The sequence below is a fragment of the Labrenzia sp. THAF187b genome (assembly GCF_009363375.1).
GTDB lineage: Bacteria > Pseudomonadota > Alphaproteobacteria > Rhizobiales > Stappiaceae > Roseibium > Roseibium algicola.
In genome coordinates, this window is record NZ_CP045344.1 from 2,601,373 (window position 1) to 2,658,470 (window position 57,098).

Consider the following 57,098-nt stretch of genomic DNA (forward strand, 5'->3'; position numbering starts at 1 on the left):
CGAACTGACGGTTGCATCTGAAATGGGGTGGCTTGGCCATCCATCTGCGAGAGGAGGAATGCGACAATGAAACGACCCGAAACGGCAAGCCCCGAAGAGGGTACAGGCCGCCGGGACTTCCTGAAGCTGGCGGCGATTTCTGCCCCGGTTGCCGTGACCACGGTAACCGCCGGAACCACCGCTGAGGCGGCTGAACCGGACCTGGCTTCCGACAAGATGCAGGACACGGTTCATACCCGTGCCTACTACGACAGCGCCCGGTTCTAACTGGACCCTGTGAGACTTCCCCGGCCATGGTTGCGTGACGCCCGGACGCCGGTTCACAAATAACCCAGCCGTATCAGGTTCTGATACAAGCAAGGTAGGGCAATATGCTTAGGAAAAAGACCAATGGGGTTGCGCGACGCCCCCAAGGTGCAAGTATCCTGAAAGACGCTGCACACAAGTCGGTAGACCGCCGTACGTTCCTTAAGGGATCCGGTCTTGCCGCAGGCGGCCTGGCCGCCATTACCGTGACCGGAGGAACGGTCACCAAAGCCAAGGCACAATCCACCGGCGATGCCGTGAAGACCGTCAAGTCGATCTGCACGCACTGTTCCGTTGGCTGTACCGTTATCGCCGAAGTTTCCAGCGGAGTCTGGATCGGGCAGGAACCCGGTTGGGACAGCCCGTTCAACCTGGGTGCCCACTGCGCCAAGGGAGCTTCCGTCCGCGAACACGCTCATGGCGAGCGCCGCCTGAAATATCCGATGAAAAAGGAAGGCGGAGAGTGGAAGCGGATCAGCTGGGACGAGGCGATCAACGAGATCGGCGACAAGATGCTGCAGATTCGCGAAGAAAGCGGTCCGGACAGCGTCTACTGGCTCGGCTCGGCCAAGCACAGTAACGAGCAGGCTTATCTCTTCCGCAAATTTGCAGGCTACTGGGGAACGAACAACGTCGACCACCAGGCCCGCATCTGCCACTCCACGACGGTTGCCGGCGTAGCGAACACATGGGGCTACGGCGCCATGACCAACAGCTACAATGACATCCACAATTCCAAGGCGATCTTCATCATCGGCGGCAATCCGGCGGAGGCTCACCCCGTCTCCCTGCTGCACGTGCTGCGCGCCAAGGAACAGAACAACGCGCCGCTGATCGTCTGCGATCCGCGGTTCACCCGCACCGCGGCCCATGCCGACGAATATGTGCGCTTCCGTCCGGGTTCGGACGTTGCCCTCATCTGGGGCATTCTGTGGCACATCTTCGAAAACGGCTGGGAAGACAAGGAGTTCATCCGCACCCGCGTGTGGGGCATGGACCAGATCCGCGAAGAAGTTGCCAAATGGACGCCCGATGAAGTCGAGCGTGTCACCGGTACGCCGGAAAGCCAGCTGAAGCGCGTGGCGCGAACGCTTGCCAACAACCGTCCGGGTACCGTGATCTGGTGCATGGGCGGCACCCAGCACACCAACGGCAACAACAACACTCGTGCCTACTGCATCCTGCAGCTGGCGCTCGGCAACATGGGCACCGCCGGTGGCGGCACCAACATCTTCCGTGGCCACGACAACGTGCAGGGAGCGACCGACCTCGGCGTTCTCGCCGACACGCTGCCGGGCTATTACGGCCTGACCGCCGGCTCCTGGGCTCACTGGGCTCGTGTGTGGGAAGAAGATCTGGATTGGCTGAAAGGCCGCTTCGGCACCATCAAGGGTGCGGACGGCAAGGACAAGGCCATGATGAACCTGACCGGTATCCCGGTCAGCCGCTGGATCGATGGTGTCCTTGAAGCCAAGGAGAACCTGGAACAGCCGGACAACACCCGTGCGATGGTGCTGTGGGGCCATGCCCCGAACTCCCAGACCCGTCTGCCGGAAATGAAACAGGCCATGGAAAAGCTCGACCTTCTGGTCGTGGTTGATCCCTATCCGACCGTTTCGGCAATCCTGCACGACCGTACCGACGGCTGTTACCTGCTGCCGGCCTCGACCCAGTTCGAGACCCGTGGTTCGGTGACCGCTTCCAACCGGTCGCTGCAGTGGCGCGAACAGGTGATCGCACCGCTGTTCGAATCCAAGCCCGACCACACGATCATGGCCATGTTCGCCAAGAAGTTCGGTTTCGACGACCGTCTCTTCCGCAACATCGGTATGGACGGGGACGAGCCGAACATCGAAGACCTGACACGCGAGTTCAACCGCGGCATGTGGACGGTGGGTTACACCGGCCAGTCGCCTGAGCGTATCAAGTCGCACATGGAGAACCAGCACACCTTCGACCGCACCACGCTGCGTGCAGTCGGCGGTCCGAACGACGGCGAGTTCTACGGCATGCCGTGGCCGTGCTGGGGCACCGCAGAGATGAAACACCCGGGAACGGCTAATCTCTACGACATGTCCATGCCGGTCGCTGAAGGCGGTCTGTGCTTCCGTGCCCGTTACGGCGTGGAGCGTGATGGCCAGAACCTTCTGGCGGAAGGCGTCTCCAACCCCGGTGCGGATATTCAGGACGGCTATCCCGAGTTCACCATGCAGATGCTGATCGACCTCGGCTGGGATGGTGACCTGACGGCCGAAGAGCGTCAGTCGATCGAGACTGTTGCCGGCGCTGCGGACAAGATCGGCACCGTGAACTGGAAAACCGACCTTTCGGGCGGTATCCAGCGCGTGGCGATCGCCCATGGCTGTGCCCCGTTCGGCAATGCCAAGGCGCGTGCCGTTGTGTGGACCTTCCCGGATCCGGTGCCGCTGCACCGCGAGCCGCTCTACACCAACCGGCGGGATCTGGTCGCGGACTATCCGACCTATGCCGACAAGTCGTTCTGGCGCGTTCCGACACTCTATGCGTCGATCCAGAAGAACGACTTCTCCAAGGACTTCCCGATCATCCTCACATCCGGCCGTCTGGTCGAATACGAGGGCGGCGGGGACGAAACCCGGTCGAACCCCTGGCTGGCGGAACTCCAGCAGAACATGTTCGTCGAAATCAATCCGCGGGATGCCAACAATCTCGGGGTACGTGACGGCGCACAGGTCTGGGTCGAAGGCCCGGAGGGCGGCAAGGTCAAGGTCATGGCGATGGTTACCGAACGTGTCGGCGAAGGCGTTGCCTTCATGCCGTTCCACTTCGGCGGTCATTACCAGGGCGAGGATCTGAGGTCGAAGTATCCGAAGGGTGCAGACCCCTATGTGCTTGGGGAAAGCTGTAACACCGCTCAGACCTACGGGTATGACTCGGTGACCCAGATGCAAGAGACCAAGGCTACTCTCTGTAAGATCTCGGCAGCGTAAGGAGGACGACAAATGGCAAGATCAAAGTTCCTTTGCGACGCTGAACGCTGCATTGAGTGCAATGCCTGCGTCACGGCCTGCAAGAACGAGCACGAGGTGCCGTGGGGCATCAACCGCCGCCGTGTTGTGACCATCAATGATGGCAAACCGGGCGAACGGTCGATCTCCGTGGCCTGCATGCACTGCTCGGACGCACCCTGCATGGCGGTGTGCCCGGTGGACTGTTTCTACCAGACCGAAGAAGGCGTGGTGCTTCACTCGAAGGACCTGTGCATTGGCTGCGGCTACTGCTTCTACGCCTGTCCGTTCGGCGCACCGCAATTCCCGCAGGCGGGCAATTTCGGATCGCGCGGCAAGATGGACAAATGCACCTTCTGTGCAGGTGGTCCGGAAGAAAACAACTCCACTGCAGAGTTCGCGAAATACGGCCGCAACCGTATCGCCGAAGGCAAGTTGCCGCTCTGCGCGGAAATGTGCTCCACCAAGGCCCTGCTCGCGGGTGATGGCGACGTCGTGTCGGCCATCTACCGCGAACGTGTGGTTGCCCGCGGCTTCGGCTCGGGTGCCTGGGGCTGGGGTACCGCTTACGGCCAGAAAGGCGGCTGATCCCTTGCGGGGTGAGGGCAGACCGGCACGCCGGACTGCCCGTCACGCTTGGGTAGATGCCTGAAAGAAACGTAGGCGGGGCGGCTTTACAGCCGCCCCGCTCGTCTCCGGTTGTAATCGACAATGAGGTTTGCGGTCATGAAACGCGTGACTATGGCTTTGCTTGTTCTTCTGGCCTTTCTTGGTGCGGGTCTGGGGACAGGGTTTGCACAGGATACGTCCGCCGACCGGTCGGCGACCGGCGGTGCGCAGACGCTTGAAGACATCATGAAGCGCCAGCGGGGGGAGAAGGTCGACTACGACTTCCGCCGCAACAATACCGGTGACCCGGATGACGCGGCGTCGATTTCCTCACAGCTCGGGACACTTGGCGGTGTCTCCGATCCGGAGCTCTGGCGGGCACTGCGGTATGGCTCCGCAGATGTAACAGTCTCTTCGGGCGGTTTCGCAGCAACCGTTCTGATGCAGGATGGTGGCATGCGCTGGCTCGAATGGCGCAAGGGTCCGCTTGCCACTTATGGCGCCTGGCTGCTCGGCGGGACCATCGTGCTGCTGGCCCTTTTCTATCTCATTCGCGGCCGTATTCGCATCGATGGCGAGAAGACCGGCCGCACCATCACCCGCTTCAAGGCGATCGAGCGCTTCGGGCACTGGCTGCTTGCGGGATCCTTCGTCCTGCTTGGCATTACCGGCCTGCTGACGCTTTTCGGGCGCTTCGTGATCATCCCCATGATCGGCAAGGACGCTTTTGCGCCCGTCGCGCATTTCTCGAAGTGGATCCACAACAACGTCGCCTGGGCCTTCATGCTGGGCCTGATCATGGTGTTCGTGATGTGGGTGGCACACAACATCCCGAACAAGACGGATGTAAAATGGATTGCCGTCGGTGGCGGGCTCTTCAAGAAAGGCGTGCACCCGCCGGCCAAGAAATTCAACTTCGGCCAGAAGCTGGTGTTCTGGGGGGTGATCGTCCTGGGCGCGTCGATCTCCGTTTCCGGTCTGTCGCTGCTGTTCCCGTTCGAAATGCCGATGTTTGCGGTCACCTTCGAAAAGCTCAACGCACTCGGCCTGCCGCAGCTGGTGGGTCTCGGTACATTGCCTACCGCGCTTGCACCGCATGAGGAAATGCAGTTTGCGCAGCTGTGGCACGCCATTGTGGCTTTCGTGATGATGGCGCTGATCCTGGCGCATATCTACATCGGTTCCATCGGCATGGAAGGCGCCTATGACGCCATGGGTTCCGGCGAGGTTGAACTGCAGTGGGCGAAGGAGCACCACGGCCTCTGGGTGAAGGAAGTCGAAGAAGCTGAAAAGCGCGAAGCCGCCAAACATTCAGGCGGCGACAGCGCGGTTCCCGCCGAATAGGCCCGGCGTGACATGCCGTTTCAGCCGGATCCCGTATGGTTGCTTGCGCGGGTCTTCGGGCCCGCTGCCGGCTTCCTTCTGACGCTGGTCTCCGCAGCCGGTAGCGCCGATTTCCAGACCCTGAAAGGTCACGGCGGCCCGGTCATGGATATCGACGTTTCCCTTGAGACCGGGCAGGTGGCGACCGCCAGCTTCGACAATTCGGTCGGCATCTGGAAAGACCGGGTGCCGCAATGGCTTGAGGGTCATGCGGCGGCGGTGAAGGTGGTTCAGTTTCTGGACGGTAGTCATCTGGTGTCCGGCGGAGACGATAACGATCTTGTTCTCTGGAACACCCACGATAACTCGAACCGGGTTCTGGAAGGGCACACGGCCAAGATCATGGGGCTTGCGGTTTCTCCCGACAGGACGACGATTGCCAGCGCAAGCTGGGATGCACGTGTGGGACTGTGGCCGGTTGCCGGCGGCGAGCCGGCTTATCTTGCCGGACATGCAGCCGGGGTGAACGCGGTCGCGTTTTCAAGGGACGGGCGCCAGCTCTACTCCGCGTCGGTCGACGGGTCGATCAAGCTCTGGGATCTGGCAACGCAAAGTGAAAAGCGGGTCGTTGATCGCAACGGTTTCGGCATCAATGTCATTGCCATTGGCGGTGAGGGTGACCGGGAGAGCTGGATTGCCTACGGCTCCCAGGACGGAGTGACGCGGATCGTCGATATTGAAACCGGCGAACGGCTGCATGACTTCACTTTCGAGCGCCGGCCGATCCTGGCCATGGCGGTCAGTCCGGATGGCACACGTCTGGCGACCGGTGACGGTCATGGATACATCACAGTGTTCGACACGACGTCCTGGGCGCTCGAAACGGACTTCCGGGCAGCATTGAAAGGTCCGATCTGGGCGCTCGCCTTTTCGAAGGACGGCGATGTGTTGCATGCGGGCGGCATCGAGAACATCGTCTATTCATGGCCGCTTGCGGATCTTGCAACCTTCGATCCGATGGCAACCGAGACACCGCAATTCCTCAAGCAACCGGAAGAAATGTCCAACGGCGAACGGCAGTTCGCGCGCAAATGCTCGATCTGCCACGCCCTGACCGGCGATACCGCGCGCAAGGCCGGGCCGACGCTTCACAACATCTTCGGCCGGCGTGCGGGCACTATTCCGGACTATCCCTATTCGGCGACCCTGTCAGGATCTGATATTGTCTGGTCGGAAGCGACGATCGATCAACTGTTCCTGGACGGTCCGGATCACTATATTCCCGGGTCGAAGATGCCGATGCAGCGGATTGTGGAACAGCAAGACCGTGATGACCTGATCGACTATCTGAAATCGGCGACGGCGCCATCCGAAGGAGATACACAATGAAAACAATGCTCATCGCGTTTGCCGCCATTATCGTGATTGCCATCGGCGCCAACCAGGTTCTGGAACACCTGCGGTTCTCCAGCGCCGACTTCACCTCCAGCCCATCCGTGCGCTTGGGGGAATAACGATTACCCGGAATTTGACGGAAACAGACGGCGCCTGCCGCTAATTCCTTTCCACATGGGCTTTTGATAGCTCATGAGCGGTACCTTGTGCGGCGTACTTGCCTTTCGCCCCGGGGTGACCTTGAAACTCCACGCAAGTCCAATTGGCTTTGATCAGGTCAAAAAAAATCCCCCTCCTCGCGTGAGAAGGGGGAAGGTCTGAGCGGAGCATGCGACACAGATTGCTATCTGGCTCCACTCACTCGGAAAGCGAGAAGACGGTCAGACGGGCTCAGCTTGAGCCCTTGTCCGAATTCGGGAAGAACAGCTGCTGGCCGTCGACCTTGTAGTCGGCGATAGCCTGCTGGCCTTCCTTGGACAGAACCCAGTCAACGAATTGCTGGCCAAGATCGGCCTTCACATGGGCATGAACTTCCGGGTTCACCAGAATGATGCCGTACTGGTTGAACAGGATCGGGTCGCCTTCAACGGCAACCTTGTAGTCGCCCTTGTTGCCGAAGGAGATCCAGGTGGCACGGTCGGTCATGACGTAAGCGCCCATGCCGGTGCCGGTGTTGAGGGTGGCGCCCATGCCGGAGCCGGTTTCACGGTACCAGTCGCCAGACCCTTCGCTCGGGTCGATGCCGGCGGCCTTCCACAGGCGAAGCTCCGCCTTGTGGGTGCCGCTGTCATCGCCGCGAGAGGCAAATGGGGCCTTTGCATCGGCGATTTTCTTCAGGGACTCCACGACATCTTTCGAGCCGGCGACGCCTGCAGGGTCGTTTGCCGGGCCGACGATGACAAAGTCGTTGTACATGACGTCGGAACGAGAAACGCCGAGACCATCTGCGACGAATTTTTCTTCGGACGGTTTGGAGTGAACGAACAGGACATCGCCATCGCCATTGGCGGCGTTCTTGATGGCCTGGCCTGTGCCAACGGCAACCACGCGGACCTCAATACCGGTCTTTTCCTGGAAGATGGGCAGGAGATAGTCGAACAGGCCCGAATTCTGGGTTGAGGTGGTCGACTGGACGACAATGAACTTGTCTTCCGCAAAACTCGGCTGACCGGCAAATACGGTCGTCAGGACGGCGGCGGCGAGCGCCAGAAATGCTCTTCTGATCAATTTTTCCTCCCGGGGTAATCATTCAGGGATTGGGTGTTGGGTCCAAGGTAAAGCCTGCCGTCCCGCCAGGCGCGAACGGGTTCGCTTCTGGGGTTGGCAAGCACTTTTTCGACAGGTCCTGTTTCGACCACGGTGCCGTTCTGCAGAAACACGAGGTCTTCACCGAGGCGTTTTGCCTGGCCTGCATCATGGGTCACCAGAACAACGGTGACACCGCGGGCGTTGGCTTCCAGTACTAGGGACTCGATCGCAGCAGTGGAGGCCGGGTCGAGATTGGCGGTGGGTTCGTCGAGAAACAGGAGTTCGGGGTCGCAGGCAAGAGCGCGCACCAGGGACAGGCGCTGCTGCTCTCCGCCGGACAAGACGCGCGCCGGGCGCCGGGCCAGATGACTGAGGCCTGCCGTTTCCAGCGCGGCCCTGACCTTGTCGGCGCGTTCGCTGCCACGCAGGCCGCGAACGCTCAGTGCGAACTTGAGATTGGCGATAACCGAGCGGCGCAGCAACACGGGACGCTGGAAGACCATAGCCTGTGCGCGGCGGGCGGTGGCGTCCATCCGGCCGCCCTGCCAGAGGATCGCACCTTCCTGCGGCTGAAGCAGACCGTGCATCAGTCGCAGCAAGAGGCTCTTGCCGGCTCCGTTCGGGCCCATGATGAGGGTGCGTGAACCGCGGCGGATGGCAACATCGACGTCGTGCAGAAGTTTTTCGCCGCCTGCCGAAAAGCCGAGACTTCTGACATCCAGCAAGGGATCTTGCACCGCCGGGCTACGGCGCGACATTGTGGAGGCAGTCCCTGGTGTGTCGAAAGCTGCGTCACGCATAGGCGGCCCTCGCAGCTGAGGCACGAAGGGCCATGACACCGGCATTCACGGCAAAGGCGATCATCAGCAGAATCACGCCGAGCGCCAAGGCAAGCTGGAGATTGCCCTTGGATGTTTCCAAAGCGATGGTCGTGGTCATCACGCGGGTAACATGGTTGATGTTGCCACCGACAATGATTACCGCTCCGACTTCGGCAACCGCACGACCGAAACCGGCCAGCGCGACCGTCAGAAGGCTGTAGCGGGCATCCCAGAGCATGGCTGTCAGACGATCAAAGCGGCCGACGCCGAGCGATGCGAATTGCTCGGAATATTCCCTGTTGAGATCCTCGATAACCTGGCGTGTCAGCGCGGCGACAATGGGCGTCACCAGCACCATCTGCGCGATAATCATGGCAGTCGGCGTGTATAGCAGGCGCAGCGGCCCGAGCGGTCCGGATGCCGACAGGACGAGATAGACAAGCAGGCCGACCACGACAGGGGGCAGGCCCATCAGCGCGTTCAAGATGACTGCGACGAGCGTTCTTCCGGGGAAATTGAAAGTGCCGACCGCCGCGCCAAGGGGCAGGCCGATGACACAGGCAAGAACGACAGCCGTAAGCGTGACCCGCATGGACAGGCCGATGATTTCCATCAGATCCGGATCCAGCGCGACGACCAGGCCAAGGGCTCCAGCAAATGCCCCCCAGAAACTGTCCATTCCTGTCATTTCTCCCTCTCTATGGGAAAAAATAACGTAAAATGCCAAAGAATGAAACTCATGTACGACATGGACACGCACAAAAAAGCCACAGCGGAAGGCGCTGTGGCTTTTTTAGGTAGATCGTGAATTTTATCGGCTTGCCGAGAAACTCCTCAGTACAGCCAGCGGGGCAGCCAGGTGGCGAACATCGGGAAGGTCCAGAGGATGGCGACGGCGATGATCTGCAGGATGATAAAGGGAACGACGCCGCGGTAGATCTGGCCCGTTGTGATTTCCTTCGGTGCCGCGCCTCTCAGATAGAACAGCGAGAAGCCGAAGGGAGGGGTCAGGAACGAGGTCTGCAGGTTGATCGCGATCAGGATCGTCAGCCAGATCGGGTCGATGCCCATCAGGATCAGGGGCGGTATCAGAACCGGCAGCAGGATCACCGAGATCTCGACGAAATCCAGGAAGAAGCCCAGCACGAAGACGAACAGCATCGCGAAGATCAGGGCGCCTGTCGGACCGCCCGGCATTTCCTGAAGGATGTCATGGACCCGGTCTTCCCCCCCAAGGCCGACGAAAACCAGCGAGAAGAAGCTGGCCATCAGGATGGTTGCGAAGATCATCGAGGTGACTGTCAGCGTGGACAGCATGGAAGCTTTCAGGAGCCCGTCCGCGAAAGCCTTCTTCAGGATGTGCAGAACGACGCCCAGGGAAAACAGCGCCAGCCCCGCATAGACAGCGGCGATAACGTAGCCACCAGCCGTGACATCGGAGCGTTGCAGGCGTATCGGCAGGATCGATGCGGCGATTGCAAGCGTCAGGAGCGCAGCTGTTGCCAGCACGATGAGCCTTGAGGACACCCCGAGACGGCGGCCCGCCAGCAGGATCGCGCCCACGGCACCGACGGAAGCTGCCTCGTTGGGCGAGGCGATGCCGCCGAGGATGGAGCCGAGCACTGCAACGATCAACAGGATCGGCGGCACGATGGCGGCAGCAATTTCCCGGCCTGACGGCTGGTCGACATGTTCCGACATCGCTGGCGCATCATTCGGAAACAGGTAGGCCCGGCCGACAATGTAGGCGCAGTAGACGGCGACGAGCAGCAGACCGGGGATCATGGCGGCTGCAAAGGTCTGGCCGACCGAGATCGTCTCGATGGTGAACTTGCCCTGCGCGTATTGCGCCTGCTGGAAGGCATTGGACATGACGTCGGCCAGGATGATCAGCAGTGTCGACGGCGGAATGATCTGGCCGAGCGTTCCGGCGGTACAGACCATGCCGGAGGCAAGTTTGGGGTCATAGCCATTGCGCAGCATTGTGGGCAGGGCGATGAGGCCCATGGCAACCACCGTTGCGCCGACAATGCCTGTGGACGCGGCGAGCAGGGCACCGACCAGCATCACCGAAACACCGAGACCACCTCTCATGCGGCCGAAGAGCCGGCCCATTGTCTCCAGCAGATCCTCTGCGATGCGGCTCTTTTCCAGAATGACGCCCATCAGGACGAACAGCGGGATCGCGGTCAGGACCGGGTTGGTGAGCACGCCGAAGAAACGTTGGCCCATGGCGCCCATGAGCTGAATGTTGAAGTCGCCCATCATCCAGCCGAGCAGGGCAAAGCCCGTGGCAACGCCCGCAATGGTGAAGGCAACTGGATAGCCGAGCAGAATGAAGGCGATCAGCGCGCCGAACATGATGAGATCGAGAGGCAGGCTCATGCACTGACGCCTTTCAGCTTCTGAACATCGCGGATGAAGGCGGCCACACCCTGGATCAGCAGCAGCACGCAATAGGCGGGAATGAGGGATTTCAGGAGGAAGGAGGCAGGGATGCCGCCGACGGAAATCGGCCCTTCCAGAATGGCCCAGCTGCCGCGCACGGACGGCCAGGAGAACCAGATCAGCACGACGAGAGCCGGTGTCAGCAGGAACAGGTGTCCGAAGATATCGATCCACGCCTGCGCGCGTTCGCTGTTTCTGGCATAGAAGATGTCGACACGGACATGGGCATTGACGAGGAAAGTGTACCCGGCGCCGAGCATGAAGATCGCCGCGTGGAAATACAGCACGCCTTCATCGAGAAAGATGAAGCTGTAGCCAAAGACATAGCGAAGCAACACGATCGTGAATTGCAGCAGCAACATCAGAAGCGCCGCCCAGCACAGCGTGTTGCCTATTACCGAATTGACACGCTCCAGCGCGCCCGCCAGTTTTTCCATCTGTGGTTCCTGTTTGCTGACTGTTCTGCCTTCTGGATCAGTGGCAGACGTCTTATCATTTGTCATCCCCGCGCAGGCGGGGATCCAGTAACCCCGGCTTACTTGCTCTGGTTTGAAAGGCTGCCGCGTACTGGATCCCGGATCTGCGCTTCGCTCCGTCCGGGATGACAAGTGGAGGGGTGCCATTGAACGGCACCTTCGAACCTCCCGGTCTCTCCGCAGTCTCAAACCTCTCAGATATTCGTCATTGCAGGGCTCGACCCTGCAAGCCATGCCGTTACCTCGAAACGACCTCAGGGGTGGAGAGGAAACGGGATGGATCCCATGGTCGAGCCATGGGATGACGAAAGCAGGAGCAATATGATTTGTCCATTTGCCAAGTCACGAGGAAAACCCATCCCCACCCACACCCTCATCCTGAGGAAGCACGAAGCGCTGTCTTGAAGGATCGGTCACACGTGCTGGAACAAGGTGACGATCTGTCCAGACAGGCCACTGGTTCCCCTCAGGCGAACGACAGGGATGGTGACACGCCGCCACATCGGGGAAAGCGCACTTCCCCCGATGTGGGTCAGACGAGAGCCCGATCAGTCGTAGTTGTAGTCGAGCATACGCGCGTTCATCTGGCCGTTGTCGGCATAGGGCATGTACTCGCGCATCAGCTTGCGGTAGGCGAGGAAGCTTTCGGTGATGCGTTTCACCAGCTCGTCTTCGTCCGCACGCAGTTCGGCGATCACCTCACCGGCGGCATTGCCCATTGCGACGATGACGTCGTCCGGAAGCTTCTTCACCATTACACCGTGATCGTTGACCAGCTGGGTCAGTGCCTGGGCGTGCTTGGTGTTATATTCCGTGAGAACGTCATTGTAGAGGCTTGCGCAGGCACGCTGCACGGCTTCCTTCAGGTCGTCCGGCAGGGCGTTGTAGGCTTCCAGGTTGACGGCACATTCTTCAGCGGAAGACGGCTCGCCGACACCCGGCCAGTAGTAGTTCTTGGCGATCTGGTAGTAGCCGAGCGCGCTGTCGGTCCACGGACCGATGAACTCGCCCGCATCAAGCGCGCCGGACTGAAGCGCCTGGAACATGGCCGGGCCGCTCATGGCCTGAACCGCCATGCCGAGCTTGGAACACATTTCGGAGGCAAGACCGGTGGACCGGAACTTCAGGCCTTTCAGGTCGTCGGCGCTGTTGATCTCGTTGCGGAACCAGCCAGCCCACTGCGGTCCGGAGTTGCCGCACAGGAACGGCTTCAGGTTGAAGCGGGCATAGATCTCGTCATAGAGAGCCTGGCCGCCACCGTGGATCATCCAGCCAGCTTGTTCGGGAGCCGTCAGGCCGAACGGCTGCGAACCGAACAGCAGGATGCCCTTGGACTTGGAACCCCAATAGGCGGGAACAGCATGGTACAGCTCGGCAGTGCCCTGGCCGACGGCATCGAACACGCCGTTGCCCGGGACGATTTCGCCGGCTGCAAAGAGCTTCACCTCGATGCGGCCGCCGGACAATGCGGTGATGCGGTCCGCCAGCATCTGGGCAGCGACGCCCGGTCCCGGCAGGTTCTTCGGCCATGCGGTGACCATGCGCCACTGGTGCACGTCCTGCGCAATGGCAGGTGCGGCCAGGGTGGAGGCCGCAACAGCGGCTGTGCCGGTGGCGCCGGCTTTCAGAAAATCACGTCTTTTCATGGTATTACCCCTCAGTCAAAGGAATGGATCGGAGTGTCCCGCCGTGCTTGATTGTTTCCCCAGGATCAACCTGCTTTCATGTTGGAGCATGAAAGCAGACTGTTGATTGAACTATAGTTGCCGGGTCATCTTTCTGCGCCCATCAGGACGCCGGACGACCCAGAATAGCCGGCAGGTTAAGCCCCTGTTCTTTCGCGCAATCGAGCGCGATCTCGTAGCCGGCATCCGCGTGACGCATCACGCCCGTTGCCGGATCGTTCCAGAGCACCCGACCGATTCGCCGATCGGCATCTTCCGTGCCGTCGCAGCAGATGACCATACCCGAGTGCTGGGAAAAGCCCATGCCGACGCCGCCACCATGGTGGAGCGACACCCAGGTCGCGCCGGAAGCGGTGTTGAGCAGGGCATTCAGAAGCGGCCAGTCGGACACGGCATCGGAGCCGTCCTTCATGGCTTCGGTCTCGCGGTTGGGCGATGCGACCGAACCACTGTCGAGGTGGTCGCGGCCGATCACGATCGGCGCTTTCAGTTCGCCGTTGCGGACCATTTCGTTGAAGGCAAGGCCGAGGCGGTGACGCTGGCCAAGGCCAACCCAGCAGATGCGTGCCGGCAGGCCCTGGAAGGAAATGCGCTCGCGCGCCATGTCCAGCCAGTTGTGCAGGTGCTGATCGTCCGGGATCAGTTCCTTCACCTTGGCGTCGGTCTTGTAGATGTCTTCCGGATCGCCGGAAAGCGCGCACCAGCGGAACGGGCCGATGCCGCGGCAGAACAACGGACGAATATAGGCGGGCACGAAACCCGGGAAGGCAAAGGCGTTTTCCAGGCCTTCTTCCATGGCAACCTGGCGGATGTTGTTGCCGTAATCGAGTGTCGGCACACCCATGTTCCAGAAGTCGACCATGGCGGCGACATGCACCTTCATGGACGCGCGCGCGGCTTTTTCCACCGCCTTCGGATCGGTCTCGGCCTTGGCGCGCCATTCGGCGACGGTCCAGCCCTGCGGCAGGTAACCGTTGACCGGGTCATGGGCGGAGGTCTGGTCGGTGACGATGTCCGGCTTCACGCCGCGCTTCACCAGTTCGGAGAACACATCGGCGGCGTTGCCGATCAGCGCCACGGACTTGGCTTCGCCTGCCTTGGTCCAGCGGTCGATCAGTGCCAGCGCCTCGTCGAGGGAGTGGGTCTTTTCGTCGACGTAGCGCGTGCGCAGGCGGAAGTCGGCGCTCTTCTCGTCGCACTCCACCGCAAGGCAGCAAGCTCCGGCCATGACGGCTGCAAGCGGCTGGGCACCACCCATGCCGCCGAGACCACCGGTCAGGATCCAGCGACCCTTCAGGTTGCCTTCGTAGTGCTGGCGTCCGGCTTCCATGAAGGTCTCATAGGTGCCCTGCACGATGCCCTGCGTACCGATGTAGATCCAGGAACCGGCGGTCATCTGGCCATACATGGCCAGGCCCTTCTTATCCAGCTCGTGGAAATGGTCCCAGTTGGCCCAGTTCGGCACCAGGTTGGAATTGGCGATCAGAACGCGTGGGGCATCCTTGTGGGTCTTGAAGACACCGACCGGTTTGCCTGACTGCACCAGCAGCGTCTCGTCTTCCTCAAGGGTCTTGAGGCTTGCGACGATGCGGTCGAAATCGTCCCAGGTGCGTGCCGCACGGCCGATGCCGCCGTAGACGACCAGCTCATGCGGGTTTTCCGCCACATCCGGATGAAGGTTGTTCATCAGCATGCGCAGCGGGGCTTCGGTCAGCCAGGACTTGGTGTTGAGCTCGGTGCCGGTGGGCGGGAATACGTCGCGGGCGTTGTGGCGGCGATCAGTCATTGTTCGCTCCCTGGGTGTTGTTCTGGAATAAGGATGGCGCGAGGTTTTCCAGCGCGCTCAGTATGTCTTTCAGATGGGTCCGAAGCCGGTCGGCCTTGGCCTCGTCATAGGCAAACGGCGTGTCTTCGGTGGCAAGATGGGTCTTCTGGGCGAGCTCCATCTGGATGGCGTGAAAGCCTTCGGCCGGTCGGCCGTAATGCCGTGTCGTCCAGCCACCCTTGAAGCGGCCGTTGAGGATCGACGTGTAACCTTCCGCTGCTTGCGTGCAGGCGACCACGGCAGCCTCGATGGCGCTGGCGCAGGTCGTGCCATTGTTGGTGCCCGTGTTGAAATCGGGCAGCGTGCCTTCGAACAGGAACGGCACAACGGAGCGGATCGAGTGGCAATCGTAGAGGATGGCGACGCCATGTTTGGCGCGCACCCGTTCCATTTCCGCCTGAAGGGCAGCGTGGTAGGGGGCATGCCAGGCAAGGCGCCGGGCCTCGATTTCACCGGTCTCCGGTTCCATGCCGGATTGGTAGATGGGGCGTCCATCGAAATCGGTGGTCGGGCAGAGCGTCGTGGTGTTCTGGCCCGGATAAAGGCTGACGCCTTCCGGATCGCGATTGGCGTCGATCACGTAACGATGGAAGTTCGCCTTCACCATGGTCGCACCGGGCAGGAGATCGGAATAAAGCCGGTCCACATGCCAGTCGGTATCGGCCAGTTTCAGGCCGGTGTCGTTGAACCTTGCCTTGATGTCGTCCGGAACGAATGTGCCTGCATGAGGCACGCCAAGAACGACCGGGCCATCACCGCGGAAGACGTCAACCGGCTGCATGGACATCTCCCAGCGTGATCATGTGGCCGGCGGAAATCGCCGAGACCAGCTTGCGGCTGCGGATCAGGCCGGCTGCCGTTTCCAGGTCCGGTGCCATGTAGCGGTCCTTTTCCAGGGAAGGGACGACACCGCGAAGAGCGGCCATCACCGTCTGCAGCGAAGCGCTGGTCTTCAGCGGGGCGCGGTGCTCGATGCCTTCGGCGGCACACAGAAGTTCCACACCCAGGATCTGGCTGAGGTTGGCGTTCATACGGGCAAGACGACGAGCACCGTGGGCGGCCATGGAAACATGGTCTTCCTGGTTGGCACTGGTCGGCGTGGAATCCGTCGAGCACGGATTGGCGAGATGCTTGTTCTCGCTCATCAGGGCGGCGGTCGTCACTTCCGCGATCATCATGCCCGAGTTCAGGCCCGGATCCTTGGCGAGGAACGGCGGCAGGTCGAAGGAAAGCGTCGGGTCGACCATGAGCGCGACACGGCGCTGGGAAATCGCACCGAGTTCGGCAATGGCCAGCGCTATCTGGTCGGCAGCAAAGGCAACCGGTTCGGCATGGAAATTGCCACCGGAAACGATCCGGTCGGCATCGATTAGTACCAGCGGATTGTCGGTTGCTGCATTGGCTTCGATCTCGAGCGTGCGGGCCGCCATGCGGAGCAGATCGACACAGGCGCCGGCAACCTGGGGCTGGCAGCGGATGCAGTAGGGGTCCTGCACGCGGGTGTCGCCCTCGCGGTGGCTTTCGCGGATTTCCGAGCCGTCCATGATTGCGCGCATGGCCCTTGCCACTTCGATCTGGCCGCGATGGCCGCGCAGTTCATGGATTTCCGGCAGGAGCGGCGCGGTCGAACCCATGATGGCGTCGGTGGAAAGGCTGGCGGTCATCAGGGTCGCTTCGGCCAGACGCCAGGCGTCGAACAGGCCGGTGAGCGCGCAGGCGGTCGAAAACTGCGTGCCGTTGATCAGCCCAAGGCCTTCCTTGGGGCCAAGCACGACCGGGGTCAGGCCCGCCTTGGCAAGGGCTTCACCACCGGGCATGCGCGTGCCGCCGAAATCAGCTTCACCTTCACCGATCAGGACCGCCGTCATATGGGCCAGCGGCGCAAGATCGCCGGATGCACCGACAGACCCTTGCGAGGGAACCATCGGCGTGACGTTTCTTTCCAGGCAATCCTCGATCAGCTTCATTACTTCGAAGCGGACACCGGAGGCACCGCGGCCAAGCGAGAGCAGCTTCAGCACCATCATCAGGCGGGTGGTGGTCTTGTCGAGCGGTTCGCCGACGCCGCAACAATGGGAAAGGATCAGGTTCCGCTGCAGGGTTGCAGTGTCCTCGGGGGCGATCTTGACGCTGGCCAGCTTGCCGAAGCCGGTGTTGACGCCGTAAACGGCCTCGCTGCCCCGAGCTGCCTTGGCAACTCGTTCGGACGCAAGGTTGATCGCGGCTTCCGCCGCGCGGTCGATGCGCACTGGCAGCTCTTCCCGGTAGATGCGTTCCAGATCCGCCAGGGTCACGGAGCCCGGTGTCAGGGTAAGGGCGCTCATTCAGAGCCTCCGAAAATGCGTTTGAAGAGGGAATTGAAGCCGATCCGGTAGGAAAGCTCCGCCGGGTGGCTGACGTTCCAGACAGCCAGATCCGCTCGTTTGCCGGGTTCCAGCGTGCCCTGATCGTCCAGACCAAGCGCCTTCGCCGCTTCGCGGGTGACGCCGGCCAGCGCTTCTTCCGGTGTCATGCGGAACAAGGTGCAGCCCATGTTCATGGTCAGGAGCAGCGAGGCGAGGGGAGATGAACCCGGATTGCAGTCCGTCGCCAGCGCGACGGGCACATTGTGCTTGCGCAAAAGATCAAGCGGCGGGAACTGCGTTTCGCGCAAGGTGTAGAAGGCGCCCGGCAAAAGCACGGCAACAGACCCGCTTTCGGCCATCGCCTTGACGCCGGCTTCATCCAGGTATTCCAGATGGTCGGCGGAAAGGGCGCCATAGGAAGCGGCAAGGGCCGCGCCGTTCAGGTTGGACAGCTGCTCTGCATGCAGCTTCACCGGCAGGCCGATCTGCTTGGCCTTGTCGAACACCTTGCCGATCTGTTCCGGTGAAAAGGCGATGCCTTCGCAAAAACCGTCCACGGCATCCACCAGTCCTTCGGCATGAGCCGCTTCCAGCGTCGGCAGGCAGACCTTTTCCAGATAGAGGTCGGCCTTGTCCTTGTATTCGGCCGGAATGGCATGGGCGCCCAGGAAGCTGGTCTTGACGGTGATCGGGCGCAGCTTGCCGATCTTGCGGGCGGTGCGCAGCATGCGCAGCTCCGTTTCCCGGTCGAGGCCATAGCCGGACTTGATCTCGATGGCGGTGACGCCCTCGGCGATCAGGGCATCGACACGTGGCAGGGCAGCTTCCAGCAGCTGCTTTTCGCTGGCTGCGCGCGTCGCCTTGACCGTGGAAACGATGCCGCCACCGGCCCGGGCCACTTCCTCGTACGTTGCACCTTGAAGGCGCATTTCGAATTCACGCGCCCGGTCGCCGCCGAAAACAACATGGGTATGACAGTCGATCAGGCCCGGGGTCACCAGCCGTCCGCCGATGTCATCCGCGCTGAGCGACGCATAATGAGATGGCAGGTCTGCGGCCTTGCCGATCCAGGCGATCCGCCCGCCTTCGATCACCAGCGCACCGTCCTCAATCAGGCCGTACGGCTCTCCGTTTGCGGTGAGCGTTGCCAGCTTGGCGTTTGTGAGGAGGCGTTTCAGCACGTCCATCTCCGGCTTGATTAGATTGCGATATTAGATAATATGCATGCACATATTAACGTGTCAACGGAGGAAAAGACGGCATGTCGACAGTTTCTGGCGCGACGGTTTATGCGGAAAAGGCGCTTCTGGCCGACGGCTGGGCGGAAAATGTCGCTGTCTCGATCGGGTCGGACGGCCGGATCGCCTCGGTTGAAAGAGATGCGCAGCCAATCGGCGAACGCGTCGGCATTCTTCTGCCGGCCCCGGTCAACCTGCACAGCCACGCCTTCCAGCGGGCCATGGCGGGCATGAGCGAGCGGCGCGGTAGCGAAAGCCGCGACAGTTTCTGGACCTGGCGCCAGATCATGTTCCGCTTTCTGGACGCCCTGACGCCGGAAGATGTGGAGGCGATTGCCGCCTTCGTGCAGATGGAAATGCTGGAGGCGGGTTATGCCGCCGTTGGCGAGTTCCACTATCTGCATCATCAGCCGGGCGGTGCCTCCTACGCCAACCTGGCGGAAATGTCGGACCGCATCATGGCGGCCGCTGCCGATACCGGCATCGGCCTTACGCATCTGCCGGTTCATTACCAGTTCGGCGGCTGCGACGGGCGCCCATTGGCTGCCGGACAGATCCGCTTTGGCAACGACTTCGACCGCTTCCAGAAACTGCACGAGCTTGCGTCTGAGGCGCTCAAGTCCCTGCCCGATGATGCGGTCATCGGCGTTGCCCCGCATTCACTGAGGGCCGTGGATGCCGACAGTCTGAAGAAGGCCGTTGCCCTTGCCGGCGGCAACCCGCTGCACATGCATCTTGCCGAGCAGATCCCGGAAGTTGACGAGGTTCTGGCGGCCACGGGGCAGCGCCCGGTGGAATGGCTGCTTGCCAACCACGCGGTTTCAGAAAACTGGTGCCTGATCCACTGCACGCAGATGACCTCGCAGGAGACCGCCGGTCTTGCGGCGACCGGGGCAGTTGCGGGGCTTTGTCCGATAACGGAATCCAGCCTCGGCGACGGGATCTTCGATGGTGTCGACTATCTGGCCGCGGGCGGCCGCTTCGGCGTCGGCTCGGATTCCAACATCCGCATCGCGCTCTCCGAAGAGCTGCGCACGCTGGAATATTCCCAGCGCCTGCGCGATACCTGCCGTGCTTCTGTTGCAACGAAGGAGAAGTCCACTGGCCGGGTCCTCTTCGACGGCGTCGTGGCCGGTGGTGCGCAGGCGGCGGGGCGTGCGGCGGGCAGGATATCGGAAGGATCGCTTGCCGATCTCGTCGCGCTGGATGGGTCCGCCATCGACCTGGAAGGCCGGGAAGGCGACGAAATTCTGGATGCCTGGATCTTTGCCGGTGACGACCGGATGGTCGCGGAGGTCTGGTCCGCCGGCCGGCATGTTGTTTCCGGCGGAAACCATGTAAAAGGCAACGCCATCCGCGCGAAATACCGGGCCACCATGGCCTCGTTGCGCGCCAGACTGTGAAGAACGACTTGAACGGGTAAGACGACTTGGCGCTTGCGGACACAAATTCCTGGACTGGTATTCGCGAAGAACTTCTTCGGCGGATCCATGACCGGATCTGGCAGCCGGGGGAGCAGATCCCCCACGAGGCCGATCTTGCGGAAGAGTTCGGCTGCGCCCGCACCACCGTCAACCGTGCTCTTCGGGACCTTGCCGAAAGCGGGCTTGTGGTGCGCAAGCGCCGGGCGGGAACGCGTGTTGCGCTCAACCCGCCCCAGCGCGCCACGCTCACCATTCCGATCCTGCGCGAGGAAGTCGAAGCCCTTGGCCGCACCTACCGGCACAGCCTTCTGGAAAAGGATCTCCGGCCCCTGCCGCCCATGTTGCACGGCGCATTCCAGGTGACGCTCGGCGCGGATGTCCTGTTTTTGAAGACGCTGCATTTTGCCGACGACCGGCCCTATGCCTTCGAGGAACGCTACATCAACCTGGAAGCCGCCCCCGCGGCGCGTGACATGACGTTCGAGGACGTCAGCGCCAACGAGTGGCTGGTGCACAACGCGCCTTACAGCCACGGCGACATTTCCTTCTTCGCCGTCAATGCCGACAAGACCCTGTCGCGCAAACTGGATGCTTCCACGGGCGCAGCCCTTTTCGCCATGGAACGCATCACCTGGACCGGCAGCCTGCCGATCACCCACGTCCGCCTGATCTTCGCCCCGGGCTACCGGATGCGGACGGAGATCTGAACGGGGAGGGGCGTTTTCCGACGTCTCCAGCAAGGTTGTTCAAATACCGGCCGGGCGTGACCTCGTTCATTGCGATTGCGCCCCTTAGAGTTGTAACTGGGTCGGCAATCAATTAGGGTTAGATTCTGATATAGTGTTAACTAATTGATTTATTTCAATTTTCGGATTGGAAAACAATTTCTGTCCTGACCAGCCCGAGCAATAGAGGGGTTGAAGAAAATCATGACCGTTGTTGGCGATGAGGTCATCAAGCTCCTGGAACTGGGAGATGTCTTCCGATGGGTTACCGACAGGGAGCGGGCAAAAGCTCTGGAACTTCTTGAACGTGACTCGAGGTTCGATGCAACAATCACGCAATTGCAGTCCGGGAAAGTTCTGAGGGATTTTTTTACAAGGTACTTCAATCAGCAAAGTGCTCCTTCGCTTTACGACGCGGTAATGCTGATGGCAGCGAAAGCCGGGCCTGTCTCAGTTTCCAGTATCGAAAACAACCTGGCTGGTTTCTTCTTTTTCGACCGGGATGCAGCAATCCTCAACGCGCAATTTGGCAATCCGGCAAAGGTGTTCGGGCTTGCAAACGATCTGGCCGACAGCATGCGCAAGCACGGCTTGCTTTCGATCAGCACCAAGAAACCCATCACCAGTGCGACTATTCCCTCTAGTGCATCCGCGTCTTTCTCAGGCAGCGGTGCAACGGGACGCGACATCTTCAATCACCGCGTTTCTGCGTTTGACCAGGCACGCATCCTCTATGAGCAGAAGACAAATCCGCAAGGTGATCCTGGCGCATCCGGTCCCGTGTCGCGCAGTTACTCCAATCCGCTCTGGAATGGCCTGACAGTTCCCAGTTCCGCCAATGAACGTCTCCGGCAGGCCGCACGAATTACGAGTTTGCCGATCTCCACATTGTTTGAGCCGATTTACCTGAACGGTCGCCCGTCACGGGGAGCCGTGATGAACGCTGCTGCAAAAACCTATAATCTGACGCCGGAAGTCATTGGAGCGATCGTCTTGGCGGAACAGCGTGATCAATCTCAAAACGAAGACATGCTCGACTACACCGCGGCGACGCACTCGGTCTCACGGCGCACAACCTCTGTAGGCCTTGGTCAGGTGCGTGACGACACTGTCGCGCGTACGGATCTGTTCTCCGGGTTGCTGGAACACAAACGGAGGCAAGGTCTCGACGGGGCGCAGATCGCGACGCTTCTGACGTGCGACGAGTTCAACATCTTCGCTGTCGCGAAATACATCAGGTATGTTGCCAATCTCGTCGGCAAAAAGACAAAGACGGACTTGCCAAGAACTGCCGCTGCGTTTCCCGGCATCAATTTTGCCGCCTATGCCCAGCATGCCAGGAACTGGCCTGCGGACAACGTTGCGGCCCTTGGGTCCGAATATACCTCACGGCCGTGGGACGACAGGGTGACCGGTTGGGGAAGCTTTGTCGGTGAAGCTCATTCCGACATGTCAGGCGCCAAGATATCATGGTGAAGTGGCTGAAAATATTTCCCTTTCTGGTTCCGTTTATTCTGGCGTCCTGCAATGCCGAGCAGCAAAGAGTGATTGAGATGAAGACTGAAGTTGTCGACGGCCTGCAGTTTGGCGTACCCGAAGGACGCAAGGTCGAAACTGGTGCCGATCACATTCTGCTTTTGCCGGAAGAGGCTCTGCGCGAAGTCGATGAAATCGCCATTTGGACCACCGCGCCGCAACCGGTCGCCGGCGGGGTCGACACCGAAGGGACCGATCCCGCCCCGCACACCTTGACGACAGTCGAAGGTGGCATGGGCGGCCCGGAATACACCCTCACCATTCCCAAACAAATTGCAGACCGTCAGGCCTATGTCCGCGCCTATATCCAGTCGGAAGGCGGAACACCGGCGTTCGACGAGGCGTGGCAGGTTTGGGAAAGCCTGGCGGCGCAGGAGTAACCGGCAGGGTCTCCTTAAGGAGTGAGGGAGGCGGCTCTGCGCACCCCTCAACACGCACGAAATGAATATTTCTGTGCTCGCTTTTTGACCGGCGCCGCCTTCTGCACGTACCGAGCAGTCGCATAAGACCAGCAGTAGCCCGTCTCAGAAGGACGGGATACCGACAGCTTCCTTGGCTTTGTCCGTGAGGGTGTCCTTTACTGCATCCACAATGTCTTCCTTGAGCGGTGTCTCGTGGATATTGCGTTCCAGCAGACGGCTGGAAGACAATTCCCGTGCGAGATAGAACGCGACGGCACGTCCGCCAAAACCCTTCGAGAAGTTGGCTTTCTGCTGATAGATCGGGTTGCCTCCCCGCAGACCGTAACGGCGTGCGCGTTCCATCAGCCCCATCACGAACTGGTAACGTTGCAGACCGCTCATCTGGCGACCATGCTCGAGACCGGCATTGTAGAAGAACCTCTCTCCCGGGACCTTGTCGTGAAGCGCGTAGTCGTGCCCTGGAAAGAGCGCCGCCGCCACACCGTTCGCGAACCCTTCATAATACTTCTTGCGAAGCTTACGAACCCGCTCGTTTTCCGGATGGAGTTCCTTGAGGGGCTTGAGCAAGGTCTTCAAGAGCGCCTTGTGCGGCGTGAGGAGTCCGCCGCCACCGTCAATCGCCTCGCCGACGAGAAATCCCGTCAATTCCTTTTGGAGATCGAAATCCTGCGAGTTCGGGACGTGGTTCTGAACGCGGCGGTAGATCATTTCGCGTGCCTGGACGACGAGTTTTTCACCCTCCGGAATGTCAATATTGCGGTTGTCCCATCGCCGATCGAGGATGGTGCGGCGCTGACGGCGCTCCTCCTGCCTGTGCGCGCGCTCCACCACATCGCCGATAAGCGCATCCCGGAACGGAGCCAGGATAAGACCAGGCTTGGCGCCATCGAACGTGAAGTTGAAGCCGCGAGGGCCAGGCTTGTGGCAGCCGACATATTCTCTCAGGTACCAGTTGATCTCGGCGGGGTCATAGGTCTCGAAGTTGGCATAGGCCACTTCTTCGGCGGGAATGCCGTCGCAGAACTTGCCGATCGTCTCCCAGCTATCGCCGGCGCCGACAGGCATAACGACTCCGCACCTCACCCAGACGCCGTCGCGCTTTTGTTCCACACGGTTGTGGGGAAAGTAGTTCCTGGGGATGGGGTTCTTCGGTTTTCTGATTTGAACGTGCATCAGATTTACACCTCTTTTTCGGTATCACTTGAGTTCTCGTTGAGAGGCTGGATATCACGCGTCCTGCGGGTCGTACTTGTGCTGCATGTCACTTGACTTGAAGGCGGCGGTTTTGGGCTTGGGGGAGAGGTTTTGGCCGTTTTTGAGGCCTCATTGAGAGGGTGTGATGCCCCCTCCACCGGTATTCCGGGCGGCCCGCGGCGTGGCTATGCGGTAAGATCCGGAACCCGGATATCCTCTTGCCTTGGGCGCGTGGCTGTTTTCAAAAACTCAGACTATTGCGCTCTTGTGAAAGCGTCTTTGCTTGCGCTGCCAGGCTGGATTGCAGATCAGCGCGCAGAAGCCCGCTCTTTCTGGATCCAGTCCAAAAACACCTTGGAGGCAGGCGTTTCCGCGTAAGGTGGCGGGGTCCGGACGAAGTAGGCTTCACTCAGGGGCGCCTGATGTTCAAAGGGACGAACAAGGTCACCGCTTCGGAGGAGGTCACCGACGAGTGTGTCGTGTGCGAGGACGAGGCCCGCACCGTTCAAGGCTGCCGAAATCGCGATCACATAGGTCGACGCCAGATTGACTTCGGCTTCCCTAGCAAAGGACCTGCCTTGCGAGTTCATCCAACCGGACCAGGAGCCGGTGATGCCCGCGCAGTCGAACAGCCTGCCGCTCTCCAGTGAGCGCTCTTCTTGAGGCAGGTCGGGTGAGCAGACCGGATAGCATTTTTCCTCTGCAAGCCGAATGGCGGCGGTCGGCATGTCCTCCGGACGGGCGAAGCGGATTTCCAGGGAGGCATCGGCCGCGCGCTTTTCGGTGTCCCAGATCGATGTCACTATGTTGAGCGTCAGCCAGGGAAATTCTTCGTAAAGCCGGCGAAGGCGCGGGGCCAGCCAATAGACGGAAAAGGCCAGATTGCACTGAAGCGTCAGGTTGCGCCCCAGGTCACTGCCGGTGACAAGCTGCGTGCTCCTGGTGATCAGGTCGAAGGCTTCACGCAGGCTCGGCAGATAGGTTTCCCCTTCGAGCGTCAGTTCCAGGGCACGCGTCTTGCGCACAAACAGATTGCAGCCGAGCAAGGTCTCGAGGCTGCGTACATGCTGGCTGACCGCGGACTGGGTCAGGTTCAATTCCTGCGAGGCGCGGGTGAAGCTGAGATGGCGCGCAGTTGCCTCGAATGCCCGCAACCAGGCCAGCGGAGGCAATCCAACCGTCTTCATGCGTGCACCTCACTCATTCATCAACTGACATAATGCGTATTAATTTTATTAATGCAACGCCATCGAATATATTGTTTGTCAATGTTGAAAGCGCTCCCTAGCGTCGAAGAGAAAGCGAGGGAGACAGTGCATGCTGCGTGTTGCAGAACATTCGAACATCACCCACTGGGCGGAGCGGATCGACCTGGCGGCAGCATTCCGCTGGACCGAGCGTCTTGGAATGCACGAAGCCGTCGCCAATCATTTCAGCCTTGTCGTCAATGACGAAGGCACGGCTTTTCTGGTGAACCCCCGCCAGCGGCATTTCAGCCGGATCAGGGCATCCGACCTGATTTTGCTGGATGCAAATGACCCGCAAACGCTGGAACATCCAAATGCCCCGGACCCGACTGCCTGGGGATTGCATGGCGCCATCCACCGGCAATGCCCACATGCGCGCTGCGTCATGCATGTGCATTCGGTCCATGCCACGGTTCTGGCCTGCCTTGCCGACAGCACTCTGCCGCCGATCGACCAGAACACCGCGACTTTTTATGGCCGCTTTGCAATTGACGAGAACTATGGCGGACTTGCTTTCGAGGAAGAAGGCGAACGCTGCGCGATGTTGCTTCGCGACCCGAAGTTCAAGGTGCTGATCATGGGCAACCACGGCGTTCTGGTCGTCGCCAGCACTGTCGCGGAAGCCTTTGACCGCCTTTATCATTTCGAACGTGCTGCGGAGACCTACATCCGGGCACTGCAGACCGGAAAACCACTGCGCGTTCTCAGCCCTGAGATTGCCGAGAAGACCGCGCAGGAAATTGAAAATTATCCGGGCCTTGGACACGACCACTTCGCCGAATTGAAAGCCATTCTGGACGACGAAGGCTCGAACTACGCCAGCTAGGCACCGGCACGGCCCGAGGCTGCGGACGCAAGGCAGCGGACACTCGAAACAAGATCATGCAAGGCCCGATGGTGACACCAGCGGGCCGGGCGGGCGGAATTTGCCGAAATTCCGGTTTTCTCGACTGGCCGTCGGTACCGGCCAACAAGTTGAACTGAAACCTATCACGCTCATCAAGGAGAACCATGGAATGGGAGAGGCCTTTACGCCGCAAAACCGACTGGCAGTCTCACGGCGAAGCGTTCTCGGGGGAACTGCTGCGCTTGGCGCCACGGCTCTCGTATCGTCTCTTGGTATCGGGCCGGCCGTTGCCCAGCCCAAAAAAGGCGGAACGATCCGCTTCGGGATTGCCTCGGGCAATACCAACGACACGTACGATCCGGCAGTTTGGGACAACACCTATTCGCAGGTCTTCGCCTTTGCCCGCAACGGCTACCTGGTGGAGATCGCCTCGGACGGATCCCTCATCGGGGAAGTGGCGGAAAGCTGGACGTCGTCTCCCGATGCAAAGGTCTGGACGTTCAAGATCCGCAGCGGTGTCGAGTTCCACAGCGGCGGTACCGTGACACCTGATGATGTCGTTGCCTCGATCAACTATCACCGCGGTGCGGACAGCAGTTCGGCTGCCAAACCCTTCCTTGCACCGGTTACCGACATTGCCAGCGACGCCGATACCGTCGTCTTCACGCTGGATGCAGGCAACGCCGATTTCCCTTATGTGGTGAGCGACTACCATCTGCCGATCCTGAAGTCATCGGATGGCAAGATCGATCCCACCAGCGGTGACGGGTGCGGTCCGTACAAAGTCACCAACTTCAAACCCGGCTACATCGCCGAGCTCACGCGCAATCCGAATTACTGGAAATCGGACCGTGCCCATTTCGATGCGGTTGTCCTGATGGCCATTGTCGATCCGGCAGCGCGGCAGGCTGCCCTGATGACCGGAAATGTCGACGTCGTGGACCAGGTGGATCTGAAGACGGTGCATCTGTTCCAGCGCGCGCCGGGCGTCCAGATCGTTTCGGCGACCGGTGGCCAGCACTATACGTTCGCCATGGACACACGGGCAGCGCCCTTCAACGACAACAATGTCCGCATGGCATTGAAATACGCCATCGACCGGCAGGAACTCGTCGACAAGATCCTCTTTGGCTATGGCTCGGTTGGCAACGACCACCCGATCAGCCCGGCCAACCGCTTCTACGCAGCCGATCTTGAGCAGACCGGTTATGACCCGGACAAGGCGAAATATTATCTGAAACAGGCGGGGCTCAGCTCACTGGATCTGCAACTCTCCGCCTCCGACGCTGCTTTTGGCGGCGCTGTCGATGCAGCGGTGCTCTATTCAAGCAAGGCAGAGGCGGCCGGTATCAACATTCAGCCGGTGCGCGAGCCCAATGACGGTTACTGGTCCGATGTCTGGATGAAGAAGCCGTTCTGCGCGGTCTACTGGACCGGACGACCGACTGAGGACGCGACCTTCACGCTCGCCTACGCCGCCGGGGCACCGTGGAACGATACCTATTGGGACAACGAGCGCTTCAACCGGCTTCTGAGCGAAGCGCGCTCCGAACTCGACGAAGCAAAACGCGCGGATATGTATCGTGAGATGCAGAACATCGTCAGGACCGACGGCGGCACCATCATCCCCATGTTCGCAAGCTACGTGATGGCACTCAGCGACAAGGTCAGTCATCCGGAAAAAGTCGCCGCAAACTGGCCGCTCGACGGTCTGCGCGCTACGGAGCGCTGGTGGTTTAGCTGAGTTCGTCTTCTCAAATCTGAAGCATTTTCGACTGGCGCCTTGCACGTTGGTTTCCCGCTGGGTGGCAGCTTCGCTTCGGACCATCGGGAATGACGGTGGTGAGACGTCCGCAAACAAAAAACGCCCTCATCCGGAAGGAGAGGGCGTTTTCGTTTCTTGCGGTGTTGGCAGCGATCAGTCGATGACCGAGCCCTCTTCGTCCTTCTTCATGTGACGCATGCGGGCCTTCAGGACCTTGCCGAAGATGATCGGCAGGACGAAGCCGATGATGGCCATGCTCCACAGGGTCAGCGACAGCGGGCTGTCGATCAGGGTGAACCAGTCGCCGTTGCTGATGGTAATCGCGCGGCGCAGGTTGTTTTCCATTGCGTTGCCGAGCAGCGTGCCGAGGATGATCGGGACCAGCGGCACGTCCAGCTTGCGCAGCACCCAGCCCAGCACACCGAAGCCGACCATGACCAGAAGGTCGAAGGAGGAGCCCGAGATGCCGTAGATGCCGACGAAGCTGACCATGGCGACGATGGGCATGAGGATGCGCGGCGGGATCAACAGGACGCGGGTGAAGAGACCGATCATCGGAATGTTCATGGCCAGCAGCATGAAGTTGGCAATGAACAGGGCCGCAATCAGACCCCAGACCACATCCGGCTGCTGGGTGAACAGCAGCGGGCCCGGGGTGATGTTGAGCGCCAGCAGAACCGCCAGCAGCACGGCCGTAGTCCCGGAGCCAGGAACGCCGAGGGCGAGCATCGGCACCAGCGCGCCGCCCGCTGCGGCGTTGTTGCCGGCTTCAGGCGCGGCGACACCGCGCGGGTCGCCCTTGCCGAAGGTGCCTTCCTTGTCGACGAGTTTCTTCTCGAACGTATAGGATATGAACGAGCCGAGCGACGCGCCGGCACCAGGCAGAACGCCGGCAACGAAGCCGAGCAGACTGGTGCGCAGCATGGTCGGGGTGCAGGACTTCAGCAGCGAGAAGCTGGGCATCAGCCGGCCGACGGAAATCTTGCTGGAGTTGGCGTCGGCATTGCCGTGGCGGTGTTCCAGGAACAGGAAGACCTCGGACAGTGCAAACAGGCCGACGATGGCAACCAGGAAGTCGATCCCGTCGTAGAGATGCACTTCGCCGAAGGTGAAACGCGGCACGCCTGTCTGGGTGTCGACACCGACGGTGGCAAGGCCGATGCCGAGCGCGGCTGCGAAGGCGGTCTTGGCCTGGTTGGTCGAGGCAACGCCGCCCAGGGTGGCGAAGGCCAGGGTGAACAGGGCGAAATATTCCGCCGGACCGAACAGAAGCGCGATCTTGACCAGCTGCGGTGCCAGCAGGATCAGGCCCCAGGTGGCCAGGAAGGCACCAACGAAGGAGGCAACGCCCGACAGCGAGAGGGCCTCGCCTGCGCGGCCCTGCTGGGCCATCGGGTAACCGTCGAGACAGGTCATCATCGCCGGTTCGTCACCGGGAATGTTCAAGAGGATTGACGAGATACGCCCGCCGTACATGGCGCCGTAATAGACCGACGTCAGCAGGATCAGCGATGGCGTGGCACCGAGACCGAGCGTGAACGCAAGCGGGATGAGAATGGCGACGCCGTTGGACGGGCCGAGGCCCGGCAGGGCGCCCATGATGGTGCCGAGAAAGCAGCCGAGCAGGGCCAGCATCAGGTTCTGCCAGGTCAGCGCGATTGCGAAGCCGTCGGCCAGTGAAGAGAGAGTTTCCATGGCGATGCTCCGTTAAAAGCCGAACGGGCCCTTGGCCAGGGACAGGCCAAGAACGAGGTGGAAGACCGCATAGATGCCGAGCGAAGTCAGGCAACCTGTAATGAGCGAGCCGATCGGTGAAGAGCCGAGGCGCCAGGTCAGATAGGCAGCGGCAACGGCTGTCGCGATGATGAAGCCGGCTTCCGGCAGAAGTATCGCGTAGAGGATCATCGCCAGCACTGCCATGGCGACTTCAAGGAGACGCGGCAGCGACGGCCATTCCGGCGCGACGTCGGGTTTCAGGAAAATCGCCAGCGACGACAGACCCAACACGGATGCGATGATCAGGGGGAACGCCTTCGGGCCGACAGCGTCGGACAGAAAGCTTTCTTCGATGACAAGAGCGGCCCAGGCATATCCCAGCGCGAGAAGTAGCCCGACCGCGCCAAAGATGCGGTCGCTCATGGATACCTTCCTAATAGCGGCTCCTCCCCAAGTCCGGCGGCCGCCCCTTATGTGTTCTGTTGTTTGTTGGCACCCGAAGTGTGCCACTGTGTCCGCCGACAATCCACTTTGCCCAATCGGGCGGACAATGATCAGGCAGACATACTTCCGGCGTTACGCTGTCAGTCTCAAAGCTGCGTGCGGTAAACCGGATATTGCCCGCGTTCGGACGCGTCCTGAAAAAGAAGGGGGCACATGGACTGCGCCCCCTCCAGTCGGACTGACGGCATTCTTATTTGATGATGCCGATTTCTTTGGAGATGTCCTGGATCTGCTGAACCGAGTTGGCAACGAATTCCTGGAACTCGGCACCCTGCAGGTCGAGCGGAGCCAGACCGTTTGCAGCCATGATGCCTTTCCATTCTTCGCTTGCGTACAGATCGGAGATCTTGGACACCCATGCGTTATAGGCGTCGTCGGACATGTTGCCCGGTGCGTAGAAGCCGCGCCAGTTTGCGCCGATCGCATCGACACCCTGTTCCTTTGCCGTCGGGAAGTCGGCGAATTCGCCGGACAGACGCTCAGGTGCCAGAACAGCGATCACCTTGATGTCGCCACTGTCGACAAAGCCCTTGGCTTCGGAAATGTCACCGGTGAAAGCCTGGACGGAACCGGCCAGAAGCTGGGTCACGGCTTCGCCACCACCGTCGAAAGCGATGTATTTCACGGTGCGGACGTCTTCGATGCCGTAAGCGTTTGCAGCGATCAGAACCTTCAGGTGATCCCAGCCACCAACAGCGGAACCGCCGGCAACGGACACGGACGTCGGGTCGGATTTCATCTGGTCGAGAAGTTCCGGCAGGGTGTTGATCGGGCTGTCGGCCGCAACGGCGATCACGCCGTAGTCAGCACCAACGGAAGCCACCCAGCGAACCTGGTCCATGGTGTTGCCCGGGAAGGCGCCCTGGGCAAGGCGGGTTGCGGTTGCCGAGGAAGCTGCAACGATGAGGTCGTTGTCGTCGCCGCGCTTGTTGACGACTTCAGCATAGGCCACACCGCCGCCGCCGCCAGCCAGGTTCACAACCTGCATGGTCTTGTCGAGAAGCTTCAGGTCCTGAAGGGTCTTGCCGACCTGGCGGCAGGTGAAGTCCCAGCCACCACCCGGGTTGGCCGGTGCGATGCACTCCGGGTTTTCCGGCGTGAAATCGGCAGCTGTTGCGCCGAAAGCGGATGCGCCAAGGAATGCGGCCGCCAGCAGAAGGCGGGTCGTTTTGAATGCCATGTTGTGTTTCCTCCACATGTGCAAGGCTTTTGGTGAGCCCCTGGTATCCGTTGTGCCGCGTTAAAGCGGGTCCTCCCAACGGACGTGAGGAGAGCCTAGCGTCAAACCCTGTCATCAACCTGTCACCAGGGGGCACATTGCTTGCAAGCAGCGAATTTGCGGGGCAAGACTGGGGGCGGGAGGAACGAATCTTTGCGCCTTTTGCTCGTTGAAGACACGTTTGACATGGCGGAGGCGATCATGATCCGGCTGGACCGGTCTGGCATTGCCTGCGATCTGGCAAAGTCGCTGGAAGAGGCAAGGGCCTGCGTCAACGTTCAGCATTACGACGTGATCGTTCTTGATATCAATTTGCCGGATGGCCTGGGCACCGAGCTGCTGAAAGAGATCAGGTCTCGGGGCGAGCGCACGCCGGTGCTGATGCTAACGGCGGAATTTTCCGTCGACGACAGGGTATCCTCGCTCAATTCCGGGGCCGATGATTACCTGGTCAAGCCGTTCGACCACCGCGAGCTGGAAGCCCGCATCCGCGCACTCTATCGACGCGAACAGGGCGACAAGGCCGAGGAACTGACGCTCGGCAGCCTCACGTTCAATGCTTCGGCGCGGGTCGTGCGTCAGGGCGACAGCCCGATCAATCTGACCCGGCGCGAATTCTCGCTGCTGGAGATCCTGGTCCGCAATCGCGGCAAGACCGTCAGCAAGGAACGTCTGTTCGAAGGGGTGTTCAGTTTCCAGGACACCGACGTCAGCATGAACGCGCTGGAGCTATATGTTGCGCGGCTGCGCAAGAAACTCTCGGGCGGATCTGTCAGGATCGAGACCCAGAGAGGGCTTGGTTACAAGCTGGAAGTCGATGACTGATCTCATCCGCAGGCTGGCGTCTACCTCGCTCACCGCACGTGTTGCCTTCGGGATTGCCTTTCTGCTGATCTTTGGCGGGGTGATCGTTTCCATCGCGGCATTCGCCTATGGCCGGGAAGCGGCCAGAAGCGCCTACGACCGGTTGCTCCTGGGCGCGGCGACAGGCATCGCCTCGTCGATCACCGTTCAGGACGACAGGCCCGTCATCGAGTTGCCGGTGTCGGCGTTCGAGTTGCTGGCACTCGCCCCCGACGACAGGATCGGCTATCGCATTATCGGCCCGGAGGGTGTGACGCTGACCGGCTATGATGAAATCACCCTGCCGACAGGCCGGCGCGATTTCCGGGAAGGGTTTTTCGACGGTTCGTTCTTTGGAGAGCCAGCCCGTTTTGCCGTGGTCTCGCGCCGGTTTGCCGAGCGTACGCTCAACGGCACGATCAAGGTGGTCGTCGGCCAGACCCTGCGGGCGCGTAACGACATGGCCTATGACATCACCCGCAAGGCGCTCTACGTGCTTGCAACCTCCGGGCTGGCAATGGTGCTGTTGTCGGTCGTCGTCGTCCGCTCGGTGCTGCAGCCGCTGGAACGGATCGCCGGCGGTCTCTCGGCACGGGACCCCCACGACCTGACACCGCTCGACACCTCGGTGCCACGGGAAACCGCGGTGATGATCAATGCCCTCAACGGTTTCATGGCCCGGCTCGACCGGCAGATGAACTCCATGCGGCATCTGATCTCCGACACCGCGCATCAGCTCAGGACGCCTGTTGCTGCCCTCAGGGCCCAGGCGGATCTCTTCACCGACGAGCCGGAACTTTCCCGCAAGGAAAAGATCGTCGAGAGGATACAGACCCGAACGGCAAGCCTCGGCCGTCTGCTCGACCAGCTTCTGAGCCAGGCACTGGTGATCCATCGCGGCGACAGCGCCAGACGGGAGAAGGTGGACTTGCGCGACATTGCCCTCGACGTTTTCGAGGAAGGCGACCACGCGGTCCTCAATCCGGAATTCGACGTGATTCTGGATATCGGCGAAGACCCTGTCGAAGTGCTGGCGGATGTGCAATCGCTGAAGGAAGCCTTGAAGAACCTCCTGAACAACGCGCTCAAATACGGCCGCTCGCCGGTGCGGGTCGGGGCTTCGCTGCAAGGCGGGCGGGCCAGTATCTGGGTGGAAGATGCGGGTGGTGGACCGGTGGATGGGGTTCTTGCCGAACTGGGGTCCCGTTTCAACAAGGGCGCGCTGTCGCGGCAAAGCAGTTCCGGCCTCGGTCTTGCGATCGCGCATTCCGTCGCCCTTTCCTACGATGGCGAATTGCGCCTGGAAAAGACCGGTGGGGCGCGTTTTCGCGCTGCCCTTGTGTTTGCAGCCGTACCGGAGGGGCGGGCATGAAGCGGCTCGCCTATCTGCTGAAGTGCCTGGCTGCAGTCGTGATGCTGCTTGCCACCGGCAGGGCTGTTTCGGCACAGGAGCTGGTGGAGATTTTCGGACCGGAGACCACCAACCGTGTGCTGGTGGTGCGCTCCACGACGGATATTTCGATCTTCGGTCCCGTGGTCGAAAGCTTCCTACGCACCCGGCCAGGCCTGCAGGTGCGCTACGAGCAATGGGGATCGAACGAGCTCTACCGCCTGTCCCGCAGGGACTGCCGCGACGGCGTTCCAGGTGCCGACATCGTCATCAGCTCCGGTGTTCACCAGATGGTGCAGCTGGTCAACGAAGCCTGCGCAGCGTCCTACCGCTCACGGTTGACCGAACAGTTGCCGGAGGCCCTTCGCTGGCGCGACGAATTGTGGGGCATCACCCGCGAGCCCGCGGTGATCGTCTATAACCGCGAGCTGGTGCCCGTGGAGGATATTCCGCAGACCCGCTTCGACCTGCTCGATCTCCTTCGGCCTTCCGGCACGCCTTATGCAGGGCGGGTCGCGACCTATGACATCGAGCAGTCGGGGCTCGGGTATCTGTTTGCTTTTGCCGACGCACAGGAAGCAACCACCTTCGGCGCGCTGCAGGAATCCTTCGGCCGCTCACAGGCGATTTCCACCTGTTGCTCGGTCGACATCATCAAGGGTGTTGCCGAGGGGCGCTATCTGATCGCCTACAACGTGCTTGGCTCCTACGCCCAGGGCTATCAGCTCAACGACGACCGGATCGGCATCGTGCTGCCGTCCGACTACACACTGGTCCTGTCGCGCACCTTCATGATCCCGAAGCAGGCAAACAACGAAGCCGAGGCCGAGGCGTTCCTGGATTTTCTCTTGTCCTCGGAAGGCACGCTTGCACTTCGGACCGCATTGCTGATCAGCCCGCTTCTGGAAACGGAGGATGGCAACGAAGGCGAAGTCCTGAGTTCGACAGCCCTGCGGCCGATCGGTCTCTCCCCTGCGCTCATGGTTGCGCTGGATGCCCTGACCCGGGAAACCTTTTTGCGCCGATGGCGGTCGACGTTTCCCGGGCCATGAGGCACCGGCAGGCGCGTTGCATGACGCCCGTTTCAGGTCCTCAGGAAACACCCAGGAAGGGATAAGGCCCCGGAAAGGCGCCGACCGGAATGAGGTGGGTCAGGAAACCATCGTCACGCCATTCGTGCAGCAGCATCCCGCCAGGTTCCTTGGTCAGGCTGTTGCCGGCGTTTGCGCGCTGGTCCAGCGTGACCGCATGCGAGGTGCCGGGGCAGACCTGACACAGGCTGCCGGAAAAGAGCCCGGCGATGGAGCGGTGCAGATGGCCGCAGACAAGCCGAACCTGCCCGGAATGAAGGGAGAGGGCAGTGCCCAGGCTGTCTGCGTCGTGCAGGTTCTGCGCGTCCATCGCCTTGATCCCCACGGCAAAGGGAGGATGATGAAAACCGACGATCGCGGGTTTGTCGCCAAGACCGGAGAGCGCGTCTGTCAGGAAGGACAGGGTTGCCGGTTCAAGTGTGCCATGCGCTGCGCTTTCGGTAAGGCTGTCGAGCCCGACAACGGCAAAGTCTTCAAAATCGATCTGCCAGTCCAGGGGGCCGGTGCGGGGCATCCACTGTGCGTCTGCGAAGCTCTCCCGCATCGGCTCGCGCCGGTCGTGGTTGCCCGGCAGCACCCTGTAGGGCAGGTCGAGGTCCGCCATCAGCATCTTGAACCGGTCGTATTCTTCCGGCGTTCCATGTTCGGTCAGGTCGCCTGTAACGATCACGAGGTCGACTGGACCGATCTGCGGCAGCAGGCGGTTGATTGTGGCGACCGTTTCGGCAAGGGCCGCGGCCGTGTCGACCTGTCCGTAGGCGAGTGCTCCTTCGGGAACAATGTGGGTGTCTGAAATCTGAATGATCTTGGTCATGAATGGGTCGATGTCTGGTCTGCAAGGAAGATGAGGTCGGAGGGATCAATGGTGAGGCGCACGGTGCTGCCGGGTTCAGGGGCTGTCCTGCCCGGGTGCTGAAGATAGAGAAGGCCGGCATCCGGAAGGACGCCGCCCACGGCGAGACGGAAATGACCGCCGGAGAACGTGACGGTTTCCACCGTTCCCGACAAGGATCCTGTCTGGTCTAGCCGGACGTTTTCCGACCGTATGTAAGCTGTTTTGCCGGCGGCGCCAGCGGGAAGCTTCAACTGTCCGCCAGGCAGTTGCAATACATCGTTTTCCATGTGTCCGGTCAATGGCATGGCGTTGCCGATGAACCGGGCGACGAAGGCATTGGCCGGAGTGTGGTACAGCTCTTCTGGCCGGCCGACCTGAAGCATGGTTCCGCTCGACATCACCGCGATCCGGTCCGCGATCGCCATCGCCTCGCTCTGGTCGTGGGTGACGAAAACAGCCGTGATCTGGAATTGCCGCAGCATTGCGGCCAGTTCGTCACGCAGGTTGTCGCGCAAGGCGGCGTCCAGCGCGGACAGGGGTTCGTCCAGTAGCAGGATTTTCGGGCGCGGTGCCACGGCCCGTGCCAGGGCGACGCGTTGGCGCTGGCCGCCCGAAAGGGCATGTGTCGGCCGGTCGGCGTAGTCGGTAAGGCGGCACAGGCTCAGCACCTCGTCCACACGTTGCCGGCGTTCTGCCGCCGGCACTTTTCTAACCTTCAGGCCGTAGCCGACATTCGCGCGCACGCTCATGTTGGGAAAGAGCGCATAGGACTGAAACACCATGCCGACATTGCGATGTTCCACGGCAAGTCCGGTCACGTCGATCTCGTCGAACCGGATCCGGCTGCCCGCATCGGGGCGCTCCAGTCCGGCAATGATGCGCAGCAGGGTCGTCTTGCCACAGCCGGAGGGACCTAGCAGCGACAGGATTTCGCCGGGACCGACTGTCAGGTTGGTCGGGCACAGGGCCCGCGTGCCATCGGCAAAGGTCTTGGCGGCGTTTTCGATTGTCAGGGTCATTGAGCGATCCTTTGCGCTCTGGCGGAGGCCCATTGCATTGCCATCAACAGCGGTACGATCATCGCGAAGAAGACGAGCGTGTAGGCGGAGGCGACCTCCAGCCGCATGGAGGCATAGCTGTCGGCAAGGCCGACGGGCAGGGTTTTCAGATAAGGCGTGTGCAACATCCAGGTGAGGTTGAATTCGCCGATGGAGAGCGTCACCACGGTCAGGGCACCAGCCAGGATGCCCGGCATGGCATTGGGGATGATCACCGTTCGAAACCGCGTGAAGGCAGACGCGCCAAGTGTCGCCGCGCTTTCTTCAAGGCTGCGGAAATCCATGGCCATCAGAACGGCGAGAACCGATCGCACCATGAACGGCAGCGTGTAGAGAACATGGCCGACGAGGATGAAGGTCCAGGACGTGCGGAACCCGGACAAGGTCCCGTAAAGCTGCAAGAGCGCGAGCGCCAGTGCGAGGCCGGGAATGGCGAGCGGCAACGAGATGAACTCTTCCAGCAGGCGCGACAGGCGTCCGGGATTCCTGGCAAGGGCGTAGGCCGCCGGAACGCCGATCACCAGCGTGACGGCAAGGCAGGCTATCGCGAGCCAGAGCGACAGGAAGATGCTGGCGGAATATAACTCCCAGACCCGCCCGATCCATTTCAGGGTCAGGCCAGAGGAAAGACCGCGGAAGTAGTTGGCTGTTACCCCGGCCAGGATCGACTGGATGGCCGGGACCAGCAGAAAGGCGGCGATAACAAGCGTGACCGCGCATTGCAGCCACCAGGCGAGTGATCTTTTCACGTCAGCCTCCCGCCGCAACCGTTGTTCCCGCAAAACTGCGGGCGATGTAAAGCAGGGCCCAGGTCACAAGGCCCAGCAGAACGGACAGGGCTGACGCCATGGCGATGTTCGCCGACAGGGTGAATTCGGTATAGATCACCATCGGCAGGACATCGATATTGGTGGCCAGCGTGAAGGCGGTTCCGAAGGCTCCCATGGCAGTGGCAAAGGCGATTGCACCGGCGGCAACGAGGGACGGGGCAAGACCGGGCAGGATCACGTCGATGACAATGCGCCACGGCGATGCGCCCAGGGTGCGGGCGGCTTCTTCCAGTGCGGGGTCGAGTTTTTCAACGGCGGCCATCACCGTCAGCAGGACGCGCGGGATGGAAAAATAGAGATAGCCGAGAAAGAGGCCTGTCAGCGAATAGGCGAACACGATGTGCCCGGGCAATAGCTGGTTGAACAGCCCCTGGCGTCCTCCCAGGAGGATGATCAGGAAGCCGATGACGACGCCCGGAAAGGCCAGCGGCAGGGTCAGGACGGAGAGCAGCAGGCCGCGTCCGATGAACCGGTTTCGCGCCAGGAACAGGCCGGCGGTGGTCGCCAGAGCGAGCGCGGAAAGGCTGACCGCCAGTGACACGAGCACCGTGTTGATCAGCGTTTCAAGATATCGAGGCGTTTGCAGGATCTGCAGGTAGATGTGCCAGCCGACTTCCGATTCAAAGGAAGCCTGAACCAGGCGCACCAGCGGCAGAGCCAGAAAAGCGAGGGCGAATACCGCCAGCGGTACAAGGCAGGCGGTCACGAATGTTCTGTCGGACATGAAGAATGCCTTCGGGAAAACGGGCCGGAACGCCGATGCGCTCCGGCCCGCAAGGTCAGAATTTTATTTGACTTCGTTCAGGTAACGCTCGCCGAAACCGGCCTGGGCGCGTTCCATGTGGGCATAATCGACGGCAACCGCGCGCTCGTAGTCGCTTGCAGGCAGGAACTTCGCGGCGACTTCGGCCGGCAGTTCCACCGGGCGGGACGGCTGCAGGTAGGCATTGGTCCAGATCGCCTGGCCTTCGTCGGAAAGGATGAAGTCCAGAACCTTCTTGCCGGCTTCTTCATGCGGTGCGCCTGCCACCAGGCTCATCACGTAGGGAACGCGCACGGAACCTTCGCACGGCAGCACGAATTCGAAGTTGCCGTCTTCTTCGTATTTGCCGCGATAGGCGTTGAAGTCATAGTCGAAGAGGATCGGGATTTCGCCGGACACGACGCGCGCGAAAGAGGTCTGCTTGGGAACGATCGGATCGTTTTCGGCCAGTTCCTTGAAGTAGCTGATGGCCGGATCGAAGTTTTCCAGATCACCGCCGAATGCCAGGTTGACGGCAACCGCTCCCGCATAGCCGACAAAGGCGGAAGACGGATCAAGGTAGCCGACCATGCCGCGGTATTCCGGCTTCTTCAGATCGGCGAAGCACTGCGGCACCGGTGCGCCGCCGAGCGCGTCGACATTCACGAACATGCCGAGGGTGCCGTAGTGAACGGCAAACCACTTGCCTTCCGGGTCCTTCAGGCCTTCGGGGATGTCATCGAAACCGGCCGGCTTATAGGCGGTGACGACACCTTCGTTGCCGGCCTTGATGCCAGTGGTCACGCCGTAATAGGCAACGTCGGCGACCGGCGCGGCCTTCTCGGCCAGAAGCTGGCTGAGGGTCTGGCCGGAATTCTTGTTGTCATGCGGCATGGCAATGCCGAGCTTCTCATTGATGGCTTCCAGCATCGATGCCCAGTCGGCCCATTGCGGCGGGCAGTTATAGCAAATGGCATCTTCTGCCTTTGCCGGCACGACGGCCGCCATTGTCATGGCCAATGCGAAAAGTGTACGTTTCATGTCAGTGACTCCTGAAGCGATCTCAAGCAGGTCTCGGGGTTACTCATTGGATGGCAGGGAAGTGGCAGCTTCTCTGCCATCGGCTTTTCCGGGAACGGGAGGGCCAAGGCTGCCTCCCGCGCGGAAACTGAATGTGGCGGCTGCGGACGGCAGGTCGGGGGTGGGCCGGTCCAGCAGCCTTGCCAGCACGGAATTGACGGCGCCCTGACCCATGGTGCGCGGATCTGTTTCGACCGTCGCCAGATGAGGGTCGACCAGCAGTCCGGTGGAAATGCCGTCAAAGCCGACCAGCGACAGATCGTCGGGAATACGCTTGCCGAGTGCGCGTGCGGCCTTCATGGCGGCAAGGGCGAGAAAGTCGTTCGACGCGAAAATTCCGGTCAGGGCCTGATGTTCGGCCAGAAGCGTGCCGAGCAACTCCAGAAGAGTGCCGTCCTGCTCCTCGATTTCCAGAAGAAGCGGGTCTGCCATGCCGAACTCGCGGCATGCGGCGGCAAAGCCTTCGTAGCGCTCACGCGAGCGGTCGGAGCGATGGAACCGCAGGGCCAGAAAACCGGTTTGAACGTGCCCCTGGCTGTGAAAGGCCCTTGCGACTTCACGCGCGGCGGCGCGGTTGTCGACGGCCCACGCGGGCAAGCCGAAAGAAGAGCGGTTATAGACGAGGCAGCAGGGAAGGTTCCGATCCCGGATCAGCTCCAGAGCCTCGCTGTCGGCCGCATTGTTGACCGTCAGGACAAGGCCGTCGACCTGTTTGGCGATCAGGGTGCGCGCGGCCTGAAGCTCCAGCACTTCGTCGTATTCCGAACATGCCAGAATGAGCTGATAGCCTTCGCGGTGGGCTTCCTGCTGGGCGGCCTGGACGACTTCTGCAAACACGGGATTGGCGAGAGATGGGACGATGCAGCCGAGTGTCTTTGTCGAGCTGCTTTGCAGGGACCGGCCAAGCGCGCTGAATTCGAAGCCGAGCGCATTTGCTGCCGAAAGAACCTTCCGGCGGGTGTCGGCGCTGGCGGAGCCGGTGCCGTTGAGGACGCGGCTCACCGTTGCAATGCCGCAACCGGCCTGCTCGGCAACATCCTTGATCGTCGGCGGACGCGATCTCACCCTTGGCTCCTTCAGTCTTGGAAACGTTTCCAACACTGAATACAGGGTGTCGATGTCACTTTGATGAAAGCGTTTTGAGAAGGGAAAGAGAGCGCTTTTCGATGCGCAGTCCTCAGCCGTCGTCGGGCTTGAAACCCGCCGCCCGCGGGGACAGGCGGCGGGTCATGGGGCAGGGTCAGAACTTCTTGGCGAAGCTCAGCTTGAAGCTGCGGCCTGCACCTTCGTCCTCACTCAGGTGGTTCCGGTACGACTTGTCGAACACGTTGTCGACGTTGAACCGGACCTCACTGTCCGCCATGAAACCGTCGGTCGGTTTCCATGCCGCATAAAGGTTATGCAGCACGTAGCCTGCGGTTTCCTGTTCGTCGGCGCCCACACGGTCCTGGGCGGCGTAGAAGTCGCCCTTCCAGCCGAAGTCGAGGTTCCACGGACGGTAGACGTAGCCGATCTTGAGGAAGGCGCTGTCGGCGGGGACGGCATTCATGTAGCCGCCGGTGCTGACGTTGTTGCCCCGGATCAGCGAGGCGCCGAGAGATCCGTAGATGCTTTCGGTCCAGTAGGAGGCTTCCAGCTCAAGCCCTTCGTAACGGGCTTTCGGAATGATTTCCGTCACCACCGTCGAACCGTTCCAGTAGCTGGCGTAGTAGTTGGTGACGTTGTTGCGGAACGCTGTTCCCTTCAGGCGGAAAGCGTCACCGCCCATGATCAGGTCATCGAAAGAAAAGGTGACACCGGCCTCGAAGTTGTTCGACAGTTCCTTGTCGAGATCGTTGACGACGTAGTTCGAAAACACCTCGTCGAGGGACGGCAGACGCTCGGTATGGGCGACGGAGCCGAAGACGCCGAGCCACTCGGACATTTTGATCATGGCTGCAAGCTTTGGCGAGTAGCCGACGGCGCTCTTTTCCTCGTTCAGGTTGATGGTGTTGCCGCTGCCGTCCACGTAGCTGCCGACAGACACGTTGCTGTAGTCGATCCGCATGCCGGGAATGAGGGTGATGCGGTCGTTCCACACCAGTTCGGCCTGCGCATAGCCGCCGACGTTGACCGTTTCGCCTTCCGGGTGAGACCCTGAACCACTGCGCACATAGGTGCCGAAATCACGCGGATTGCGGCGTTCCTGGTACTGGCCGTCGATGCCGGTCGTGACATAGGCCATCCAGTCTTCGCCCAGCTGGAACGTTGCGACGTTGTCGGCCTTGCCCTGCCAGGTCTCGTAGGAATATTCGGAATTGAAGCCAAACGGGTAATAGCAGGTCGGCGGCGCGGGCGCCGGGGCGAACTGGGCGCAGATCTGATCCTGGTTCTTCTGCTCGACCCGCGTGTCGGACCAGCTGAACTGGGCCTTCACATCAAGCAGATCGTTTCCTGAAAACCCGTTTGCATAACCGACGATCGCGGTCTGATCCGTCACTGTGCGGTCAACATCGCCAAAGTCCGGACCCCAGGCAATCTGGTCGTAGTTCTGGTTGTCCTCGTCACTCGACCAGTTCTGGTAACTTGCGAAAACGGACTGGTCTTCATTTTCCCCGAAGGTGTAACGAGCCTTGATCAGACCGTTGATGGAGTTGAAATCCGTGTCCGGAACTTCGTTGCCCTGGCCATCCGTAATGTCCTGAGACTGCCGATAGTTGAGGGCGCCGAGCAACTCGAGGTTCTTGACCGGCTCCGCCGCGACGATCGCGCTGCCCAGCCAGCCGTTGCCGTTCGAATCCCAGGAGGTTTTCAGCCGGCCGCCGATCAGGTCACCCGGATCGAGGAAATCGCTGGCATCCTTTGTGGTGAAGGTGATCACACCCCCCATCGCACCGGCGCCATAAAGGGTCGATGATGCCGGTCCGCGCAGGACTTCGATCTGTTTATAGAGTTCCGGATCGGAGAAGAACGACCCCATCCGGTACTGTTCGAAAAACTTGTTGACCCCGTCTACCTGCATGATGATCCGGGTCTCGTCACCGGAAAGGGCTTCACCGATACCGCGGATATTGATGCTTTCGCCGAGGATCGAGTTACTGCCGATCGGCGTGACGCCCGGGATCTCCTGGAAGACGTCTCCGATCGAGCGCGGTTGCAGGTCGTCGATGGCTTCCTGGCCCAGCACGGTGACGGCCTGAGGAGTATCGATCGCGACTTTGGGCACACCGGCGCCGACCACGATCTGTTGTAGCTGCGATACCGGTTGATCCTGCTCGGCAACGGGTGTCGCCGGTGCTGCATCTGCGACTGCATCCTGTGCAGCTGCCCCGCAATTAAAAGCCAAAACCCAAAGGGCAACACCACCCATCAAGCGGGTGTTACCGGTCTTCTTGAGCCCCATAAAAATTCTCCAAGAGTGCGCGTTGTTCGCGTCCTTTTCGCTGCCTCTCACACAGCGTTTTAAACATGAGTCAGTGACTCAGGTATTGTGTTCCTAATGAAATATGAATATAGGAGTCAAGTATTAGATTGCGGTCGCCGAGGAAAAGCGTCTCTTTGGAATGATTCAAAAACTCCTAATAATCTCAGTAATTTACGTTACGGGATGATGAGGCGGGAAACTGAGAGCGGGCTGCAGGAAGACCATAGCGATTGGGGACAGAACTCATGAATGCCGATCAGATCTCCTCTGAAACCAGGCAGAGCGCAGCCGACATCCGGGCGGCACGCGCGGACAATCCGAAGATGCGGGAGCGGGATCTGGCACAGATACTCGGCATTACGGAAGCGGAGCTGGTCGCCAGCTTCGTAGGGCATGGCGTGCGCCGCATCGCGCCGCGTTTCGATGATCTGTTTCCGGGGTTGCAGACCGTCGGCACGGTCATGGCACTGACGCGCAACGAGAGCGCGGTGCACGAGAAGATCGGGCCGTTCGAGAAATTCGTGAACGGCAAACGGGCGGCCCTGATGCTGGGCGAGCAGATCGACACGCGCATGTTTCCGGCCAATTGGGTGCATGGCTTTGCGGTCGAAAAGGCCGACGGCAACGATGTCCGCCGGTCGCTGCAGTTCTTCGATGCCCATGGTGATGCGGTGATGAAGATCCACACCCGTGCGGAAACGAACCTGGATGCGTGGAACACTCTGGTTGAAAAGCTCGTGCTGGACGATCAGACGCCGGATGTGTTGCCGCAAGTGAGCGAAGCTAAACCGTTCAGCCGAAAACAGGCATCCGAAGGAGCTGAAGCGGTGCTGCGCGACCGCTGGCAGGCGATGACCGATCCGCATCAGTTCCACGGACTTTTGAAGGATCTGGACCTCGACCGGGTCAGTGCCTTTGAACTGGCGGGCGATGCCTGGGCCTGGCCGCTCGATCGTGGGGCGGTGCCGGCCTTGTTGCGTCTTGCAGCGTCGGAAAACATTCCGATCATGTGTTTTGTCGGCAATCGCGGTTGCATTCAGATCCACTCCGGGGCGGTGGCAACGGTGATGGATAGGGGGCCATGGATCAACGTGATGGACCCGACCTTCCATCTGCATCTGCGGACCGACCACATCCACGAGGTCTGGGCCGTGCGCAAACCGGCGGATGTCGGCCATGTCACCTCGGTGGAAGCTTATGACAGCGAAGGACAGCAGATCATCCAGTTCTTCGGTGTGCGTGGTGAGGGCAACGAGGAACGGTCCGATTGGCGCGGCCTTGCCGAAAACCTGCCGAAACTGGATCGGGCGGTAAAGCTGGGAGCAGCGGAATGATTGGGTCTCTTTCGCGTTTTTCCGGCGTCTCGGCGGCTGTCGCGCTGACCGTCGCAGCCCTGGTCCTGCCCGGCAAGCCACTGTTTGCGGAAGGCACGGGCAGTCCGGACAGCAGCACTGTTGTCGCCATCGGCGGTTCGGTGACGGAGATCGTCTACGCCCTGGGCGAAGACAAGAGGCTGATTGCCCGCGACAGCACCAGCATCTTCCCGTCGGAAGCGGCAAGTCTTCCGGATGTCGGGTACATGCGCGCGCTGTCCCCGGAAGGTGTGCTCTCCGTCAATCCGGAGCTGATCCTGATGCTGGAAGGCAGCGGGCCGCAGGAAACGGTGGACGTGTTGCGCAAGTCCGGTGTGGCGATGGCGGATGTGCCGGAGGCATATACCGCCGAAGGCATCATCCGGAAGGTGCGTGTCGTTGGTGAAGTGCTCGGCGTCGAGGCGAAAGCCGATGCTCTTGCCGGCAAGCTTGAAGAAGATCTGGCCGAGGCACAACGTGCCGCTGAAAGCCGGACGTCTGGCGTTCGTGTTCTTTTTGTCCTGTCGACAAAGGGCGGGCGTATCCTTGCCGCCGGATCGGATACTGCGGCCAACGGCATACTTGCGCTTGCGGGTGCTGAAAACGCGACGTCCGGCTTTTCCGGCTACAAGATCCTCAGCGACGAGGCGATCGTCAGTGCGGCACCGGACGTCGTTCTGATGATGGACCGCCACGGCGACGGCGAAGACGCGGCGAGCGGTGATGCGGTGTTCGATCATCCGGCCGTGGCGCAAACGCCGGCAGGGAAGAACAGGCGACTTGTCCGCATGAACGGGCAGCTCCTGCTGGGGTTCGGTCCGCGCACCGCAGAAGCGGTCCGTGAATTGTCGACCCGTCTGGCGGATACGGCAAGCTGATGGCACTGATGAGCGATACGGCCTTGCCCGCCAGAAGCGGACGGATTTCCTCTCTCCTTGGGCTTGCGGACCTGCAGCGCGGAGACAGGGCTCCGCTCGCGCGGGCCGTCATTGCGCTGCTCGCCGTGCTGACATGTCTCGTCGTTCTGGGAAGCCTTGCCATCGGCCCGATCTCGATCCCGGTTCTGGAGCTCCTGCCGCATGTGCCGTCCTATTTTTCGGGAGCGGGAGAGGGCGTGCCGCAGGGTGTTTCGGCAAGGGACTGGATCGTTCTCATGGATATCCGCCTGCCCCGGGTTACGCTGGGAGCGCTCATTGGAGCGGCCCTGGCGGTGTCCGGTGCCGTGATGCAGGGGCTGTTCCGAAACCCGCTTGCAGATCCGGGCATTGTCGGCGTTTCGGCAGGGGCAGGCCTGGGCGCTGCCGCGTTCATCGTTCTTGGAAATACCGTACTGGCGCCGGTGATGGCGCTTCTGGGTATCTATGCGGTCCCGCTGGCAGCCTTTGCCGGCGGCCTCGTCACGACGCTGCTTCTTTACAGGATCGGCACGCGCGGAGGTGTCACGTCAGTTGCGACATTGCTGCTGGCGGGCATTGCGCTCGGCGCGCTCACCGGTGCGATGACAGGGCTGTTGGTTTATGTGGCCGATGACCAGGAGCTGCGCGACCTGCAGTTCTGGGGACTTGGGTCGCTCGCGGGATCCAACTGGCAGAAGGTCGCTTCTGCCGCGCCAATCATCCTCACGATGCTGGTCTGCGTGCCGTTCCTGGCACGCGGTCTCAACGGTCTGACGCTTGGCGAAGCCGCCGCCTCGCACATCGGCATCAAGGTGCAGCGGCTCAAGAACCTCAGTATCCTGCTGGTTGCGGCGGCAACCGGCGCCTCCGTTGCTGTCAGCGGCGGAATCGGCTTTGTCGGCATCGTCGTGCCGCATTTGCTTCGTCTCACAATCGGTCCCGACCATCGCTACATGCTGCCGGCCGCAGCGCTTCTTGGCGCCTGCCTGCTGATAGCCGCCGATACGCTGGCGCGCACCATCGTGGCACCGGCGGAAATGCCCATCGGTATCATCACCGCCTTTGCCGGTGCGCCCTTCTTCCTCTGGATCCTGCTGCGCAAGCGCGGCCTTACAGGCCTTTAGGGTGTGGTCATGTTGCACAGGACAATTGAAAATGGCACGGCGCTGACACCCGATCTTGTTGTCGAGCGTGTTGGTGTTTCGGCAGGCAAGACCCGGATCGTGCAGGACCTTTCCTTTCACGCAAAGGCAGGGGAAGTGCTGGCGATCATCGGGCCGAGCGGTTCCGGCAAGACGACCTTGATGAAGGCAATGACCGGTGAACTGCCTTACTCCGGCGGGATAACGCTGGCAGGGTTGGAGGTCGGTGGCCTGTCACCGGAAGTGCTTGCCGCCATGCGCGGGGTGCTGCCGCAGGCAAGCCAGATTTCCTTTCCCCTGAACGTGGCTGAAGTGGTCGGTCTCGGCCTGACCTCCAGCCGCCGGGAACGAGCCTTCCGTGCCCGGCGCATTGCCGAAGCCCTTGCGAAAGTCGGCCTGTCGGGCTTCGAAGGGCGTAGTTATCAGGAACTGTCCGGCGGCGAGCAGCAACGGGTGCAGCTTGCACGGGTGTTGTGTCAGGTCTGGGACCCGCTTCCGCAAGAAGGCCTGCCGCATTGGCTGTTCCTGGACGAACCGGTCTCCAGTCTCGACATCAAGCACCAGGTCCAGATCATGCAGCTTGCAGCCGATTACGCCAAGCGTGGTGGCGGCGTCGTCGCCGTGATGCACGACCTCAACCTGACCGCTGCCTTTGCCGACCGGGTGCTGGTCATGCAGGGTGGTCGCCGTCTCGCCTTCGGTGCGCGGGACGAGGTCATGCAGGCGGAGTTGTTGTCGAAAGCTTATGACTTTCCGCTGGAAATCCTGACACGTCCGGGTGGAGGACGGCCTGTGATCGTGCCGATGGACAACGGCTGAGGGTGGTCTTTTACCCTGGTGATGTTCGACGTGGTCAGGCGGTCTTCAAACTGCGCAGCGCGGAGATCATTTCCTCTGAATCCCACACCCGGTCGCCAATGGCGGCGAGGGCAACCTTGCCGGTGCCATCGAGGACGTAGGTTACCGGCAAACCGCGCAGGAACCAGGTGCTCGGCATGGCCTTGTCGGTGTCCATCAGGACGGTGAGGCCATCATGGTCGATCTCGTCCAGAAAACCTTCGATCCGGTCCTGCCGGTCACCTACGTTGACGGCGAGCACTGCAAAGCCTTCGGGACCGAGTTCCCGGTTGAGACGCGCCAGACCCGGCATTTCCTTCCGGCAGGGCGGACACCATGTCGCCCAGAACGATACGAGCAGGATCTTTCCGGAATAGTCGGCAAGCGTGTGGACGGTGCCATCAAGATCGGGAAGGTCGAGTTTGGGTTCGATTTCGAAGGCCGGTTCGGCGAGGCCAAGTCGGAAGAAGTCGTTGCCTGCCGCAAACACCGTTCCCGGCAGCAATGCCATTGCCGCGCTGCCAGCCAGAAGGTGCCGTCTGTTCAGTTGTCTCATGCCCGTAATCCCGCCTTACCGCTTTCCGTCGTGCAGGCGAAGGTCAAATCCTCGTCTGTCAGTGACATCAAGGTAAGCGGGACAGGGCAAATTGAAAGGCAAATGGGATCACATTGCGCACACGGTGGCGCGAGTGTGATCCCTCGTTTGCTAGTGAACGTTCGCCTTGAGGGCAGCGGCGCCGTTGTCGAAGCGGCCGTCGAGGTAGGCTTTCAGAGTTGCTGCCACCCCATCTTCAGCGATCATGCCTGCGGCGTAGCTGAAGGCCTTCAGGAAGGTTTCGTCGGAGGCGAGACTTCCAAAGAGCTCCGGCATTTCGATGCGCGCCGGCTTGCCGGCGTAAACGCCCTGTGCCCAGGCCTTCAGGATGTCGGCATTGTTGTCCTCGATGACATGCGGTTCTCCAGCCTCGTTGTGGCCGAGGCAGTAACGGCACCAAAGGGCCGTTTCGAGGGCAAGGCCGGCCACCGGCAGCCCCTTGTCGAGGCGGTCCTGGATAGAAGGCAGGATAAACTTCGGCTGGCGGTTGGAACCGTCAAGGCAGAGACGGGGGATCGTGTCTCCCACTGCCGGATTGGAGAACCGGTCCATCACGGTGGTGAGATAGGTCTCGAAGCTGACCCCCGGAATTACCGGAACGGTCGGCAGGATCTCGTCTTCTTCCAGCTTTTTCAGGAAAGCGCAGATCAGTGGATCGGCCATGGCGTCATGGACGAAGTAGTGTCCCAGCAGCGCACCCGGATAGGCGATGGTCGCATGGCCGCCATTGAGAATGCGCAATTTCATCAGCTCGTATGGAGCGACGTCCTCGACGAATTCGACGCCGACCTTTTCCAGCGCCGGGCGACCGGCAGGGAAATGATCCTCCAGCACCCATTGGCGGAAGGGTTCACAGACCACAGGGGCCGCATCGGTCAGGCCGAAGCGTTCCTGAACCAGGCCGCGTTCGCGGTCGCCGGTCGCGGGGGTGATGCAGTCCACCATGCCGTTTGGAAAGGCGACGTTGTCGGCAATCCAGCTTCCGGCTTCCGGCGACAAGGCCCTGGCGAAACCGGCAACGGCCTGTTTCGCCATATGGCCGTTTTCGGGCAGGTTGTCGCAAGACATCACGGTAAAGGGTTCAAGGCCTTTGTCGCGGCGGGCCAGCAGGGCGGCGACGAGCACGCCGAACACGGTCTGTGGCTTATCCGGTGAGGCGAGATCCGCCTGGATTTCCGGATGATTGACGTCGAAGCCACCGGTGTTCGGATCAACGAAATAACCGCCTTCGGTGATCGTCAGCGAGACAATGCGGATATCGGCTTCACCAAGGCGAGCGATCAGCGCCTGGGGATCCACGTCAACGAAGTCGATCATGGCGCCACAGACCTGCGCGCTAAGGCCTTCCGGGTCGAGCTCGACCACGGTCGTCAGCCAGTCCTGGGCCTGGAGGCGTTCACGCATGGTCTTGTCGTAGGGCTTGAGGCCCGCGCCGACGATGGCCCAATCACGGCCTTCGCCGAGATCGAACAGCTTGCTCAGGTAGATGGCCTGATGCGCACGATGGAAGTTGCCGACGCCGATGTGAAGGATACCGGGGGTCAGGTCCGACCGGCGATACGCCGGTGCCTTGACAGATTCGGGAAGAGAATTGAGCACAGTTTCACTTAGGTTCTGGGTCATTGGTCAGCTCATCCAGTTGCCGCCATCGACGTTGTAAGTCTGCGATACGATGTAATCCGCGTCTTTCGACGCCAGGAAAACGGCCATGCCGGTGAGATCTTCGGCGGTGCCCATGCGGCCGAAAGGCACCGCGGCTCCGACCGCTGCCTTCTTTTCGCCGGGCTGCAGGCCTTCGTATTTCGCGAACATCGAATCCACATGGTCCCAGTGCTCGCCGTCGACGACGCCGGGGGCGATGGCATTCACGTTGATGCCGTGTTCGATCAGGTTGAGACCTGCCGACTGGGTCAGGCTGATGACCGCTGCCTTGGTGGCGCAATAGATGCCCACCAGCGCTTCACCGCGCCGGCCTGCCTGGCTGGCCATGTTTATGATCTTGCCGCCCTGACCACGCCTGATCATCGACTTTGCCGAGGCCTGCATCATGAACAGGGTTCCGGAAACGTTGATGTCGAACAGGCGCTGGTAGCTGTCGCGGGTGATCTCGACAATCGGTGCCAGATCGAATAGCGCGGCGTTGTTGACCAGGATGTCGAGCCCGCCGGTCTTCTGTTCAACGGCGGCGATGGCAGCATCGATCGACGACTGGTCGGTGACGTCCAACTGAACGGCATAGGCATTCGGACCGATCTCACTGGCCGCCGCTTCTGCGCCGGCCAGGTTGATATCGGCAATCGCCACCTGGGCGCCTTCCTCTGCAAACCGCGCGGCAAAGGCCTTGCCGATGCCCCGGGCCGAACCCGTGATCAGCGCGGATTTTCCTTCAAGTCGGCTCATGCAATCCTCAGGCCCTGGTTGTCGAAGCGGTGGATCTTGTCAGGAGCCGGGGTCAGGTGAACTGTGTCGCCATGGCGGAACCCGATCTCGCCCGAGGAGCGCACGGTAATCGGTTCGTCGACGCCTTCCATATCGACATAAAGGAAGGTGTCGGATCCGAGATGTTCCGAAACGCCGACCTTTCCGACCCATTTGCCGTCGCTTTGCGAGACGGTCAGATGCTCCGGGCGGATACCGATCGTGGCAGCATCGTATTCGGTGGCGAAGGACCCCATCAGGAAGTTCATCTTCGGCGAGCCGATGAAACCGGCCACGAACTTGTTGCGCGGCGTGTGATAAAGCTCCAGCGGCGAGCCGACCTGCTCGATCTTGCCGGCCTGCAGCACCACGATCTTGTCAGCCATGGTCATGGCTTCCACCTGGTCGTGGGTCACGTAGATCATGGTCGTCTTGAGGGACTGGTGCAGTTCGGAGATTTCGAGCCGCATGTTGACACGCAGCGCCGCATCCAGGTTCGACAGGGGTTCGTCGAACAGGAAGGCGGCCGGTTCGCGCACGATGGCGCGGCCGATGGCAACACGCTGGCGCTGACCGCCGGAAAGCTGACCCGGGCGACGGTCCAGGTAATCCGTCAGGTTTAGCACCTTGGCGGCTGCGGTCACCTTGGCGTCCTGCGCCGCCTTGTCGATGCCGGCCATGCGCAGCGGGAAGGCGATGTTCTTGCGCACCGACATGTGCGGATAGAGCGCGTAGGACTGGAACACCATGGCAAGGCCACGTTTTGCCGGCGGCACTTCGGTGGCGTTCTTGCCGTCGATGGTGATGTCACCGGACGAGACATCCTCCAGGCCTGCAATGAGACGCAGGAGCGTGGACTTGCCGCAGCCGGACGGACCGACGAACACCACGAACTCGCCGTCGTTGATCTGCAGGTCCAGTGGCGGGATAACCTGAACGTCGCCGAAGCTCTTGGTAATCTGGTTGAGGGTTATCTGACCCATGTTCAGGTCTCCTATTTAACCGCGCCGAAGGTCAGGCCGCGTACGAGCTGCTTCTGGCTGAACCAGCCGATGATGAGGATCGGGGCGATCGCCATCGTCGAGGCAGCGCTCAGTTTTGCGTAGAACAGGCCTTCCGGGCTGGAATAGCTGGCAATGAAAGCGGTGAGGGGGGCGGCGTCGACCGCCGTTAGGTTCAAGGTCCAGAACGCTTCGTTCCAGGACAGGATGATGTTCAGTAGCAGGGTCGAGGCAATGCCGGGCACCGCCATGGGTGTCAGCACGTAGATGATCTCGGACCACAGCTCCGCACCGTCCATCCGCGCGGCTTCCAGGATCTCGCCCGGAATTTCGCGGAAGTAGGTGAACAGCATCCAGACGATGATCGGCAGGTTGATGAGGGTAAGCACCATCACGAGGCCGACACGCGTGTCGAGGAGACCGGTATCCCGGAACAGGAGATAGATCGGGATCAGCACACCCACCGGCGGAAGCATCTTGGTGGACAGCATCCACATCAGGACGTCCTTGGTGCGCTTGCCCGGCACGAAGGCCATGGACCAGGCCGCCGGTATCGCGATCAGCAGACCCAGAAGGGTGGAGCCGAAGGAAATGATGACCGAGTTGGAGAAGTGCCGGAAATAGTCCGAACGCTCCTGGACCGTGCTGTAGTTTTCCAGCGTCCAGTCGAAAAACAGGAAGCTAGGAGGAGACGCAATGGCTTCCGCTTCCGTCTTGAAGCTGGTCAGCACGGTCCACAGGATCGGGAAGAAGATGGCGATGCCGACGGCCCACGCACATACGGTGACGAGAGCCTTGCGGCGGTTGGAGACTGCGCGCGCCATGGGTCAGGCCTCCAGGTTCTTGCCGATCATCCGCATCAGGAAGATCGCAACGATGTTGGCGAGGATAATGGCGACCACACCGCCGGCCGATCCGCCGCCGACGTCGAACTGCAGCAGCGACTGGGCGTAGATCAGGTAGGTGAGGTTGGTCGAGGCATAGCCCGGACCGCCATTGGTGGTGACGAGAATTTCCGCGAAGACCGACAGCAGGAAGATCGTCTGGATCAGGATCACGACGGTGATCGAACGCGCCAGGTGCGGCACCATGATGAACACGAAGCGGTTCAGGAAATTGGCGCCGTCCATTTCGGCCGCTTCCAGCTGTTCGCTGTCCAGCGATTGCAGGGCGGTAAGCAGAATGAGCGTCGCAAAGGGCAACCACTGCCAGGCGACGATCAGGATGATCGAAAACAGCGGTGCATGCGAAAGAAAGTCGAACGGTTGCAGCCCCAGAAACTTCGCAAAGTATGCGAACAGGCCGTTGACCGGGTTCATGAACATGTTCTTCCACACCAGCGCGGAGACGGTGGGCATGACGAAGAACGGGGCAATCACCAGAATGCGCACGATCCCCTGGCCCCAGAAGGGCTGGTCGAGCAGCAGGGCCAACAGCACGCCGCCGACAATGGTGATGAGAAGGACGCCGCCAACGAGCAGCAGGGTGTTCTTCAGCGCTGCAAAGAAAGCCGGATCGGTGAGGAAGAACTCGTAGTTGGTCCAGCCGGTCCACTCTTCCATTCCCGGAATGAGCAGGTTGTAGCGCAGGAAAGAGAAATAGAGGGTCATCGAGAGCGGGATGATCATCCAACCCAGCAGCAGCAGAACTGCCGGAGAGATCATCAAACGGGCCGCCGCCCGTGAATGTTGGGTAGCCATGATGCGACCTTTGCTCGGTCAGAGCCAGAGCTCACGCGGAACAGAAAGGAGGAGACCGGCGGGACGGGCAGGCACCCGCCGGTCCGCGAAGGCTTCTACTTGAGGTAACCGGCCTTCTTCATTTCGCGTTCAGCGGTCGCCTGGGCAGCAGCCAGTGCAGCGTCCGCATCCATCGAGCCAGCAAGAGCTGCCGAGAATGCCTGGCCGACAACGGTTGCCATGCCCTGGAATTCCGGAATGGCGACGAACTGCACGCCGACATACGGAACCGGATCGACGGTCGGATTCTGCGGATCAGCAGAGTTGATGCTGTCCAGCGTCATCTTTGCGAACGGAACTTTCTGGTATTCCGGGTTCTCATAAAGAGACGTACGGGTTCCCGGGGGAACGTTCGCCCAGCCTTCTTCGGCTGCAACCAGCTCCAGGTATTCCTTGGAAGTCGCCCACTCGATGAACTTCTTCGCAGCAGCTTCCTTCTGGGTGCCGGCCGGAATGGCCAGCGACCATGCCCAGAGCCAGTTCCCGCGTTTGCCGAGGCCCTTGTCCGGTGCCAGAGCAAAGCCGACCTTGTCAGCAACCTGGCTGTCCTTCGGGTTGGTCACGAAGGAGGCTGCCACGGTGGCGTCGATCCACATGCCGCACTTGCCGGTCTGGAACAGGGCCAGGTTTTCGTTGAAGCCGTTGGAAGAAGCGCCCGGAGGGCCTGCTTCGTTCATCACGTCGAGATAGGTGGTAAGAGCTTCTTTCCATTGCGGCGTGTCGAACTGCGGCTTCCAGTCCATGTCGAACCAGCGGGCGCCGTAAGAGTTCGCCATGGCCGTCAGGAACGCCATGTTTTCACCCCAGCCGGCCTTGCCGCGCAGGCAGATGCCGTAGACTTCGTTTTCCTTGTCCGTCATTGCCTTGGCGGCTTCGACGATAAAGTCCCAGGTCGGGGCTTCCGGCATTTCCAGGCCGGCTTTTTCCATCAGGTCCTTGCGGTACATGACCATGGAGCTTTCGCCGTAGAACGGTGCCGCATAGAGCTCGCCGTCAACGGTCAGGCCGCCACGGATGGCCGGCAGGATGTCGTCCGCGTCGTAGCTTTCCGGCAGGTCGTTCAGGGAAACGAGCCAGCCCTGCTTGCCCCAGATCGGAACTTCATAGGTGCCGATGGTCATGACGTCGAACTGACCGCCCTTGGTGGCGACGTCAGTGGTGACGCGCTGGCGGAGAACGTTCTCCTCCATGGTCAGCCATTTGACTTCGATGTCAGGGTTCTTGTCGGTGAAGTCCTTCGTCAGACCCTGCATGCGGATCATGTCGCCGTTGTTCACGGTCGCGATGGTGATTGTTTCTGCAGATGCGGATGCGCACAGAGCCGCCATTGCACATGCGCTGAGGAGCGCACGGGTATGAAATGCCATATTTTCCTCCCAAGCGAGATTGGGCATTTGCCATTCTTGCGGGCAAATATTCGCTCCAATTCCCACCCCGAGTCAAGATGTGAATCGCCTAAAACAAAAAAGGCTTCTCGCTGCACTGCGAAAAGCCTTTAAAATACATATAGTTATTTATATTGGGAAATCGCTCAGAGCTTGAGCAATTGCTCAGCCGTCGTCTCGTTGGTGATCAGGCAATTGACAAATTTGCCGTTCAACGCTCCCAGCATGGCCGGCACCTTGCCGTCGCCCGCCGCAATTCCGTAGACCGGTTTCTCTCCGGCCGGCAGCAGGGGGGCACTGGCTACCAGGTCATTGGTAAGTCCTTCGACCAGCGCGCCTTTTCGGTCGTAGACCCAGCTCGTGATCTCGCCGATGGCACCGGCTTTCTCCAGTGCGCGCATTTCGTCGTGACTGACGAATCCGTCGACCGTCAATGGTGCAGTCGGTCCCATGTTGCCGATACCCACGAAAGTAACGTCCGCCTGCCGGATGAGATCGAGGATATTGTGCACCGCTTCCTGGTTATGCAGCAGTTGCAGTTCCTCGCGGGAGCGGGCGAATACGGGCAGAGGCATCGGGTAGTGCCGGGCATTGATGCGGTCGGCAAGCCGGATGATGACGTTATAGGCCGAGGCCGAGCCGTCCGACATCATGTTGCCCAGAAGCGAGACGATGCGGTGCTGCGGACAATCCATCATCGGCAATTGATCCACCGAAGCGCGCAAGGTGCGGCCCGTGCCGTAGGCGATGATCTTGGGTTTCTGGGAGCGGAAATGACGTTCCATCTCGGTGGCGGCCGCCTGGGCAATGCCAACCGTGGAGGACGGGGCGTCCGGGTCGCTGGGGACCACTTCGCAGCTCTGCAGGCCGAAGCGTTCCGTCAGGCGGGTGCTCAGTTCCATGCAGTTGGCGATCGGGTGGTCGAGCCGCACCTTGATCAGCCGTTCACTGACTGCAAGCGAAACCAGCCGCTGTGCCGATTGGCGGGATACGCCGAGCTTGCGGGCGATCTCGTCCTGGGTGTTGCCGGCAACATAGTATAACCAGCCGGCGCGGGCGGCGTCATCGAGACGGGATGCCTCGGCAGGAATTTTCTGTTTCATCTTAGTTGCCGTTGTTCTTCAGATCCGGCCTAAGCTGAAAGAATTCGCCGAAAGATGCAAACAGTTGCGCGGCACCCGCCGTGGCAGTCGCCGAATTCAGAAGTCCGGCAAGGTGCGAACCGCCAATGAAACGGTAGACTTCCATACCGGCGGCAAGCCCTGCCTTGATGCCGTTTTCGCTGTCCTCGATCACCAGGCAGCGCTCCGGTGCGACGCCATGTTTTTCCGCTGCCAGCAGGAACAGGTCCGGCGCGGGTTTGCCGTGAGCGACTTCGGAAGCCGTGGTGGTACGGCCGGCAAAGAGATCCGTCAGCCCGGTTATCTCCAGCGATCTGGCGAGCCGCGGCGGGCTGGAACTGGTCGCAAGGCAATAGTCCACGCCAAGGTTCTCGATCACCTCCCGCACGCCGTCGATCGGTCTGAGCTCCGCTTCAAAGGCGCTGAGAAGGCTTGCCCGGTAGGCGGTTTCGAATTCCGGCGGCAGGTCGACACCGAATTCCTTGCGGATCTGCTGCAGGACAACCGGATAGCTTCGACCCAGGAAATGGTGAGCGACGTAGTCCATGGTGATGTGGACGTTCCGCGTCGCGAGTTCAGCCACCAGCATGCGCGCGCTGATGACTTCGCTGTCGATGAGAACACCGTCGCAGTCGAAGATGACTAGGTCGATTGGCTGATTCAAACTCGGGGTTCCTGCCGATTGGAAGGTTAAAACGAACGACCTCATCCTGAGGAGGCGCGCAAGCGTCGTCTCGAAGGATGGGCCGCTTGCTCAGGAGTATGAAGCCCATCCTTCGAGACGGACCTGGCGGTCCTCCTCAGGATGAGGGCGGTGCAGAGAGCACGGCCGACAGAGAGGCATGCCGTTCCGGTCCCGTCAACCGAACCAGCGTTTCAGCCATCGGCGGAAGCCGCTCGTGGCTTCACTAGCGCGACGATGGGCGCTGGCGCGGGCCTGCTCGGCGCTATCGCCGACATCGTCCATGAAGTCGTCGATACCGTCGACTACCGGGTCGATCCGGCGTTTCTTGAAGGCGTTGACGGTCTTGATGACCAGATAGGCGAGAGCGACAAGCACCACGACGAACAGGATATTGAACCAGGGGATCAGGAAGACATCCGGCCCGGAGACAACCTCGATGCTGATGGCATTGGGAAAGATCGTGAACAGCTCCACACGCCAGCCATAGTGGGTGACGGCGATCCAGACATCATCGCTTTTCTTGGCCAGATCCTGCGCCTGGGCGGTGATGTTGCTGCTGTCGAACTTGAAATAGGGCGGCCAGCCCCAATCGGTGTCTTCGTTGCGGTAGACCCTTGGCTTGCCGTTCGGCCAGACCGTGTTGATGAAGCGGACGTCCCTTGTCCAGTTCTTGTTGGTACCTGCATCGGGGGCGGCCCAGAAGAGCGACGAAGCGCCGATGTCCATGCGCTTCACGTCGGTGCCGACGATGCGAACCACATCACGTCCCGGCAACGTGTAATGGAGGAAGGCGACAAGGATCAGCAGGAGCGGAATGCCGATTATCCATTTGATCCACTTCATCGTGCGCCGTCCTCACCGTCTTGTTCCTCGGGGATTGCACCCCACGGCCCCATGTTCCTGCCGAAGCCGTAGTCGGCCTGGTCTTCTTCCACCATGGCGGCCTCCGGTCCGAACAGCTCCAGCCGCGTGCCGACCTTGTCGACCATATATTCTTCCGCAAGGAACTGGGCCGCGTAGTTCTTCTTGGCCTCACCCCAGCTTCGGTAATGACCGTAGAATGCGTCCTTGTGACAAATGAAAAGCTGGCGGAAGTCAAGCGGCGTCAATTCGGCCAGCAGCATGTTGACCAGGTTCTTGTCGCGGTGATTGCGCGAGCGAAGCAGGTAGAAATAGGCTGCGTTTTCCGGTTCGACCCACAGCTTGTCGTCTTTCAGCTCCAGCCTGTGCACGATGTCGTTGAGGGCGTGATATTCCGCGGGGAGCTGCTGGTGATACTTGCGTCTCAAAGCGCGCAGATCGCGCCGCGAGACGTCCGACAGATCCTCGCCCTGGCTGGCGGCCGTGTCG

The 57,098-nt window shown here is 61.0% G+C and carries 53 protein-coding genes (2 of these 53 only partly in view); 20 read left to right on the plus strand and 33 right to left on the minus strand.

Features of this window, described 5'->3' with window-relative positions:
- From FIV03_RS11910 to FIV03_RS31855, 7 genes are all read left to right on the plus strand, one after another.
- Positions 1–8: the 3' end of a molecular chaperone TorD family protein gene (locus FIV03_RS11910; RefSeq protein ID WP_055656785.1), read on the plus strand. Its footprint begins 601 nt before the window's first position; only the last 8 of its 609 coding nucleotides appear in the window; its start codon lies beyond the left edge, outside the window; its stop codon occupies positions 6–8.
- Positions 9–66: 58 nt separating this feature from the next.
- Positions 67–267, plus strand: a complete 201-nt coding sequence (locus tag FIV03_RS11915) for a hypothetical protein (protein ID WP_023003115.1) — start codon at positions 67–69, stop codon at positions 265–267.
- Positions 268–371: 104 nt separating this feature from the next.
- A complete protein-coding gene (locus FIV03_RS11920) occupies positions 372–3,275 on the plus strand; it encodes a formate dehydrogenase subunit alpha (RefSeq protein WP_152509691.1) in 2,904 nt (967 codons plus the stop codon).
- A 12-nt stretch (positions 3,276–3,287) separates the two neighbouring features.
- A complete protein-coding gene (gene fdh3B, locus FIV03_RS11925; RefSeq protein ID WP_006937368.1) occupies positions 3,288–3,881 on the plus strand; it encodes a formate dehydrogenase FDH3 subunit beta in 594 nt (197 codons plus the stop codon).
- A gap of 138 nt (positions 3,882–4,019) precedes the next feature.
- Positions 4,020–5,246 (plus strand): formate dehydrogenase subunit gamma, encoded by a 1,227-nt coding sequence (locus FIV03_RS11930; protein ID WP_055656237.1) that lies wholly within the window; start codon positions 4,020–4,022, stop codon positions 5,244–5,246.
- 12 nt (positions 5,247–5,258) lie between these two features.
- Positions 5,259–6,614, plus strand: coding sequence for a c-type cytochrome (locus FIV03_RS11935; protein ID WP_209009955.1), 1,356 nt, complete (start codon positions 5,259–5,261; stop codon positions 6,612–6,614).
- Complete coding sequence (locus FIV03_RS31855; RefSeq protein WP_023003119.1) at positions 6,611–6,739, plus strand: hypothetical protein; 129 nt, start codon at positions 6,611–6,613, stop codon at positions 6,737–6,739. Before FIV03_RS11935 ends, FIV03_RS31855 begins: the two co-directional genes overlap by 4 nt.
- Positions 6,740–7,010: 271 nt before the next feature.
- Here FIV03_RS31855 and FIV03_RS11940 read toward each other — a convergent pair whose 3' ends face one another.
- The 10 genes from FIV03_RS11940 to hutI all read right to left on the minus strand — a co-directional run bounded on the left by FIV03_RS11940 (position 7,011) and on the right by hutI (position 18,655).
- Positions 7,011–7,847 (minus strand): substrate-binding domain-containing protein, encoded by an 837-nt coding sequence (locus tag FIV03_RS11940; RefSeq protein WP_023003120.1) that lies wholly within the window; start codon positions 7,845–7,847, stop codon positions 7,011–7,013.
- Positions 7,844–8,668, minus strand: coding sequence for an ATP-binding cassette domain-containing protein (locus FIV03_RS11945; RefSeq protein WP_152509692.1), 825 nt, complete (start codon positions 8,666–8,668; stop codon positions 7,844–7,846). The genes FIV03_RS11940 and FIV03_RS11945 overlap by 4 nt, the downstream gene beginning before the upstream one ends.
- Positions 8,661–9,368 (minus strand): ABC transporter permease, encoded by a 708-nt coding sequence (locus FIV03_RS11950; protein WP_023003122.1) that lies wholly within the window; start codon positions 9,366–9,368, stop codon positions 8,661–8,663. Before FIV03_RS11950 ends, FIV03_RS11945 begins: the two co-directional genes overlap by 8 nt.
- 155 nt (positions 9,369–9,523) lie before the next feature.
- Positions 9,524–11,074 carry a TRAP transporter large permease subunit gene (locus FIV03_RS11955; RefSeq protein WP_152509693.1) on the minus strand — a complete coding sequence of 517 codons (1,551 nt, stop codon included), beginning with the start codon at positions 11,072–11,074 and terminating at the stop codon, positions 9,524–9,526.
- On the minus strand, positions 11,071–11,574 hold the full coding sequence (locus FIV03_RS11960) for a TRAP transporter small permease subunit (protein ID WP_062491410.1): 504 nt from the start codon (positions 11,572–11,574) through the stop codon (positions 11,071–11,073). Before FIV03_RS11960 ends, FIV03_RS11955 begins: the two co-directional genes overlap by 4 nt.
- 587 nt (positions 11,575–12,161) lie before the next feature.
- Complete coding sequence (locus FIV03_RS11965; RefSeq protein ID WP_023003125.1) at positions 12,162–13,259, minus strand: TRAP transporter substrate-binding protein; 1,098 nt, start codon at positions 13,257–13,259, stop codon at positions 12,162–12,164.
- A 142-nt stretch (positions 13,260–13,401) separates the two neighbouring features.
- The gene (hutU, locus tag FIV03_RS11970) at positions 13,402–15,084 is read right to left on the minus strand and encodes a urocanate hydratase (protein WP_055656225.1); all 1,683 of its coding nucleotides are present in this window, start codon (positions 15,082–15,084) and stop codon (positions 13,402–13,404) included.
- The gene (gene hutG, locus FIV03_RS11975; RefSeq protein WP_062487314.1) at positions 15,077–15,904 is read right to left on the minus strand and encodes an N-formylglutamate deformylase; all 828 of its coding nucleotides are present in this window, start codon (positions 15,902–15,904) and stop codon (positions 15,077–15,079) included. Before hutG ends, hutU begins: the two co-directional genes overlap by 8 nt.
- The gene (gene hutH / locus FIV03_RS11980) at positions 15,891–17,447 is read right to left on the minus strand and encodes a histidine ammonia-lyase (protein ID WP_152509694.1); all 1,557 of its coding nucleotides are present in this window, start codon (positions 17,445–17,447) and stop codon (positions 15,891–15,893) included. Before hutH ends, hutG begins: the two co-directional genes overlap by 14 nt.
- A complete protein-coding gene (gene hutI / locus FIV03_RS11985) occupies positions 17,444–18,655 on the minus strand; it encodes an imidazolonepropionase (protein ID WP_152509695.1) in 1,212 nt (403 codons plus the stop codon). Before hutI ends, hutH begins: the two co-directional genes overlap by 4 nt.
- Positions 18,656–18,729: 74 nt before the next feature.
- On the opposite strand from hutI, the gene FIV03_RS11990 reads away from it, so the two are divergent.
- The 4 genes from FIV03_RS11990 (at position 18,730) to FIV03_RS12005 (ending at position 22,771) form a co-directional block, all read left to right on the plus strand.
- A complete protein-coding gene (locus FIV03_RS11990) occupies positions 18,730–20,109 on the plus strand; it encodes a formimidoylglutamate deiminase (protein ID WP_152509696.1) in 1,380 nt (459 codons plus the stop codon).
- A 26-nt stretch (positions 20,110–20,135) separates the two neighbouring features.
- On the plus strand, positions 20,136–20,837 hold the full coding sequence (locus FIV03_RS11995; protein WP_152505638.1) for a UTRA domain-containing protein: 702 nt from the start codon (positions 20,136–20,138) through the stop codon (positions 20,835–20,837).
- Between the two features lie 222 nt (positions 20,838–21,059).
- Complete coding sequence (locus tag FIV03_RS12000; RefSeq protein ID WP_152509697.1) at positions 21,060–22,331, plus strand: hypothetical protein; 1,272 nt, start codon at positions 21,060–21,062, stop codon at positions 22,329–22,331.
- Positions 22,332–22,408: 77 nt separating this feature from the next.
- On the plus strand, positions 22,409–22,771 hold the full coding sequence (locus tag FIV03_RS12005; RefSeq protein ID WP_152509698.1) for a Tsi3 family protein: 363 nt from the start codon (positions 22,409–22,411) through the stop codon (positions 22,769–22,771).
- A gap of 144 nt (positions 22,772–22,915) precedes the next feature.
- On the opposite strand, the gene FIV03_RS12010 is transcribed toward FIV03_RS12005, so the two are convergent.
- Both FIV03_RS12010 and FIV03_RS12015 read right to left on the minus strand, forming a co-directional pair.
- Positions 22,916–23,878: a hypothetical protein gene (locus FIV03_RS12010; RefSeq protein WP_152509699.1), complete on the minus strand. Its 963-nt coding sequence runs from the start codon at positions 23,876–23,878 to the stop codon at positions 22,916–22,918.
- 437 nt (positions 23,879–24,315) lie between these two features.
- Positions 24,316–25,194, minus strand: coding sequence for a LysR family transcriptional regulator (locus FIV03_RS12015; protein ID WP_152509700.1), 879 nt, complete (start codon positions 25,192–25,194; stop codon positions 24,316–24,318).
- A 130-nt stretch (positions 25,195–25,324) separates the two neighbouring features.
- On the opposite strand from FIV03_RS12015, the gene FIV03_RS12020 reads away from it, so the two are divergent.
- Both FIV03_RS12020 and FIV03_RS12025 read left to right on the plus strand, forming a co-directional pair.
- The gene (locus tag FIV03_RS12020) at positions 25,325–26,080 is read left to right on the plus strand and encodes a class II aldolase and adducin N-terminal domain-containing protein (protein ID WP_152509701.1); all 756 of its coding nucleotides are present in this window, start codon (positions 25,325–25,327) and stop codon (positions 26,078–26,080) included.
- A 190-nt stretch (positions 26,081–26,270) separates the two neighbouring features.
- Positions 26,271–27,845, plus strand: a complete 1,575-nt coding sequence (locus FIV03_RS12025; protein ID WP_152509702.1) for an ABC transporter substrate-binding protein — start codon at positions 26,271–26,273, stop codon at positions 27,843–27,845.
- Between the two features lie 174 nt (positions 27,846–28,019).
- On the opposite strand, the gene FIV03_RS12030 is transcribed toward FIV03_RS12025, so the two are convergent.
- The 3 genes from FIV03_RS12030 to FIV03_RS12040 form a co-directional block, all read right to left on the minus strand.
- Complete coding sequence (locus FIV03_RS12030; protein ID WP_152509703.1) at positions 28,020–29,561, minus strand: tripartite tricarboxylate transporter permease; 1,542 nt, start codon at positions 29,559–29,561, stop codon at positions 28,020–28,022.
- 12 nt (positions 29,562–29,573) lie between these two features.
- Positions 29,574–30,005 (minus strand): tripartite tricarboxylate transporter TctB family protein, encoded by a 432-nt coding sequence (locus tag FIV03_RS12035; protein WP_055656205.1) that lies wholly within the window; start codon positions 30,003–30,005, stop codon positions 29,574–29,576.
- A 271-nt stretch (positions 30,006–30,276) separates the two neighbouring features.
- Positions 30,277–31,266 (minus strand): tripartite tricarboxylate transporter substrate-binding protein, encoded by a 990-nt coding sequence (locus tag FIV03_RS12040; RefSeq protein WP_152509704.1) that lies wholly within the window; start codon positions 31,264–31,266, stop codon positions 30,277–30,279.
- A gap of 192 nt (positions 31,267–31,458) precedes the next feature.
- Here FIV03_RS12040 and FIV03_RS12045 point away from each other — a divergent pair, with 192 nt between their 5' ends.
- Genes FIV03_RS12045 through FIV03_RS12055 form a run of 3 tightly spaced genes read left to right on the plus strand, consistent with a single transcriptional unit; the run spans position 31,459 to position 34,590 of the window.
- Positions 31,459–32,130, plus strand: coding sequence for a response regulator transcription factor (locus FIV03_RS12045; protein ID WP_023003141.1), 672 nt, complete (start codon positions 31,459–31,461; stop codon positions 32,128–32,130).
- Positions 32,123–33,520, plus strand: coding sequence for a sensor histidine kinase (locus FIV03_RS12050; RefSeq protein WP_152509705.1), 1,398 nt, complete (start codon positions 32,123–32,125; stop codon positions 33,518–33,520). Before FIV03_RS12045 ends, FIV03_RS12050 begins: the two co-directional genes overlap by 8 nt.
- Positions 33,517–34,590, plus strand: a complete 1,074-nt coding sequence (locus FIV03_RS12055; protein WP_286202287.1) for an extracellular solute-binding protein — start codon at positions 33,517–33,519, stop codon at positions 34,588–34,590. Before FIV03_RS12050 ends, FIV03_RS12055 begins: the two co-directional genes overlap by 4 nt.
- Before the next feature lie 40 nt (positions 34,591–34,630).
- On the opposite strand, the gene FIV03_RS12060 is transcribed toward FIV03_RS12055, so the two are convergent.
- The 7 genes from FIV03_RS12060 to FIV03_RS12090 form a co-directional block, all read right to left on the minus strand.
- The gene (locus FIV03_RS12060) at positions 34,631–35,443 is read right to left on the minus strand and encodes a phosphodiesterase (protein WP_152509706.1); all 813 of its coding nucleotides are present in this window, start codon (positions 35,441–35,443) and stop codon (positions 34,631–34,633) included.
- Positions 35,440–36,483, minus strand: coding sequence for an ABC transporter ATP-binding protein (locus FIV03_RS12065; protein ID WP_152509707.1), 1,044 nt, complete (start codon positions 36,481–36,483; stop codon positions 35,440–35,442). The genes FIV03_RS12060 and FIV03_RS12065 overlap by 4 nt, the downstream gene beginning before the upstream one ends.
- Entirely contained in the window at positions 36,480–37,271 is a 792-nt protein-coding gene (locus tag FIV03_RS12070; RefSeq protein ID WP_023003146.1) for an ABC transporter permease subunit, read from the minus strand. Before FIV03_RS12070 ends, FIV03_RS12065 begins: the two co-directional genes overlap by 4 nt.
- 1 nt (position 37,272) lies before the next feature.
- The gene (locus FIV03_RS12075) at positions 37,273–38,076 is read right to left on the minus strand and encodes an ABC transporter permease (protein ID WP_152509708.1); all 804 of its coding nucleotides are present in this window, start codon (positions 38,074–38,076) and stop codon (positions 37,273–37,275) included.
- A 63-nt stretch (positions 38,077–38,139) separates the two neighbouring features.
- Positions 38,140–39,135 carry an ABC transporter substrate-binding protein gene (locus tag FIV03_RS12080; RefSeq protein WP_209009957.1) on the minus strand — a complete coding sequence of 332 codons (996 nt, stop codon included), beginning with the start codon at positions 39,133–39,135 and terminating at the stop codon, positions 38,140–38,142.
- Between the two features lie 39 nt (positions 39,136–39,174).
- Complete coding sequence (locus FIV03_RS12085) at positions 39,175–40,239, minus strand: LacI family DNA-binding transcriptional regulator (protein WP_152509709.1); 1,065 nt, start codon at positions 40,237–40,239, stop codon at positions 39,175–39,177.
- A 175-nt stretch (positions 40,240–40,414) separates the two neighbouring features.
- Entirely contained in the window at positions 40,415–42,556 is a 2,142-nt protein-coding gene (locus FIV03_RS12090; RefSeq protein ID WP_152509710.1) for a TonB-dependent receptor, read from the minus strand.
- 266 nt (positions 42,557–42,822) lie between these two features.
- Between FIV03_RS12090 and FIV03_RS12095 the strand changes: the two genes are divergently transcribed.
- Genes FIV03_RS12095 through FIV03_RS12110 form a run of 4 tightly spaced genes read left to right on the plus strand, consistent with a single transcriptional unit; the run spans position 42,823 to position 46,786 of the window.
- Positions 42,823–43,911, plus strand: coding sequence for a ChuX/HutX family heme-like substrate-binding protein (locus FIV03_RS12095; protein WP_152509711.1), 1,089 nt, complete (start codon positions 42,823–42,825; stop codon positions 43,909–43,911).
- Entirely contained in the window at positions 43,908–44,807 is a 900-nt protein-coding gene (locus FIV03_RS12100) for an ABC transporter substrate-binding protein (protein ID WP_173013829.1), read from the plus strand. The genes FIV03_RS12095 and FIV03_RS12100 overlap by 4 nt, the downstream gene beginning before the upstream one ends.
- A gap of 8 nt (positions 44,808–44,815) precedes the next feature.
- Positions 44,816–45,949 (plus strand): iron ABC transporter permease, encoded by a 1,134-nt coding sequence (locus FIV03_RS12105; protein WP_152511915.1) that lies wholly within the window; start codon positions 44,816–44,818, stop codon positions 45,947–45,949.
- A 9-nt stretch (positions 45,950–45,958) separates the two neighbouring features.
- Positions 45,959–46,786 carry a heme ABC transporter ATP-binding protein gene (locus FIV03_RS12110; RefSeq protein WP_152509712.1) on the plus strand — a complete coding sequence of 276 codons (828 nt, stop codon included), beginning with the start codon at positions 45,959–45,961 and terminating at the stop codon, positions 46,784–46,786.
- A 34-nt stretch (positions 46,787–46,820) separates the two neighbouring features.
- Here the strand turns inward: FIV03_RS12110 and FIV03_RS12115 are convergent, their stop codons facing one another.
- The 11 genes from FIV03_RS12115 to FIV03_RS12165 form a co-directional block, all read right to left on the minus strand.
- Positions 46,821–47,360, minus strand: coding sequence for a TlpA disulfide reductase family protein (locus FIV03_RS12115; protein WP_152509713.1), 540 nt, complete (start codon positions 47,358–47,360; stop codon positions 46,821–46,823).
- A 150-nt stretch (positions 47,361–47,510) separates the two neighbouring features.
- A complete protein-coding gene (locus FIV03_RS12120) occupies positions 47,511–49,022 on the minus strand; it encodes a mannitol dehydrogenase family protein (protein ID WP_152509714.1) in 1,512 nt (503 codons plus the stop codon).
- Positions 49,023–49,025: 3 nt separating this feature from the next.
- A complete protein-coding gene (locus FIV03_RS12125) occupies positions 49,026–49,799 on the minus strand; it encodes an L-iditol 2-dehydrogenase (protein ID WP_152509715.1) in 774 nt (257 codons plus the stop codon).
- The gene (locus FIV03_RS12130; protein WP_152509716.1) at positions 49,796–50,800 is read right to left on the minus strand and encodes an ABC transporter ATP-binding protein; all 1,005 of its coding nucleotides are present in this window, start codon (positions 50,798–50,800) and stop codon (positions 49,796–49,798) included. The genes FIV03_RS12125 and FIV03_RS12130 overlap by 4 nt, the downstream gene beginning before the upstream one ends.
- An 11-nt stretch (positions 50,801–50,811) precedes the next feature.
- Positions 50,812–51,642 carry a carbohydrate ABC transporter permease gene (locus tag FIV03_RS12135; RefSeq protein ID WP_023003159.1) on the minus strand — a complete coding sequence of 277 codons (831 nt, stop codon included), beginning with the start codon at positions 51,640–51,642 and terminating at the stop codon, positions 50,812–50,814.
- Between the two features lie 3 nt (positions 51,643–51,645).
- A complete protein-coding gene (locus FIV03_RS12140) occupies positions 51,646–52,518 on the minus strand; it encodes a sugar ABC transporter permease (RefSeq protein WP_031270353.1) in 873 nt (290 codons plus the stop codon).
- A gap of 95 nt (positions 52,519–52,613) precedes the next feature.
- Positions 52,614–53,885: a sugar ABC transporter substrate-binding protein gene (locus FIV03_RS12145; RefSeq protein WP_208992187.1), complete on the minus strand. Its 1,272-nt coding sequence runs from the start codon at positions 53,883–53,885 to the stop codon at positions 52,614–52,616.
- A 203-nt stretch (positions 53,886–54,088) separates the two neighbouring features.
- Positions 54,089–55,045: a sugar-binding transcriptional regulator gene (locus FIV03_RS12150; RefSeq protein ID WP_023003162.1), complete on the minus strand. Its 957-nt coding sequence runs from the start codon at positions 55,043–55,045 to the stop codon at positions 54,089–54,091.
- 1 nt (position 55,046) lies between these two features.
- Complete coding sequence (locus tag FIV03_RS12155; protein WP_208984234.1) at positions 55,047–55,727, minus strand: HAD family hydrolase; 681 nt, start codon at positions 55,725–55,727, stop codon at positions 55,047–55,049.
- A gap of 195 nt (positions 55,728–55,922) precedes the next feature.
- Entirely contained in the window at positions 55,923–56,591 is a 669-nt protein-coding gene (locus FIV03_RS12160; RefSeq protein WP_152509717.1) for a DUF1523 family protein, read from the minus strand.
- Positions 56,588–57,098, minus strand: the 3' portion of a protein-coding gene (locus tag FIV03_RS12165; protein ID WP_152509718.1) for a DUF6638 family protein. Its footprint extends 857 nt past the window's final position; 511 of the gene's 1,368 nt are visible here — the last part of the coding sequence; its start codon lies beyond the right edge, outside the window — the gene reads right to left on this strand; the stop codon is at positions 56,588–56,590. The genes FIV03_RS12160 and FIV03_RS12165 overlap by 4 nt, the downstream gene beginning before the upstream one ends.

Bases quoted from the DNA above. Each gene is read 5' to 3' on its own strand.
- FIV03_RS12065 (WP_152509707.1), bottom strand. From the start codon at position 36,483: ATGACCCTGACAATCGAAAACGCCGCCAAGACCTTTGCCGATGGCACG.
- FIV03_RS12030 (WP_152509703.1), bottom strand. From the start codon at position 29,561: ATGGAAACTCTCTCTTCACTGGCCGACGGCTTCGCAATCGCGCTGACC.
- FIV03_RS11930 (WP_055656237.1), top strand. From the start codon at position 4,020: ATGAAACGCGTGACTATGGCTTTGCTTGTTCTTCTGGCCTTTCTTGGT.
- FIV03_RS11915 (WP_023003115.1), top strand. From the start codon at position 67: ATGAAACGACCCGAAACGGCAAGCCCCGAAGAGGGTACAGGCCGCCGG.
- FIV03_RS12055 (WP_286202287.1), top strand. From the start codon at position 33,517: ATGAAGCGGCTCGCCTATCTGCTGAAGTGCCTGGCTGCAGTCGTGATG.
- FIV03_RS12150 (WP_023003162.1), bottom strand. From the start codon at position 55,045: ATGAAACAGAAAATTCCTGCCGAGGCATCCCGTCTCGATGACGCCGCC.
- FIV03_RS12035 (WP_055656205.1), bottom strand. From the start codon at position 30,005: ATGAGCGACCGCATCTTTGGCGCGGTCGGGCTACTTCTCGCGCTGGGA.
- FIV03_RS11950 (WP_023003122.1), bottom strand. From the start codon at position 9,368: ATGGACAGTTTCTGGGGGGCATTTGCTGGAGCCCTTGGCCTGGTCGTC.
- FIV03_RS12140 (WP_031270353.1), bottom strand. From the start codon at position 52,518: ATGGCTACCCAACATTCACGGGCGGCGGCCCGTTTGATGATCTCTCCG.
- hutH (WP_152509694.1), bottom strand. From the start codon at position 17,447: ATGAGCGCCCTTACCCTGACACCGGGCTCCGTGACCCTGGCGGATCTG.
- FIV03_RS12020 (WP_152509701.1), top strand. From the start codon at position 25,325: ATGCTGCGTGTTGCAGAACATTCGAACATCACCCACTGGGCGGAGCGG.
- FIV03_RS12050 (WP_152509705.1), top strand. From the start codon at position 32,123: ATGACTGATCTCATCCGCAGGCTGGCGTCTACCTCGCTCACCGCACGT.
- FIV03_RS12010 (WP_152509699.1), bottom strand. From the start codon at position 23,878: ATGCCTGTCGGCGCCGGCGATAGCTGGGAGACGATCGGCAAGTTCTGC.
- FIV03_RS12005 (WP_152509698.1), top strand. From the start codon at position 22,409: ATGAAGACTGAAGTTGTCGACGGCCTGCAGTTTGGCGTACCCGAAGGA.
- FIV03_RS11935 (WP_209009955.1), top strand. From the start codon at position 5,259: ATGCCGTTTCAGCCGGATCCCGTATGGTTGCTTGCGCGGGTCTTCGGG.
- FIV03_RS12080 (WP_209009957.1), bottom strand. From the start codon at position 39,135: ATGAAACGTACACTTTTCGCATTGGCCATGACAATGGCGGCCGTCGTG.
- FIV03_RS12000 (WP_152509697.1), top strand. From the start codon at position 21,060: ATGACCGTTGTTGGCGATGAGGTCATCAAGCTCCTGGAACTGGGAGAT.
- hutG (WP_062487314.1), bottom strand. From the start codon at position 15,904: ATGCAGCCGGTTGACGTCTTCCGCGGTGATGGCCCGGTCGTTCTTGGC.
- FIV03_RS11990 (WP_152509696.1), top strand. From the start codon at position 18,730: ATGTCGACAGTTTCTGGCGCGACGGTTTATGCGGAAAAGGCGCTTCTG.
- FIV03_RS12110 (WP_152509712.1), top strand. From the start codon at position 45,959: ATGTTGCACAGGACAATTGAAAATGGCACGGCGCTGACACCCGATCTT.
- FIV03_RS11945 (WP_152509692.1), bottom strand. From the start codon at position 8,668: ATGCGTGACGCAGCTTTCGACACACCAGGGACTGCCTCCACAATGTCG.
- FIV03_RS12135 (WP_023003159.1), bottom strand. From the start codon at position 51,642: ATGGCGCGCGCAGTCTCCAACCGCCGCAAGGCTCTCGTCACCGTATGT.
- FIV03_RS12105 (WP_152511915.1), top strand. From the start codon at position 44,816: ATGAGCGATACGGCCTTGCCCGCCAGAAGCGGACGGATTTCCTCTCTC.
- fdh3B (WP_006937368.1), top strand. From the start codon at position 3,288: ATGGCAAGATCAAAGTTCCTTTGCGACGCTGAACGCTGCATTGAGTGC.
- FIV03_RS11960 (WP_062491410.1), bottom strand. From the start codon at position 11,574: ATGGAAAAACTGGCGGGCGCGCTGGAGCGTGTCAATTCGGTAATAGGC.
- FIV03_RS12160 (WP_152509717.1), bottom strand. From the start codon at position 56,591: ATGAAGTGGATCAAATGGATAATCGGCATTCCGCTCCTGCTGATCCTT.
- FIV03_RS12060 (WP_152509706.1), bottom strand. From the start codon at position 35,443: ATGACCAAGATCATTCAGATTTCAGACACCCACATTGTTCCCGAAGGA.
- hutI (WP_152509695.1), bottom strand. From the start codon at position 18,655: ATGGACGTGCTGAAACGCCTCCTCACAAACGCCAAGCTGGCAACGCTC.
- FIV03_RS11965 (WP_023003125.1), bottom strand. From the start codon at position 13,259: ATGAAAAGACGTGATTTTCTGAAAGCCGGCGCCACCGGCACAGCCGCT.
- FIV03_RS12090 (WP_152509710.1), bottom strand. From the start codon at position 42,556: ATGGGGCTCAAGAAGACCGGTAACACCCGCTTGATGGGTGGTGTTGCC.
- FIV03_RS12125 (WP_152509715.1), bottom strand. From the start codon at position 49,799: ATGAGCCGACTTGAAGGAAAATCCGCGCTGATCACGGGTTCGGCCCGG.
- FIV03_RS12145 (WP_208992187.1), bottom strand. From the start codon at position 53,885: ATGGCGGCTCTGTGCGCATCCGCATCTGCAGAAACAATCACCATCGCG.
- FIV03_RS12015 (WP_152509700.1), bottom strand. From the start codon at position 25,194: ATGAAGACGGTTGGATTGCCTCCGCTGGCCTGGTTGCGGGCATTCGAG.
- FIV03_RS12115 (WP_152509713.1), bottom strand. From the start codon at position 47,360: ATGAGACAACTGAACAGACGGCACCTTCTGGCTGGCAGCGCGGCAATG.
- FIV03_RS12040 (WP_152509704.1), bottom strand. From the start codon at position 31,266: ATGGCATTCAAAACGACCCGCCTTCTGCTGGCGGCCGCATTCCTTGGC.
- FIV03_RS12095 (WP_152509711.1), top strand. From the start codon at position 42,823: ATGAATGCCGATCAGATCTCCTCTGAAACCAGGCAGAGCGCAGCCGAC.
- FIV03_RS31855 (WP_023003119.1), top strand. From the start codon at position 6,611: ATGAAAACAATGCTCATCGCGTTTGCCGCCATTATCGTGATTGCCATC.
- FIV03_RS11920 (WP_152509691.1), top strand. From the start codon at position 372: ATGCTTAGGAAAAAGACCAATGGGGTTGCGCGACGCCCCCAAGGTGCA.
- hutU (WP_055656225.1), bottom strand. From the start codon at position 15,084: ATGACTGATCGCCGCCACAACGCCCGCGACGTATTCCCGCCCACCGGC.
- FIV03_RS12130 (WP_152509716.1), bottom strand. From the start codon at position 50,800: ATGGGTCAGATAACCCTCAACCAGATTACCAAGAGCTTCGGCGACGTT.
- FIV03_RS12075 (WP_152509708.1), bottom strand. From the start codon at position 38,076: ATGTCCGACAGAACATTCGTGACCGCCTGCCTTGTACCGCTGGCGGTA.
- FIV03_RS11955 (WP_152509693.1), bottom strand. From the start codon at position 11,074: ATGAGCCTGCCTCTCGATCTCATCATGTTCGGCGCGCTGATCGCCTTC.
- FIV03_RS12120 (WP_152509714.1), bottom strand. From the start codon at position 49,022: ATGACCCAGAACCTAAGTGAAACTGTGCTCAATTCTCTTCCCGAATCT.
- FIV03_RS12025 (WP_152509702.1), top strand. From the start codon at position 26,271: ATGGGAGAGGCCTTTACGCCGCAAAACCGACTGGCAGTCTCACGGCGA.
- FIV03_RS12100 (WP_173013829.1), top strand. From the start codon at position 43,908: ATGATTGGGTCTCTTTCGCGTTTTTCCGGCGTCTCGGCGGCTGTCGCG.